This window comes from Parahaliea mediterranea, from assembly GCF_003402235.1.
GTDB classification, from domain to species: domain Bacteria; phylum Pseudomonadota; class Gammaproteobacteria; order Pseudomonadales; family Halieaceae; genus Parahaliea; species Parahaliea mediterranea.
The window spans coordinates 743,885-800,105 of sequence record NZ_QEWO01000002.1; the positions used below are offsets into that span (position 1 = coordinate 743,885).

Genomic DNA, 56,221 nt, shown 5'->3' on the forward strand with positions numbered 1-56,221 from the left:
GACGGCTGAATAGCCGTTGCGCCAAGCAATACATCACACCGCACCCACCTCCATGGCCCGCCCCGCACGCCAGTAGGCGAAGGCCGCCAGCAGGGGTGTGGCGCTGATGGCCAGCAGGGAGTAGCGCACAGCGGCGTCGCCGTATTGCGGCGTCAGGCGGGCGTTGAGATCGCCAATCAGCAAGGGGCCAAGCCCGGTACCGACGAGGCTGGCGATCATGGACCAGGTAGCCGCAGCCACCGAACGGCTATGGCCGGGCACCAGTTGCACGGCCAGTGACATGGCCGCAGGCGACCAGCAGGACGCCACCAGCGACGCGGCAATGGACAGTACAAACGCCTGGGGCATCACACCAAACAGCCGTGGTTCCGTGGGATACAGGTAAAAGCCGCAGGCCAGCGGCACCAGCAGCAGGCAGGACAGGGCGGGCAGCCACACGTACCAGCGCCGGTCGCGCTGGGCCAGGCGGTCCAGCAGGTAGCCAAACAGCACCGCCCCCACCACGGTGGGCAGGGCGCTGGTCACGAAATACCAGCCGCCGGCCTCCGCCGCCCCCATGCCGTACACCCGGCGCAGGAAGGTGGGCTCCCACAGGGCGCGGCCCATGCTGGGAATGTTAATGAGGCAGGCAGCCAGGGTCAGGTACACAAAGGGCCGAATGGCGGCGAGTTGGCGCAGCTGGCGCCACAACCCCTGGCCCTTGTGGTGGGCGCCGCCCTGGCGGTAGTCGCGCACGGTGAGCACAAACAGCATAGCCAGCAGCACGCCGGGCAGACCCACGCTGATCAGCGCCGTGCGCCAGCCCCACTGGGCGCTGGCCCAACCGCCGTACACGGTGCCCACCGCCAGGCCGGCAATGGCGCCCACTGTCAGTAATGACATGGCGCGGGCGCGGCGCTCGGGGGCCACGTACTCGGCAATCATGGCCTGGTTGGGCGGGCTGGCCCCGGCCTCCCCCAGCCCGACGCCCAGGCGAGTGAGCGCCAGCTGGGTGAAGTTCTGCGCCAGGCCGCCGAGGGCCGTCATCAGGCTCCAGCTGAACAGGGCCAGCGACACGACCTTGGGCCGCGACCAGGCATCCGCCAGCCGCGCCAGGGGAATGCCCGCGAGGAAGTAGGTCAGTGCAAAGGCGAGCCCCATGACAAAACCCATCTGGCGGTCGCTGAGGGCGAGGTCGAGGCGGATGTCGTCCACCATCACCGACAGGATGGTGCGATCGCAGGTGTTGAAGATGGTGACCAGGAAAATCAGCAGCAGCACGTAGCGGGTATAGGCCCGCGTGGGGGGCGCTGTCTCTGGCACTGGCGCTGACTCCGGCTCTGGCATCGCCGCCAGCACGGCTGCTGGCCCAGCGCCAGGCCCAGCTTCAGAGCTCACAGACAGCCCGGGCGGCCTGCTCGGTGGCTTGGCGGATCAGCCCCAGGCCGGTGCAGTCGCCGATGGCGATCACCTGTTCGCAGACTCCCGCCAGCTCATCGGCAAGGGTGGTATCGGCAACCGGGTCGCCGGCAATGATGGCGGTGTCTGCTGCAAGGCTACCCGGGCGGCCATCGCGGGAAAACTGCACCGCGGCAGGTTCAATACGCTCTACCCGGATGCCGGTGATCACCACCACCCCCAGGCGGTCGAGGCGCACGGTGTGCTCCTGGCGCCGCTTGGGGCCAACTTCGGGCGCCAGTTCAGCGTGCTCACTGAGCAGGCTCACCCGGCGACCGCGCCTGGCCACAAACTCCGCCAGTTCCAGCGCCGCGAGGTCTGAACCGATCACACAGACCTGCTTGCCAAAGGGCAGGTAGTGCCGGGTCAGGCAACGCAGCAGCGCCGGCGTCAAACGGGCCTGTACCGCTGTCTGTAGTTGGCCCGGTGCGGCGGCCGCTAGACGCAGCGGCCAACTGGCCTGTGGCCCGGTACGCACCTCGCCAGACAGCAACTGGCGCAGTTCGCTACCGGTGAATACCCGCGCGCCGGATGAGCGCGGAATGTCAGGCACACGCACCTGCGCACCGCTGGCAACAATAAGCACATCTGGTTGCAGCGCCGCGACCGATTCCCGGCTGGCCGTGGTTTGCAGGCGTACATCCACCGCAAGCCGCGCCAGTTCGCTGCGCAGGTAGTCCAGCAAGGGTTCGTTATCGCTGTGTACCGTGGCGGCAAAGAACAGGGAGCCGCCCAGTCGCGGCGAGCGCTCCAGCAGGGTCACCCGGAAGCCGCGTTCGGCGCCAAGGCGGGCGGCTTCCATGCCAGCTGTACCGCCACCGACAACCACCAGGTGCCTGGGCGTTGTCGCTGGCACGAGCGACAGCTGTGTTTCGCGTCCACTGAAGGCATTTACCGCGCAGTTCATGTTGGCGTCGAAGGGCGCAATCAACATGGAGTCGATGCAGTTCTGGCAGCTCAGGCAGCGGCGCAGTTCGCCCAGTCGCCCTCTGCGCAGTTTGTTGGGCAGCTGCGGGTCCGCCAGCAGGGGGCGGGCCATCATCACCACGTCCGCGTTGCCCTCCGCCACGACTCGCAGAGCCACCTCCGGCCGGTGGATGCGCCCCACCACCATCACCGGCACCTCCACCACGGCGCGAATGGCCGCCGCCACCGGCGCGTTGTAGGCCTCGGGATAGGCCGCTCCGCACACAATCTGCCCCACCAGTTTGTCGTGAGACACTCCGCCGCTCACCTGTATGCAGTCGGCGCCCGCCGCCACCAGTTGCGGTGCCAGCAGCTGGGTTTCCCACAGGGCGCGGCCGTCGAAGCTGTCCTCAAAGCCGGAGATACGCACGGTGACAGGAAAGTCCTCGCCCGCCGCGCGCTTGATGCATTGCAGGGTCTGCAGCAGCATTTTGGCGCGCCCTTCCAGGGTGTCGCCGCGGTAGTCATCCTCGCGCCGGTTGCGCTGGGGCGAAAGGAAGGAGCCGAGCAGCATGTAGGCGTGGGCGGCGTGCAGTTCCATGCCGTCGTAGCCGGCCTGTCGCGCGCGCAGTGCCGCAGCGGCGTACTGGTCGATAATGGCGTCTATCTCATCCGCCGCCAGCACCCGCGACGGCCAGCCGGTGCCGGCGGCAATGCACACCGACGGCCCCACCGGGTCAGTCATGGACTCGGGCCCGGGGTGAGAAATCTGCGGCTGGATTTTCGCGCCCTCGGCGTGTACCCGCTCCACCAGCCGGCGGTGGCCATCGATAAAACGGTCGTCCCCCAGCGACAGGGACTGGGGCTGGTAGCGCTGGGCGGTGTCCACCGAGCACATTTCCACTGTCAGCAAACCCACCCCACCCCGGGCGCGGGTGGCGTGGTACTCAATGAGCCGGTCGGTAACCTCGAAGTCCGCACTGCCGTAGTTGGTGGTCATCGCCGACATGGCAATGCGGTTGGGCAGGGTCATCGAGCCGATGGTGACCGGCTCGAACAGGCGGGCGTAGCTGGCGCCGGGCATGGCGTTCAAGCGCCGCTGGATGGCCGCAACAGGGCCATGTCAGAAGTTGAACTTCGCCGTTACCCCGACAATGCGCGGCGCCAGCTGGTTCTGCACTTCGATATAGCCGGTTTCCACGGTACCACTGTTGACCGGATCCAGCACCGGCGGAATAGGCTTGACCTGCAACAGGGCAGCGCGGTCGAACAGGTTCTTGCCCCACAGGAAGACATCCCAGCTGCCGTCCAGCGCCCTGAGGCCGGTGTACAGGTCGAGGAAGGCGTATCCCGGCAGATCGTCGTCGATGCTGGCGGCAAAGCGGCTGCTCTCGGCCTTCAGCAAACCGCGCAGGTACCATTCGCTACGGATGCGCGAAACCGGCAGGGAATATTCGCTGGTCAGCACCGCCGACCACTGGGGCATGCGTCCCGCCGGCTCGCCGGTGAGGTCGCAGGTGTTGTAGGCGTATTCCACATCCGGTATCGGCTCGCCGTTGCTGCAAGGCACACCCTTGGCATCGGTGAACTCGGTGTCGTTGTAGCTGGCGGACAGGCTCGCCAGCCAGTTGGTGTCGATCAGATAGGAGAACTCCGCCTCCACCCCCATGGTCTCGGCCTCGCCCACGTTCACCACGGTATCCGTCTGGCCGATGCCGCCGCCGTCAATGGCCGGCTGGCGAAAGGCCACTGCGTTGGTCTGGTACTGGTAATCGCTGTAGGTCTGGTAATAGGCCGCCAGGTTCAACAGGCCCCGGCTCTCCATCAGGCTCCACTTCATGCCCAGTTCCAGGTTGTCGCTGGTCTCGGAGTCGAAGGCGCCAAACTCGGTGGGCTGGGCGCGGGCCGAGATATTGGCGGCGCCGCTGCGCCAGCCACGGTCGTAGGAACCGTACACCATCATGTCCATGCTGAGGTTGTACTGGTATTTGAGGGTGCCGGTCCAGGCGCCCTCGTCGCCCTGCTGGTCTTCGGGTGCCACGCCGTCCCGGGTAATCACCTGTACCGGGCCCACTTCGGTGCCGTCGCCCTGCAGTAAAAAGGCCTGGGTTTCAAAGGGCTGCTCTGAGAAGCGGTCCTCGTAGGTGTAGCGCAGGCCAACGGTCAGTACGCCGGCCTCGCTGAAGTCGAAGCTATTGTGCAAAAAGGCGCCCCAGCCGTCGCTGTTATTGGTGGCGGGGCCGGTGGTGTAGGTTTTGACGTTGATGCCGGGCAGCGGTGCAATCCAGTTCTGGGCGTCCACCCCAGTCAGGCTTTTGCTTTCGGCGTAAAACAGGCCGGCGGTCCAGTCCCACAGGTCGTTGCCGATGGAGGCCAAGCGCAGCTCGGTGTTTTTTACCGGCGATACGTCAGAGGGCACGTACTGGGTGCCGCCGCGCACGGCCACAAAGTCGTAGTCCAGGAACTGCTCTATCTTGTCTTCCTGGTAGCTGCTGACCGAGGTCAGTATCCAGTCGTTGGGCAGGGTGTAGTTCATCTCCAGCACGGCGTACTTGGAGCGGCTTTCCAGCCAGGAATTGTCGCCACCCAGGGCAACCCGATCCTCAACGTCGATGCCGTTGCCATAGAGCACCTGATCCACATCCAGGTCGCTCTCGTTCTGGGTGTAGGACAGGCGCAAATCGAATACGTCGCTGGGCACCCAGCTCACCACCACGCGGCCGCCGCTGTAGTAGTCGTTGTCTTCGTTGCCGGTGGTGAGGTTTTCTACATCGTCGTCGCTGTCCTGGCTGTAAAGGCCCGCAACGCGCACGCTCAGTTCATTCTTGATGATGGGAATGGACACGCCGAACTGGGTGTTGGAGCCGCCGCGCTGGGAGAAGGACTGCTGCACATAGCCGTCCATCACCTCCATGTTGGGGCTGCGGGACTGCATGGTAATGGCGCCGGCTGGCGACGCCTTGCCGTAAAGGGTGCCCTGGGGGCCACGCAGCAGCTCCAGCCGCTCCAGGTCGAACAGGCCGGCAAACAGCCCTCGCTCCTGGCTGACGTAGGCGCCGTCCCAGTAGATGGTGACGCGGGGGCTGACCGCCGCGTCCAGGTCGGTACCCATGCCGCGCACCGCAATTTCGGTGTCATAACCCTGGCCGTTGATGGAAAAACCCGATACCAGCTTTTCCAGGTCGGTCAGCTCAAAGGAGGCAAACTGGTTCAGCTGGTCACCGCTGATGGCGTTCACCGTCATCGGAATATCGGCCAGCGACTCGGATTTTTTCTGGGCGGTGACAATCACCTCTTCAAGCACCATGGCGCCGTCCTGGCCGAGGGCGGGCACGGCGCACAGCGAAAGCAGGGCCGCGGCCAGTGGCTTCTGGCTGGGGCGGCGAGCGCCCCGGGTGGCGAACAACATAAAACAATCCCCGTTTTTTATAGACATCGTTTATGGGAAGCGCCGCTTATCCAACGCTGCGCGCCGGGTTTGCGGCGCGCTGGCAGGCGCCCGGCAGCCAGGTCAGTATATTGTTTTTCGTTGCTAGTGCAATGTTTTTAGTTCAGGCGGCGTAGAATTGCCCGGCCCAGCGCCGGAACTTGGCGATGGGTCCGTCGCCGTCGCACAGGCGCGGCTCGGCGAGATAGCGCTTGTTCTCCCAGATGGGAATATCCTCGCCCAGCTGGCGGTTCACCTCTTCCACAAAGGCCATGGCGATGCGGTCGATCTTCGGGTCGTTGTCGGGGTTGTGGTACCAGACATGGTTGTGCTGCTCGCTGGTTTCGCTGTCGATGGGCACATTGGTGGTCACCATGCAGATATCCACCAGGGTGGAATAGCGCACCACCGACCAGCCAAAGCCCAGGCTGTCGGTGTTCAGCGTGCCCTCCACCGGCCCCCGCGAACTGGGGAACAGTTGCCGGCTGCGCATGATCATGGCCGGCCCCTCCAGGGTGAACTCATCGTAGCTGGCTTCGCCCGGGTGCTGGTGTATGGTCTGGAAGTGGGCGCTGTCGGCGGTGTTTTCGGCCATTTCCTGCAGGCAGGTGCCAATGCGGTGGGGCCGGCTCAGGGGGCCTTTCCAGGCCGCGTCGGCGCACTCGGGTATCTCGGGCAGCTGCCACAGGGGCGGCTCTCCCTGCGGGTGATACCAGGCCATCAGCACGCCGTAGTATTCCTTGATGGGATAAGTGGTCAGGCAGGCCTTGTCGTTCAGGCGCCTGGCGTAGTCGATTTCCCGCACGGCGCCGCTGCCGTCAAAGCGCCAGTGATGAAACGGGCATTCGAGCAGCTCGCCCCTGACCTTGCCGCCCACCGCCAGATTGGCGCCCAGATGGGGGCAGTAGAGGTCCTGCAGGTGGGCCGCGCCGGCCTCGTCCCGCCACAGCACCAGGTCGCGGCCAAAGTAGCGCACCTGGCTCACCTCACCCACCGCCAGCGCGTCGGCGTAGCCCACATGAAACCAGCCAAAGGGTACCGGAAAGGGAAATCGACTCATGACGGCGCTCTCGTTGTTAGCGGCTTTCCCCCGCAAGGGTGGTTGCGGCCCGCGGCGTGGTCAAGCGCAATAACATTTCTATTGCAACTTAATATGGCTAGTACAAAGACTTGAGCCGCCCACGGGCAATCCCGCGCCAACCGCACCGCCAGCCGGGTTATGCTCCACGGTAGATAACAATCACAAGGGAGGGTGCCGGCATGGACCGATTCGAACACCTCAACCGCGACATTATGGCCGCCATTGCCCCGCGCCCGGGGCGCTATCCGCTGCTTGGCCAGATTTCGCTAAAAGGGCAGATCGCCCTGCTCTGCCGCATGGCCTTTCGCGAAGGCTGGAACGAACACCTGGCCGGGCACATTACCGTGCGCCTGCCCGACGGCAACCTGCTATGCAACCCCTGGGAGCTGACCTGGGACGAAGTCACCGAGGCAGACATTGTCACCGTTAACCCGCAGGGCGAAGTGCAGGACAGCGACTGGAACGTTACCCCGGCGATTGGCCTGCACCTGCAACTGCACGCCGCCCGCCCCGACGTTCATGTGGTGATGCACAACCACCCCGAGTGGAGCGGCCTGTGGGCCTGCCTGGGAGAGTCGCCACCGCCGCTGGACCAGGCCGGCGCCTATGTAGACGGCCCGCTGCCGGTGGTCAGCGAGTACGACGGCACCTTTGATGACCGCGATATCACCGCGGCCCTGGTGAGCGCCCTGGGCGATGCCAAGTGGGCCCTGTTGGCCAACCACGGCGCGCTGGTGCTGGGCGCCAACCTGCGCCAGGCCCACCTGCGCATGGCCACCCTGGAATGGCGCAGCAAGCGCGCCTGGCAGGCTCGGCTTGCCGGCGGCGGCCAAGTACTGCCAGAGGCCATGGTGCGGCAGATCGCCCTGCCCGACGCCAACGGCTTTCCCTTTCTCTTTGAAGCCATGGCCCGCCGTGAACTGCGGCTGGACCCGGGCATTCTCAACGCAGCGGAGACAACAGCATGAGCTTGCAGGTAAGGCCCCTGGACAACGTGGGTGTGGAAGTTGGCGGCTTCGATATTAACGCGCCCATTTCCGACACCCTGGCCAAAGAGCTGAAACAGATCTGGCTGGAGCACGGCATTGTGCTGTTTCGCGACCAGGACATCGACCCCGGCAAACAGATTGAATTCAGCCGTATTTTCGGGCCGCTGGAAATGCACCCGCTGAAGGCCACCACCAACGACGAGTACCCGGAGCTGTTCGAGCTGGTCAACGAGCCGGGCAAGGACCAGTACGCCACTGCCATCTACAACGGCGAAACCCTGGTCAACAAGCTCGACTGGCACATGGATTTGCACTACACCGGCAAGCCCAACCACGGCGCGGTACTGCGGGCAGTGGTGTGCGCCAGCGAAAAGGGGCTGACCGGCTTTGGCGACCTGGCCAAGGCCTGGGACGCCCTGGATACAGACAAGCAGGCCCTGCTGGAAAAACTGGAGATCGTCTACTGCTTCGCGATGCAGCGCCGCAACATGCGCTTTGTGGACATGGAGGGCTACCAGCCGGGGCCCCACAGCCCGAAAAACCCGGCCCAGATGCGCTTTCCCAACTTCCCCGACGTGGCCTATCCGGCGGTGGTGACCCACCCGATCACCGGGCGCAAGGTGCTGGAGATCGTCGAGCTGAACCTGGACCGGGTGTACGCCCCGGCCCGCGCCGGCCTGTGCCACGACGAGGCCATGGATCTGCTGCGGGAACTGGTGGCGCACATCCGCCGCCCCGAGTTTCACTACTTTCACGAATGGCGCGAGGGCGACATGGTGCTGTGGGACAACTGGCGCGCCATGCATTGCACCACCGGCACCCGCCCCGGCGTCAATCGCCTCATTCACCGCACAACCATTGCCGGCGACGCCACCCTGGGGCGGGTGCTGGATGAGGCCTGAGGCCGACTGGGGCCAGGCCAGCGCGCTGGCGGACATCCGCGGCCAGGTTGCCATTGCCGGCATTGGCGAGGCCGCCTACAGCGGCGCATCAAACCGCAACAGCAAGGCCATGGCGGCCGAGGCCATTGCGCGCTGCATTGCCGATGCCGGCCTCAGGCCCGAGGACATCGACGGCATCATGTACAGCGGCGCGCTGGGCGATCAGTTCACCGCCGATGATTTTCGCGCCCATTTCGGTACAACGCAGGCCATGTGGGAATCCGGCCAGGGCGGCGGCATGGTGTGGGCGGCCACCGCGCCCGCGCAGGCGGCCGAGGCCCTGCGCAGCGGCCGCGCCCGGTACATTGTCAACAGCTTTGCCGTGGACTGGGCCAGCCGGCGCGGCGCCATGACCGGCGGCCCCGGCGCCTGGCACGCCTCTGAGCTGATCAAGGCACAGCTGGAGCTGCCCTTTGGCTGGTTCCCCCAGCCGCTGTACTTTGCCACCTTCGCCAGCCGCCACATGCACGACTACGGCACCACCGAGGCCCAGTTGGGCGAGCTGGTCACCGCCTTTCGCCGCCACGCCAACGGCCAGCCCGGCGCCGTTATGCAGGACAAGACGCTATCCCTTGAGGACTACCTGGCCCGCCCCCACCTGGCCTCGCCCCTGCGGGTGGAGGACTGCTGCCTGATCTCCGACGGCGGCGCCGCCTACCTGATGACCAGCCCCGAGCGGGCGCAGGACCTGCCACAGCGACCGGTGAGCGTTGAGGGCGTGGGCCACGGCATCATTGCCAACGCGCCGTATATCTCCCAGCAGGGCGACATCACCAGCACGCCCCAGCACTTTGCCGCCCCCGGCGCCTACGCCATGGCCGGCATTGGCCCTGAGGATATCGACGTGCTGGGTGTGTACGACTGCTTCAGCATCACCGCCCTGATGCAGATTGAAGACATGGGTTTTTGCGCCAAGGGCGAAGGCGGCCCCTTTGTGGAAGGCGGTCGGCTGGACTTTAAGCGCAGCCGCCACCAGGGCGGCCTGCCCACCAACACCCACGGCGGGCTGTTGTCCCATGCGTATGTGCTGGGCATTGCCCACGTGGTGGAGTTGGTGAAGCAGCTGCGCGGCCAGGCCGCCAACCAGGTTGAGCAGCCCCGGCGGGCGGCCTACGCCGGCTTCACCGCCGACGAGGCCGGCACCCTGATCCTTGGAGTGTGACCATGCTGGCGCTACAGCCCGACCTTGACCACCCCCTCACCGGCCCCTTCTGGCGCGCCGCCGCCCGGGGCGAGCTGGCACTGCCCGCCTGCCAGCGGTGCCAGTGCCTGGTGTGGTATCCGCGGGCCCTGTGCCCCCACTGCGGCGGCGAACTGCACTGGCGGCCGCTGTCCGGGCGCGGCCACCTGGCGGCCTACACCGTCGTGCAGCGGCCCCTGTTGGCGGCCTTTGCGCCCTTCAGCCCCTACGTCTGCGCGCTAGTGGCGCTGGAAGAAGAGCCCCGCGTGCGGCTGGTTAGCCAGGTGGTGGATGTGGACCCAGGCCAACTGGCCTGTGATATGCCACTGGCGGTGACCTTCCGGGAGCTGGCGCCCGACGGTGGCGCGCCCTACCTGGCGCCGCTGTTCACTCGCCGCCAGGGCAGCCAGCAAGGGGGCGTTTAACCACCCCCGACAGGCGCCTGGCAATCCAGTACCACCTTGCCGGCAATGCGCCCGCTGTCGATCTGGCGGTGTACCTCGGCGGCATCACCCAGAGGGCGCACAGCGGCCACGGCGGGATTCAGGCGCCCCTGCGCCAGCCACTGCAGCAGGGTGGATAGGTCTTCGCGAAACGCCTGTGGCAGCTTCTGGCGGCGGCGCTGGATGTTGTAGAACACACTGCGCCGCCCGTCCGGCAGCAGGGGCCAGAAGGCCAGCAGCTTGGCAAAACCCCACAGCAGGCCCGGGAGCTTTTCTTCGCCGGTGGTGAGCTGCAGGGCGCCAAAGGCCACCAGCGTGCCGCCCCTGGCCAGGTAGCGGTAGGAGCGCGTCCAGGACGCACCGCCCAGGGTATCGAACACCGCCTTCACTCCTGCCCCGTCGGTTTCCCGCCCAATCACCGCGGCCACATCCTCATTGCGGTAATCAATGGGCGTGGCGCCAAAGCGGCGCACCAGTTCGTGCTTGCCGGCAGAGGCCGTGCCAAAAACGCGCAGGCCCAACGCGCGCCCCAGGTCCAGCAGGGCTGTGCCCACCGCGCCGCCGGCGGCGTGCACGAGGATGGCTTCGCCGGGGTTAAGGGAGCACTCCCGCGTCAGCATCTGGTAGGCGGTGGTGTAGGACAGGATCATGCACACTGCCTGGGCCGGGTCGAGCCCCATCGGGCAGCGCACCAGCTGGCTCGCATCAGCGCAAAGGTATTGGGTGTAGCCGCCGATCACCGGCATGTCCGCTACCCAGTCACCCACGGTGAGGTCGCCAGCACCTTCGCCAGCACTCTCTCCAACACCCTCGCCAACGCCCTCGCCAAGCGCATCAACCACGCCGATATAGTCGTAGCCCAGGGTGAAGGGTGGCTTGTCTTTCACATCCACGTACTGGCCCTGGCGGATGATGGCGTCGGTAAAGCCCGTACCGGCGGTCAGCACTTTCACCCGCACCTGCCCGGGGCCGGGCTGCGGCAGGCCCTGCTCCGTCACTACCTGCAGCACCTCCGGCCCGCCAAAGCGCGACACCTCGATGCGCTGCCACTGAACGGATGAAGAAGCTGCGGGTTCTGCCGCGATTGTTGTTGCACTCAAAAGGGGGTCTCCAGTCCAGTCGGGGTGCATGGCTGTCTAGGCCGGGTGAACTAGGCCGGGTCAGCTAAGCCGGGTCAGCTACCCACAGCGTAGCCAGCATACTGCAGGCATTGTGGCGCGGCGGCTATTTTAATCAAGTGTTATTGACCATTAGTCAATCTTTCTTTACTTTAGTCCACAGCTGCACCAACTACCCCACTAATCACTCCACTAACGGAGGTTTTGCTGGATGCCCCTCGATTACAACTGGCAGGCCGCCCTGGCCACTTTCGTCATTCTTGGCGCCTGCATTGCGCTGGCCCAGGCAGTGGTGTTTCGTATTCCGGCCATTGCCCGCACACGGCAGGTCAACCGGGATGAAAACCAGCGCAAATGGCGCGAGTTCGGCAAGAAGTACCATCACCGGGTGAAATCCAGCCAGAAGATTGGCCTTGGGGTAAACCTGACTTCTTACGTGCTGATCCTGCCATTCTTCGTGACCCTCAGTGCCCAGCCCCTGTGGCGCATTGCCCTGGATGTGGTGCTGATACTGATGGTCTACGACCTGTTTTACTATTGCGTGCACCGCTTCCTGTTTCACGGCCAGGGCTATTTTCGCCGGGTGCACGCGGTGCACCACCAGGCCCGCAGCCGGGTGACGTCCATCGATTCCTACCTGCTGCACCCCTGGGAGATCGTGATCGGCACCGCCCTGTACTTTGCCACCATCGTGCTGCTCGGCTTGCTCGGCCTGTCGCCCTTTCACGTGGCCACCATCGTGATATCGAACTTCATCTACACCCAGCTCAACCAGATCAACCACTGCCGTATCGACCTGGAGGGCTTTCCCTTCCGCACACTGAACTGGGTGGCGATGAAGCACGACGCCCACCACCTGGACATGCACCGGGGTAATTACGCCACCATTACCCTGCTTTACGACAAACTGTTGGGCACCCTGGAAACACACCCGCTGGAGCAGCAGGACAACCCGGCCGAGAGCCAGGCCAGCACCTGAGAACTCAGCGCCGCCGGCCACCGGGCGCGGGCGGCGGCATTATCACCAATGCCCGGCGAGGAATGCCCCATGGTTGCACCCGCAGGCACCACCATTCCCACCGCAGACCCGGCCTACTGGCAGGACCCTTACCCCATCCTCGCCCGCTTTCGCGAGCGGGGCCGCACCGCCCGCAACGACGCGGGAGACCTCTGCGTGCTGCGCTGGGACGATGCCGAGTGGGCCATCAAGGGGCAGGACTTCATCAACGAGGGCATCGAGCGCCTGGAAGCGCGGGGCTTTCGCCCGGGGGACCCACTGCACACCTGGCGCAGCCACGCCCTGGGGGTGATGGAGGGGCCAGACCATGTGCGCATCCGCAAGCTGGTCACCGGGGCCCTGTCCAAGCGCAGCATTGAGCCCCTGCGGCCGGTGATTCGCGCGCATGCACACCGTTTGCTGGACCGGCTGCTGGACGCCCACCCTCCGGGCCAGCCCATCGACGCCCTGAAGGGCTACGCCTACCCCCTGCCCCGGCTGGTGATGATGGACTTTCTGCAGGTGAGCGCCGACGAGGTGCGAGGGGCCGAATCTCCCCTGGTGGATGCGCGCATCCCCGACTGCTTTGGCCCGCGGGTGACCCAGGCCATGCGCGATACGGCCAATCGCGCCATTGCCAGTGTCATGGCGCATGTGGCGGGACTGTACGACGCGCGGCGCAAACACCCGCGGGATGACTTTCTCACCCGCCTGCTGCAGGCCGAGGATGCCGGCGGCAAGCTCAGCCACGCGGAGCTGATTACCCTGTTCTCCACCGTGTTTGGCTCTGGCGGCACCACTGGCGGCGCAATTGCCTCGGGCATACTGGAGCTGGCGCGCCACCCCAATGCGGTCGCGATGCTACGGGACGACCCGGCGCGCTGGAAACAGGGCGCCTGCGAAGAAGTACTGCGCCTGCGACCCGGCATTGTTGAGCTGCCACAGAAGGCCGCCCACCCCGTTGACGCCTTTGGTCACCACTTCAACACCGGCGATACGATCGCCATTCCTTTTGGCGCCCCCAACCGGGACCCGGCCCGCTGGGACAACCCGCAAACCTTCGACATCACCCGCGACCCAAAGGTGTTTTCACTCACCTTTGGGCTGGGGGCGCACTTCTGCATTGGCCAGGCCATGGCGCGCTACACCATCGAAGAAGCGCTGGCCGCGTGGGTGGAGCGGCTGCAGGCATTCCAGCTGGCCGGTGAAGCCCGCTGGGCGCCTTTTGTGATGGAGAACCGCCTGCAGGCGCTGGCGATACAGCGCCTGTAGCGGCCGCAAAGGCCGGGGCGCCGTCAGGGGCGCATGAACTGACCGCCGTCCACGTTCAACACGTGGCCGGTAATCCAGCTTGCCTCGTCGGACAAAAGGAACAGGGCGGCATCGGCCATGTCCGAAGGTTGGCCCAGGCGCTTGATGGGCATGCTCTTGACCATTTCCCTGGCGTAGTCGCCGGCGGTTTTCTGCAGGGCGCCAGTTTCAGTGGGGCCAGGCGCAATGGCGTTGATGCGGATATTGCGCCCGCCCAGTTCGTGGGCCAGTGACTGGGTAATGCCGTTCAGGGCGAGTTTGGCTACTCCGTAAAAGCCCATGCCCATCCAAGCGGCGGTGGAAGACTGGTTGACGATGGCCCCGCCGCCGGCGGCGGTCATGGCATCCACCACGGCCCGGGTCATGATCAGCGCCCCGTGGGCGTTGATGCGCATGAACTTCTCCAGGTAGTCCAGATCCACCGTGAGGTAACCCTCGATCTTCATGTCGCCAAAAATGGCGGCGTTGTTGATCAGGTAGTGGATAGCGCCGAAGGCCTCGACGGTGGCGGCGGCACAGTCCCGCGCCGAGGCTTCGCTGCCCACATCGGTTTTCACTAACAGGGCTTTGCCGCCGGCGGCCTCAATGTCACCGGCCACGCGCGCACCGCCGGCCTCGCTGAGTTCGGCAATCACCACGTTCATGCCCTTCGCCGCGCAGGCCTTGGCGTAGGCCTCGCCAATGCCGCCGCCGGCGCCGGTGACAATGACTGTTTTGCCGCTGAAATCCATCGCTAGTTCCTCGTTGTTATGTCGGTGTGGTTACAGTTCAGGTTTGGGAATGGGTTGGTTGGGGCGCACTTCCAGCAGGTCCACCGCCACCCCCGGCGGGTAGCTGAACACGTGCGCCACGGCCTGGGCCACGTGCTCTGGCAGCATCCCGCTGTCCATCTCGGGGCCGGTTTTCAGCCAGGCGGCAAAGCCACGCTGGATTTTTTGCGCGTCCCAGCCATCGGCAAAGTTGGTCCAGGCCGCGCCGGGGCGCACGCAGGTCACGCCAATGCCATCGCGCTGCACTTCCTCGCGCAAATCGCGGGTAAAGCGCTCCACCGCCGCCTTGGTGGAGGCATAAATGGACAGGTGAGACATTTCGTCGTAATGCCAGGCACTGGCGGAGGAGATGTTCACAATGCGTGCGTTGGTGCGCCCCCGGAGCAGGGGGATGGCCGCCTTGCAGCAGAATACGGTGCCGAGGAAGTTGGTGTTCACCTGCTGGATCACTTCGTCTTCATCCAGCTCATCCACGGCGCCGGGGCGGGCCATGCCCGCGTTGTTCACCAGAGCATCAATGGGCGGCGCGCGCCCGGCCAGCTCGGCAAAGGCCGCGCGTATGCTCTCGGGCCTTGCTACGTCGCACACCAGAGCGGCGGCATTATCCGCGCCCAGTTCGGCCACTGCCGCATCCAGCGCCCCCTGGCGCCGCCCCAACAGGGTTACCTGCGCCCCCTGCGCCACCAGCGCCCGGGCAATGGCCAGGCCAAAGCCACTGGCGCCACCGGTCACCACAATATGCTGGCCCGCCAGCACCGCCGTCATACACCCACCGCAATGGTTTTGGTTTCCAGGTATTCCTCAAAGCCCTCGGGGCCCATCTCGCGGCCCACGCCGCTGTGTTTGTAGCCGCCAAAGGGGGCGTCGGCCGAATAGAAGTTGCCGCCGTTCACGCACACAGTGCCACTGCGCAGGCGCCGCGCCACGCGCAGGGCGCGCGCTTCATCGGCGGACCACACTCCGGCGGACAGGCCGTAGTCCGAGTCGTTGGCAATGCGAATGGCGTCTTCCTCGTCGTCGTAGGCAATCACCGCCAGCACCGGGCCAAAGATTTCCTCCCGGGCGATAGTCATATCGTTGGTGACATCCACGAACACGGTGGGCTCCACGTAAAAGCCCTTGCCCAGCTGCGCGGGCACGCCGCCGCCCAGCAGCAGGCGGGCACCCTCGGCCTTGCCCTTCTCAATGTAGGCCAGCACGCGCTCGCGCTGCTTCGCATTCACCAGCGCCCCCATGATCTGGCTGTCGGAGGCGGGGTCGCCGTATTCAATAAAAGTAAAGTAGGTTTTCAGCAGCTCCTCAACCTCAGCCTGGCGGTTGCGGGGAATGAGCAGCCGGGTCTGGATGGCGCAGCCCTGCCCGGCGTGAAAGCACACCCCCAGTGCGCTCAGCAGGCTCTGGCTCAGGTCCGCATCGTCCAGCATGATGTTGGCGGACTTGCCCCCCAGTTCCAGGAAGACCTTTTTCACCGTTTGCGCGGCGGTGACCATGATGTGCTTGCCCACGGCGGTGGAGCCGGTAAAGGACACCATGTCCACCCGCGCATCACTCACCAGTTGCTCGGCGACTTCCCGCGGGTCGGATGCAGTCACCACGTTGAACACCCCGGGGGGGATGTCAGTGCACTCCTTGACCACACGGCCCAGCAGGGTCGCCGCCCAGGGAGTGTCCGGCGCCGGCTTCAGCACCACAGTGCAGCCCGCCGCCAGCGCGGGCACACATTTGGCCAGGTTGATCTGCAGGGGTACGTTCCAGGGCGTTACGCAGGCCACCACACCCACGGCTTCCTTCTCCACCAGGCGCCGGCTCTTCATGCCCATCATCTCGGACACGCCAATATCCCGGCTCCACTGGAAGTCGGGCAGGGATGCGATGGTGTAGTCCATAAAGGAGATTGGCACCTCGCACTGGGGGCCGCCAGTGCCACAGATACCCAGGGGCGAGCCGGTCTCGGCGGCAATCTGCGCCTTGAAGTCATCCAGGTTCGCCAGTAGGCCGGCCTTCAGCTGCTTGATGCATTCCAGTCGGAATGCATGATTGGTCGACCAGTCGGTGGTATCAAAGGCACGGCGGGCGGCGGCAATGGCCCGCTCCATGTCGTCCGCGGTGGCGTCGGCGACCTGCCCCATCACCTCCTCGGTGGCCGGGTTCAGGTTGGGGTACTGGCGGCCGCCGCTGGCTTCGCACAGCTCACCGTCGATAAACAGTCTTGCTTCCGGGTTCATAACAATTCTCAGGCCTTGTTCATAAACAGGTCGTACACCACCTCGCGCAGGCGCGCCGTGGAGGGCAGGCTCACACCCAGTTCCTGTGCCGAGGCGAGGGCGCAGTCCAGGTCCTTCTCGCCAAGGCGGCCAAAGGGCCCGAAGATCGCTGTCATTTCCTCGTCGGTGCAACCGGCCGCCAGTGCGTTGCGGTTGCTGACAAACTTGTGCATGGATTCGTTCACCACACCGTTGGACAGCCCCACCTCACGCAGCACATCCACCGACAGACCACCTGCCTGCGCCAGGCGACAGGCCTCGGACATGGCCATGAACTCGGCATAGGTAATCAGGTTATTGCACAGCTTCAGCAACATGCCGGCGCCGAGTTCACCGGCGTGCACGATGCGCTCGCCGGAGGTTTCGAACACCGGCGTGGCGCGCGCCACGTCCTGGGCGCTGCCACCGACCATGTAGCAGAGCGTGCCCGCCTCTGCTCCGGTAGGGCCGCCGGTGATGCCGGCATCAATCAGGACAAGACCGGCGTTTTTACAATCCGCCGCCCAGCGCTGCAGGGCGGCGCGGCTGACGGTGCTGTGAATGGCGATGAGGGTGTCGGGCGCCGCATTGGCGATCAGCCCGCCATCGCCGTAGAGCAGTTCCTCCACCTGGTGATCGTCGCGCACGCAGATACCAATGTGCTGGCAAAGCGCGGCCAGGGCGGCCGGGCTAGCACAGGCGGTGGCGCCCTTGTCGGTCAGCTCCTGCACGGCGGCCTCCACCACATCGTAAACGCAGGTCTGCCAGGGCCCCTGCAGCAGACGCACGGCGCTGGGCTTGCCAATACTGCCAAGCCCGATGTATCCGACGCTGGAAAGTGCTGTCATCGTTATTCTCTCCTCCAGTCTGTAGCGGCAGGCACAAAACTTAAAGGGCACTGCCACTCGCCTTGCGGCATGGTAAGAGTGCCCTTTGATATTTGTCAATTCTATTTGACCATTAGTCAAGCCATGTTTACTATCTATCGACGCCGGGCTGGCGTGCTGCACACCCTCGCAACACTTCACCAACCCCGGCCAGCCCGCCAACACTGCCACCGCACTGGAGCTCCCATGACTGAACGCCTGTCCATGCCCCTTCCCTACGGTTGGTTTGTGGTGGCCTACGCCGACGAGATCGCCGTGGGCCAGTCCCGCCCCCTGCGCTATTTTGGCCGCGAACTGGTGCTGTTTCGCACCGAGAGCGGCCAGGCCGCCCTGCTCGATGCCTACTGCCCCCACCTGGGCGCCCACCTGGGCTATGGCATCCACGGCAGCAGTGGCGGCGGTCGCATCGAGGGCGAAACCATCGTCTGCCCCTTCCACGCCTGGAAGTTCAACCCCGAAGGCGAGGTGAAGGAAATCCCCTACGCCAGGAACATTCCGCCCCGGGTCAAAGACAAGCCCTGCCTGCAGGCCTACCCCACGGTGGAAACCAACCAGGTCATCTACGCCTGGTTCCACCCCGACAATATCGCCCCCCTGTGGCAGCCCGAGACCTTCCCTGAAGCGCAAAGTGACGACTGGGCGCCCCTCAAGCGCTTTGAGTGGACCATTCACACCACCTGCCAGGAGATGGCGGAAAACGGCTTCGACTCCGCCCACTTCCGCTATGTGCACCAGACGGGCAGCTTTCCCGAGTCAGACATTCACTTTGGCGACCACATCAGCCAGACCGTGCAGCGCGCCGACCTGGAAACGCCACGAGGCACGGTAAAAGGCAGCATTACCTCCCGCGGGGTGGGGCCCGGCCAGGGCTTTACCCGCTTTGAGGGCATTGCCAACACCATGCTGTTTGGCCAGGTGACACCAGTGGATGAAACCGCGGTGCATGTGCGCTTTGCCTTTACCCAGCCCAAGGTCAACGGCGAAGTGGTAGAAGGCGGAGTGAACCAGGCCATCGTGGCCGACATCTGCAAACAGGTCACCGAGGATATCCCCATCTGGGAGCACAAAATCTACCGCGACCAGCCCACCCTGTGTGATGGCGATGGGCCCATCAGCCGCTTCCGCCGCTGGTATTCGCAGTTCTACGCCTGATTCCGCCCGGTTAGCATCCGGTTCGTAAGTGAATTGCGCCCGGTGCGCCGGGCGCATCGCCCACCACGCAAGAGACGCACCCACGGGAGCGCAATTTAACATTTATTTTAAAATGTTTTTCGTTAGAATGAACGCGACCTAGCACGCAACTGCCGCAGCACCACCGGGTACACAACAATAAGGCACCCGCATCAGGAGCCCATGATGACAGGACTTTCAGCCGCCCCCGATGACCACTGGGGCAGCTTCGACAAGCAGACACTGGCCCGCTTCGGCCGCGAGGTGATGCTGCACAACCAGATTCACGACCGCGCCCTGCTGCCGCTGCTGGCCATGCGCTGGGGCGAGGCCCGGGTAACGCAGCAGGCCCTGGACGAATGGATGGGCGCAAGCCCTGTGTACAACGCCCGCAATCGCGCTTTGCACAACATGCAGGGCGACGGAGTGGACACCATCATGAAGGGCTTCCAGCTCGACATTGGCGCGCCGCATATGTGGCTCAAGTTTCACTTTGATGTGCAAGACAGGCATTACGGCCAGTTCTGGCTGACCAGTTGCGGCGCCTACAACCATGTGCGCGCCCTGACCGGCGCCGACCCGGCGGCGGAGACGCAGATCTGCGTGCACATGGAAGACCCGACCTTCGATGCCACGGTGATGGCAGTGAACGCCGGCGCCCGCTGCCGGCCGGTGTTTCGCCCACCCCACGGCGGGGCCATTCCCGCCGAAGGCCCCTGCCGCTGGGAGGTTGTCATCGAGCCCGACGAGCAGATTGCCGCGGCACAGTTTGGCACCTTCACCGAGGCCGTGCGCAGCTCCCGCGCCGGCCAGTTCCAGTTTACCGCGGCCCCCGCCACCAACGACGGCATGGCCGACTACAGCGGCGCCTTCAAGCGTGACTTTACCCTGGAAGATTTAAGCCACAGCGCCCTGCTGACTCAGGTCAAGGAGTTCGCCCTGGATGTGCACCTGCTGCAGCGGGCGTCCTACCTCAGCCTGCTGGCAGATTACGGGGCCGCGGTGGTGAGCGAGCTGATTGCCGAACACTGCGCCGCCATGGCGCCACTGTACCAGGCCCGCCTGCGACGCCTGTTTGGCATAGACGGCGATGACATGGACGCCATTCTGCGCCTGCTGCAGGTAGACCCGCACTTCGTGCCGGAGTACACCGTTACCGGCACCGCGCTGATCGATGCCCGCACCGGTTGCTTCTGGATTGGCGAGTGCGCGGCCATCGGCGATGGTGCCGCCCAGGGTGTGCTCACCGACATACTGGCAGGTGAGCCCAACGGACTAACGCAGATTGTGCAGGCGGCCAATCCCCGGGCCCAGGTCAGCCCCATGACCGGCGATGTGCCCCCCGGGGCCGTACACGCTTTTCGTATCACCATCGACCCCGCCGCCGACCCGGTGCCGGCATCACCCTGGGCGGAGCTGGCGGGCATGAACGGCCTGCTGGAGGCGGACCTGTCCCGCCACATCTACCACTACAAGGACTGAGCCGATGAAACACTGGCAATGCATCGCCATGCTCGACATGAAGGAGCTGCCCCACCTCGCCCGGCACGCCGAAGACCTGGGGTTTGAGGGCATCAGCCTCGGCGAGCACCTGATTACCTTCTCCGAACAGTACGAAAGCTACAATTACAGCAAGAACAACCTGATCCGCTGGTATCCCGAAACCCACTGGCCGGACCCGTGGGTGCAGATTGCCGCGCTGTCGCAAATCACCACCCGCCTGCGTTTTCTGACCAGCGTTTACGTACTGCCCATGCACACGCCCTTTGACGTGGCCAAATCCGTATCCACCGCCGCCAATATCAGCGAGGGTCGGGTCATTCTTGGCGCGGGCATCGGCTGGCAGAAAAGCGAGTTCGAACTGGTGGGGCAGGACTTTCACACCCGCGGCCGACGTTGCGACGAAATGCTCACCGTGATGCAGAAACTGTGGAGCGGTGAGCCGGTCAGCCATCAGGGCGAGTTTTTCCGCTTTCCGAGCCTGCAGATGTCGCCGGGGCTCGACCATCCCCTGCCCATCTACATCGGCGGCTTCGCAGCACCGGCGCTGGCCCGGGCGGCCCGCCACGACGGCTGGATTGGCGGCCAGCACGAGATGAGTGAGGTGGAAGCCCTGGTGCCGACCCTGCTGGATGCGCGGCGCGCCACGGGTGCGGGCAGCGACAATTTTGAGATCTGCCTCGGCCTGTACGAACCCAGCGAAGCCAACATGGCGCGCTGCGAGGAACTGGGCGTCACCCAGTTGTACCGCCACGCCTTCTGCGATGACAACGGCATGGCGAGTCGCATGAGCCTGGATGACAAGCTCCGCGAAATGGAGCGCTTCGCCCGGCAGCACCTGGCCTGACAGGCCCGGCACATTCACTCCCCGACACTGACTGCGAGCAAGCGTATGGCGTCCAAGTGGTTCTCCCCCAACCCCGACAAGGCCTGGATGGAAAAATGGCTGCTGGGGTTCATCCCCGTGTTCTTCGCCTACAACGCCCTGATGCAGGGCATGGGCTGGCTCGATGCCAACACCTTCTGGCACATCACCCAGAACGCCCTGATGTGGCTGCCCTGGTGTGTAGTGCTGCCCTGGTGGCTGCGCCGCAACAGCGGCATTGCCTGGCGCGACAGCTACTGGTTCAAGGCCAACCTGTTCATGTTCTGGTGGGTATTCATCGCCACCTACGTTCACACGGAATACTTCTTCGGCGTGCTGGGACTGCGTTATAACTTCCCGGATGTCACTCTCTATTTCGATTCCGCACTGATCGGCCCCGATGAGGCCGGCGCCCTTGCCGCGCACCAGAAAGTGCCACCTGGCATGTATCTCAACTCGGTAGCGTTCTTTCTCGTGTATCACAATAGCGCGGTGATCTTCATGCGCCGGGTTCGCCACCTCACCGCCGGTTGGGGCGCCCTTGCCCGGCGCCTGGGCTGGTGCGCCATTGTGGCCTTTACCGCCGTGTTCTGGGCCTGGGCCGAAACCTGGCTCTACATCACCGACAACGCCGCCGGCAACGTGTGGTACGAAAACCTCGACCAGATGCTGCTCTACGGCTCGCTCTATTACTCCCTGTATTTTCTGGTGGCCTTCCCCATCTACTACCGCCTGGATGAAACCGAGGAACGCTGGCCACTGTCGCGGGTGTTTCTGGAGGCCAGCGCGGTGGGCATGCTGTCCATGCTGCTGATCGACTTTGCCTCCCACATCATGGCGCCGCTGGCGTGAAGGGTCTGGCATGAAGGTACTGGTGACCGGCGCCACCGGGCTGGTGGGCCTGTTCAGCGCCGTGCAGTGCCTGCGCGACGGCTACAGCGTGCGGGTGCTGGTGCGCGATGCCGACAAGTTCGCCCGCTGCCTTGCCCCCTTCAATGTGTCGGCGGGCCACTTTGACATCGCCCTTGGCGACATTACCGAGGCGCAAACCCTGGCGCCCGCCCTCGCCGGCTGCAACGCGCTGATTCACTGCGCCGGCATTTTCTCTGACCGTTTGCAGGATGCAGAGCGCCTGCAGCGCATCAACGTGCAGGCCTGCCGCGACGTGCTCGAAGCGGCCGCAGCACAGGGCCTGGACCCGATCATCCACGTTTCCAGCTACCTGGCGCTGTTCCCGCCCGCCGGCAAGGTGCAAACCGCCGATGACCGGGTGGCGCAGCCTTCCTCCATGTACGCCCGCACCAAAGCCGCCGCCGAGCACATCGCCCGTAACCTGCAGGACGCGGGGGCGCCGCTGGTCACTGTGTATCCGGGTTCGGTACAGGGGCCCCACGACCCCACCTTCAGCATCGGCAGCCAGTTGCTGGCCGACGCCATTCGCAGTGGCCGCTACCTGGTGACCGAGGGCGGGCGCAGCTTTACCGACGTGCGCGACCTGGCCCACCTGCTCAGCAACCTGCTGCAGCCAGGGCGCGGCGCGCGGCGCATCATGTGCGGCGGTTACTATCTGAGTTACGACGAGCAGCGGGCGCTGCTGGAGCGGGTGTCCGGGCGCACCATCAAGGCCCAGCGTATACCCGGGCCCCTGCTGCGCCTGATGGGGTCAGCGGGTGACCTGGCCAGTCGGGTGACCGGGCGCTCCTTCGCGCTGACCCGGGAGGCGGCGGAGGTGCTAACCCGCTCGGTGCCCTGCGACGACCGCCCCGGCCTTGCCGACCCGGGCTATCCGCTTGTGGGGGTAGAGCAGTCCTTCCAGGACCTGGTGGACTGGATGCGCGAGGCCGGCAAACTGCCCCGCGCCTGAGTGCTGTGCAATAAAACCCTGCGCCGGCTAACCCATCAGGCCGGGGGGCAATTGGTCGGCCAGGGCATCCACATCCCAGTACACTTTGAGGGTCTGCAGCTGGCCTGCATCGTTCACCTCGTAGGTGGCAATCATCTCAATGTAGGTTTTCAGGCCTTCGATGTTGTTGGCAGCGGTCATCGCCACCGCCACCACATCCTCGCCACAGGGGTAGCGCTTGTGGGGAATGATAGTGAGGTTGCCGGGGCCGATCATCATGTCCCAGAACTCGGAGATACGCGCCTTGCCGCGAAAACCGGTGCCCTCGGGATCGTGCGGCGACTTGCCCACCGGGTCGTGCACCACCGCATCCTCGGCAAACAGGGACAGCCACTCGTCCTTGTTGCCGGCCATGGCATTGGCGATTGAGGCCTTGTGGGCGCGAATGGCGCGGGTGTCTTTATCCATCGTTATCACTCCAGCTCAGTTTAGCGCGCGGCGGGCGCCGCACATTCAGGCCCTGTATAGCAGCTGCTGCACACACTGGCACGCCGGCGCGGTGAAATTCGCCCCGGCGTTTACGATGGCATACCCCGCGTTACGGGTAGAGCATATCGGTGACGGTGATCTTGAGGCGCTTGATGTAGGCCCGCGGGTCGAAACTCTCGGGCTCCAGCGCCATTTCAATGAGGATGCCGGTCAGCATGCAGTGCACAGTGTAGATTACTTCCTGAAACACCCTGTCGCTGCCCTTGCTGTCATGAAAGATGCGCCGCGCCAGGTCCAGGTGGGCCTTGCGGCTGCGGCTGATGGACAGGTCGTTACCGGCCTTGCCGTGGCCCCGGGTGGCCAGCAGGATTTCCATAGTGGCCATGTATTCGTCACCCTGGTAATGGTACCAGGCGGCATCCACATACTTGGCCACGCGCCGCTCCGGCGTGCCGGTGGTGAAGCGGTTGGCACTCAGCGTGTCGTGAAACTTCAGGTGCGAGCGCTGCAGCACCTCTTCGAGAATCTCGTCCTTGCCGCCAAAATGGTGCTGCACTGCACCCCAGGTCACACCGGCGCGCTTGGCAATCTGGCTGGAACTGGCAGCGGCGAACCCCTTTTCCTTGATCAGGCTGATCACCGCGTTGATGATCTTGTCCTGGGTCGCCTTACTTTTGGCCGCCTGGCGGCCCATGGCGTCGATATCCGCCTGGTCGAGTTCTATGGCCACGCTCTTCCTCTTCATGAAACATTGCCGTTGAATGGGCGCCATTTTACCAGAGTCACACGCGGCCATCCTAACTATTGATACTGCCCACATTCGCGCCGACAGGCACCCTGACAGGCACCTTGCCCCGCATCACACCAATCCCTATAATCAAACAAATAATTTCATTCGAAATGTTTTGTTGCCAGCTGCGAGGCCATCATGAGCGCACACCCCACCCCCATTCCCGTTGTCAGCGGTGCCAAACCCGCCGCAGAGGGCGGCCATTTCGATGAGTTTTGCGCCCACCCCGCCTACTTTCTTATGCGCGCTTACCAGGAGTGCGGCGAACTGGCGGAATTCGACATGGGCGGCATGGCCACCGTGCTGATGGTGGGCCCCGAAGCCCACGAAGCCGTGTTCCGGGTGGATGACGTCAAGGTTAGCGCGCCCGAGGCCTACCAGTTCATGGTGCCCATCTTCGGCAAGGGCGTGCAGTACGGCGCGCCCATCGATATCGAGCGTCAGCAGTTGCGCATGCATTCGCGCGGGCTGGCCAGCGAGAAGATGAACCACTACGCCCCCATCATCGCCAAAGAGGCCGAGGACTGGATTGCCGACTGGGGCGACAGCGGTGAATTCGACTTTTACGAAGGCTTTGCCGACCTCACCATCAAAACCTCCACCCACTGCCTGCTGGGCAGCGAGTTCCGCTATTCCCTCACCGATGAATTTGCCAGCCTTTACCACACCCTGGGTGCCGCCGCCGACGCCGGCGGCCTGCAGGACCCCAACGCCCGCAAGGCCGCCTACGAGGCCCGCGACACCGCCCGCGCCCGGCTGGAAGAGCTGATCACCGAGCGGGTGGAAAGGCGCCGCGCCTCCGGCGAGGTGCAGATGGACCTGCTGCAGGTCTACATGGACGCGACCTACGCCGACGGCCGCCACCTGAGCACCTCGGAAATTGCCGGCATGATTGTGTGGTTCATGTTCGCCGGCCACCACACCAGCGCCAACACCGCCGCCTGGACGCTGGTGGAACTGGCCCGCAACCCCGAGTTGGCCGCTGCAGTGGTAGTCGAAGTGGACGCCCTCATGGATTCCGGCCAGCAGTTTGACATGCGCACCCTGCGGCGGATGTCGAAACTGGAAGGCTTCATCCGTGAGACCCTGCGCGTACACCCGCCGCTGAACGCCCTCACCCGCCGCGTGGTGGATGACTTTGAATACAAGGGATACATCATCGAAAAGGGCAAGAACGTGATGCTGTGCCCCTACGTGGCCCACCGGCTGGAGAGCAGTTTCGAGAATGCCGAGGCCTTCAACCCCGATCGCCCCAACCCCGAAAACCCCTTCGCCCTGATTCCCTTCGGCGGCGGCCAGCGCAAGTGCGTGGGCAACGCCTTCGCCATTTTGCAGGTGAAAGTGATCTTCTGCGTGCTGCTGCACCACTACGAATTCCAGCTGGCCGGCCCCTCCGGTGAATACGCCGAGATCATGCCCTCGCTGATCCTGCGACCGTCCGACCCGTGCATCCTGCGCTATCGCCGCCGCGCCGACCGCGCCGCAGCCTGAGGAGAACCCCATGGGACGCTACAAGGTAGAAGTCGACCTGCTGCTGTGCCAGGGCCACGGCGTATGCACCGAAGAATGCCCCGAAGTGTTCGAAGTGGTGGATGTGGAAACCGGCTATCCCAAAGTGCGGGTGAAGGAAGAGTTTCCCGACGAAGCCCTGCGCAGTAAAGTGCAGGACGCAGTGGACTATTGCCCGAACCGCACCATCAAATTGATTGAGCTGGATTAGCTCGGCAAATGGCTGGTTGGCTCATTGGGGCCAACCGCGAGTGCAACACAGGCGATGGCGGCGGTTCGGCTAGCTCTATCGCCCACAACGATGGCTGAAACTGGCGCCAGGCCCGCTCCAATCTACGCAGCCAAATTGTACTAAAAGGCAAACTGGCTGGTCGCGTAGGACGCCATCACCTCGCCGCACACCGGGTAGATGACCTCGGTATGGGCCACGTGGGTTGAATAGGCGAGGAAGTCTTCCTCGCTGGCAAATTCAGCCACCACGGCCAGCCCGGCATTGCCTTCCAGCAGGGCCATGTCCAAACCCACACGGAAGGCTTTAACTTGCGGAATGAGCCCCGGCAGCTGCTCGAAGGCGGCCAGCACGGCCTGCTTGCGCTCGTCGCTGGTGCCGTCTTTGAAGTGGATCAGGGTAATGTGCTGGATCATCTCAACCTGCCTTTTGCTGCTTTTTTGCCGCAGTTTCGTCTTCGTGTTGTTTGATGGCCTTCTCGATGCCACCCATGTACTCGGCCATGAAGCGGTCGGCATTGGACGACGCCCATTCCAGTGAGGGGGTGCGGTTGTCGTTGCAGTGCTGAAAGTGCGGCATGACGTAACGGGCGATCAGTTCGTAGGACTTTTTGGTTGCGGCATAGTCCGCCGCGTTGTGGGCCAGCGACAGGAAGGCGCCAAAGCCGCCGGATTGCTGCTGCAGCTTCTGGATGTGGGCCACCAGGTCATCCGGGGTACCCACCAGCCCTACCCCGAAGGCGCCGAGGCCGCCGGTGGTCCACACGTCGATGGCCTCGTCCAGGTCATTCACCTGGGGGAACAGGGAGCCGCCGAATTTGTGGAAGTAGTTGAACATGTCCATCAGGCCGTACTCCAGGTCGCGCACCGCCTGCTCGCGGGTCTCGGCGATGTGGATGGGCGCCACCACCCGCCAGGTGCGGCGGTCTACAGTCTGCTGGTATTCCTCGGCCTTGCTTTCGCAGATAGCCCAGCTGTCGGCCAGCGCCTCGAAGCCCTTGGGGCTGGAGGCGGCCACCGACAGCATGCCGGCGCCATACTGCCCGGCCAGGCGCGCACCAGAGGGCGAGATGGCCGAGGCCACCACCACCTCCAACTCCTCCTGGTAGGGCAGGATGTGCATGCGCGCTTCGTTCAGGGTAAACCAGTCGGTTTTGGCGGTGACGGTTTCGCCGCGCAGCAGTTTAACCAGCACATCCAGCGACTCACCCATGCGCTCGCGCAGGGACTGTGGGTCCACCCCCATCATGTAGGCGTCGGCCACCAGCTGGCCGGGGCCCACACCGAACATGATGCGCCCACGCGTCTGGTGATCGAGCTGGGCAATGCGGTCCGCCAGAATCAGTGGCTGGTGGTACGACAGTGAACTGACCCCGGTGCCCAGGCGAATGTGCCGGGTGCGCTCGGCGGCGGTGGCAATGAACACCTCTGGCGAGGCGATGCACTCGTAGGCGCCGGAGTGATGCTCGCCAATCCAGGCCTCGTCAAAATCCATCGTATCCAGCCATTTGACCAGATCGAGGTCGCGCTCTATGGCAAAGGTGGGGCTGGTGCGATCATTGTGGAAGGGGGCGAAGAATGCCCCAAAGCGCAAGCGCCGCGGTTGATAGGTCACTGGACTCTCCTTGAACTTCCCTTGGTCTTCCCTTGGTTTTCGCTTAAAGGCTCCCTGGACGCCCGTCATGTTCCCTGGGCGCGCCCTGAGCATAAAACATTTCACTATTAATGTTTTTGTGAACTATAGCCCCAATACATTGCTATAGCAAGGGAATTTGGCCAGACTAAGCCCCGTCGCCGGCGCGCCCGGCAATGTGGTTTGCTGCGATATACCCAAAGGTCATCGCCGGCCCCAGGGTGGCTCCGGCACCGGGATAGTAGCGCCCGGTGACAGAGGCGGCGCTGTTGCCTATGGCATACAGGCCATCCAGCACTTCGCCGCCCATAGACAGCACGCGGGCGCTGGCATCGGTCAACAGGCCGCCCTTGGTGCCGATATCGCCGGGGTACACCTCCACGCCGTAGTAGGGCGCTTCCTGCAGGGCCGCCAGGCAGGGGTTGGGGCCCAGTCGCACATCGCCGTACAGTAAATCGTAACTGTTTTCGCCGCGGTGAAAGTCCTGATCGATGCCGCTGCCGGCAAAGCCGTTAAAGCGCTGCACGGTGGCCATCAGGCCCGCATTGTCCACACCCAGCTGTTGGGCCAGCTCATCAATACTGGCTGCCTTGGCCAGCCAGTGCCGGCGCACCCTGGCGCTCTGCAGGCCGTCCAGATGCATGGCGCCGGGCAGCAGCGGGCCAAAGGGGTATTCGCGCCGGTAGCGGCTGTCGAAGATGGCGTAGCAGGGCAGGTTTTCGCCGGCGTACATGGCCTGCACAGCGGTGGTGTAGGCCACGGATTCGTTGACAAAGCGCTGGCCGGCGCGATTGACCAGAATGCAGCCCGGCATGGAGCGCTCGGTGAAGAGCATGCGCGCCCTGTCCTCGCCTTGAATGCGAACGGTGGGGCCCCACCAGGCCTCGTCCATCAGGTGGGTGGCCGCGCCAATGGCGGTGGCGGCCAGCAGCATATCGCCGGTATTGGTGGGCGAGGCGGCGGACCACGCCGCCCGGGTGGGCCCCGGCAGGTAACGCTCGCGCAGGGTCTGGGAATGCTCGAACCCACCGGCACCGATGATAATACCGTGGCGCGCGCCCACCCGGCGCATCCCTTCCGGCCCCTCCACCACCACGCCGCTCACCCGGGCGCCCTCGGTCAGCAGCTCGCGCACCGGCGCATTGAGCCACACCGGCACGCCCCGCTCATCCAGCGAATGGCGCAGGCGGCCGATCAGGGCATTGCCCATCACCAGCCGGCGCGAGCGCCTGCCCTGCAGGCGGCCCGGTATATCCAGCGCGTATTCCAACGCCAGCTTCAGCACTATCTTCCACCAGCCCGGCGCCTTGCTCAGCAGCACCGCACCCTCCTGGTTGGTGTAGCCCATCAGGCCCATGATGCGGGTCTGGGCGTGTGGCAGCCCCATGCTGTGAAAGGCATCACCCAGCGCCCGGGCGTGGTAGGGCAGCGGGTCGATGGAGCGGCCACCCGGGCGCGCGCCGGCCAGTTCCTGGTAGTAGTCGGCATAGTGCACCATGGGCTCAAAGGCCACGTGGGTCTGGTCTTCAAGGTAGCGCAGCATCTGCGGGGCTTCGCGCACATAGGCCTCCACCAGCGCCGGGGCCACGTCGTCGCCGGTAAGCGCGCGCAGGTAGGCCAGCGCATCGTCGTCGCTGTCCTGCACCCCCGCGGCCCGCATCAGGTGGTTGTTGGGTACCCACAGGCCACCGCCGGAGCTGGCGGAGGTGCCGCCGTAGCGCGGCGCCTTCTCCAGCACCACCACGGACTGGCCAAGGTCACGCGCCCGGCAGGCCGCGGTCAGCGCGCCCGCGCCGCTGCCGATCACCACCACGTCGTATCGTGCATCCCACATGCGCGCCGTTCTCCTTATCATTGGCTGGCGAGCATGCTAGCATACAAAACATTTCTTCAAGTATGTTATTGCAATAAGACGCCATCGATGCCAAACACCACCTCAGCGCTCCACCGCCGCCCCACCCTCACCCACCCCCTGCTGTGCTGCCTGGCGCTGGGCCTTGGGGCCTGTGATTCGCCGTCCATCGACCACGGCGGGCCCGTTGCCACCTGGCCGGCTGTTGGCGGCAACGCCGCCGGGCAGCGCTTCAGCCCGCTCCAGCAGATCACACCGGAGAATGTGGACCAGTTGGAGGTGGCCTGGGTGTATCACACAGGCGATGTATCGGCGGGCACCAAAACCCACGGCGCCACGGCCTTTCAGGCCACGCCCTTGGTGGTGGGCGAGAGCATGTACTTCTGCACCCCCTACAACCGCATTGTGTCGCTGGACCCAGAGACCGGCGCCGAACGCTGGACCTTCGATCCGAAAGTTGACCTGACCGGCGTCTACACCCCCGCTTGCCGTGGCGTGGCGTACTGGGAAGGGGCCAAGGCCGCAAGCTGCCAGCAGCGCATCCTCTCCGGCACGCTGGACGCCCGGCTGCTGGCGGTGGACGCCACCACCGGCCAGCCCTGCGAGGACTTTGGCGACGGGGGCAGTGTGGATCTCACCGCCAACCTGGGCGATCTGCGGCTGGCGGAATACTATGTGACCTCTGCGCCGCTGGTGGTGGGCGACCTGGTGATCACCGGCGCCTTTGTGATGGACGGCCAGCGCGTCGACGCCCCGCCCGGCGTGATTCGCGCCTTTGATGTGCGCAGCGGCAAGCTGGTCTGGGCCTTCGATCCCGTTCCACCCGGCATGACACCGGTCAGCGCGGCCCAGGCCCGTGCCGGCGCCAACTTCACCCGCGCCACCCCCAACAGCTGGGGCAACCTCTCGGCAGATACCCAGCGTGGCATCGTGTATGTGCCCACCGGCGGCTCGCAGCCCGACCACTACGGCGGCCGCGAACGCGGCGACATGGACTACTATGGCACCTCGGTGGTGGCGCTTGACGCCCGCACCGGCAAGCCGCTGTGGCACTTTCAGGCGGTGCATCACGATATCTGGGACTGGGACGTGGCAGCGCAGCCGGTGCTGTTTGAGCAGCACGGCACCACCCCCGGCGTAATCGCCGCCACCAAGATGGGCAACATTTTCCTGCTGAACCGGGAGACGGGCGCCCCGCTGTTTCCGGTGGAAGAGCGGCCGGTGCCGCAATCCACCGTGCCGGGGGAGCGCACCGCCCCCACCCAGCCCCACCCCACCCTGCCCCGGCCGGTGCACCCGCCCACCCTCACCGAGGACGACATCTGGGGCATCTACCCCGGCGACCGCGACGCCTGCCTGGCCCAGTTTCGCCAGCTCGACTATCGCGGGCTGTTCACCCCGCCAGGCCTGGAAAAGCCCGCCCTGCTGTGGCCCGGATTGGGCGGCGGCGTGAACTGGGGTTCGGTGTCCGTCAACCCGCGCCAGAACATCTTGGTGGTGAACTCCATGCGCGTGCCCTACACCGCGCGACTGGTGCCCAGGGAGCAGGCCGACAGCCTGGACGGCAATGACCTGGTGGGCGCCAACGCCCAGGAGGGCACGCCCTATGTAGTGGTGCGCGGTGGCTTTCTGTCGCCCAGCAACACCCCCTGCACCGCGCCGCCCTGGGGCGTGCTGACCGCCATCAACCTCGACAGCGGCGAAACCCTGTGGGAGAAGCCCCTGGGCAACCTGGAGGAACTCTCGCCGCTGGGCCTGGGCCGCTTTTTCGACTGGGGCACCCCCAACACCGGCGGCAGCCTGCAGACCGCCAGCGGCCTGATTTTCATTGGCGCCACCCTGGACGGCTACCTGCGCGCCTTCGACCTGGCCAGCGGCGATGTACTGTGGAAGAGCAAGCTCCCCGCGCCGGCCCAGGCGACACCCATGACCTACCGCCTGCGCAAAACCGGCAAGCAGTACCTGGCCGTCGCCGCCGGCGGCCACGGCCCCCTGGCCTACGCCGCCAAGGGGCCGCAGAAACTCGGTGAATTGCTCGGGGATGCGCTGGTGGTATACAGCCTGCCGAACTGAAACGGGCAGGCTGTCAGCGGCCGGCTGTCATCAGCCGACAAGAAGACGACGCAGTCGGCCGGGCCGGCTGCGCGACTCAGGAGCCGATATGGTCCAGCTTGCCGCCATACAGCAGCGGGGTGGAGACCTGCTCAAGCACCAGGGTGACGATGACACGCTCGGCATCCGGCTCGTCCAGGTCGAAATCCCGCCCCATGTTCTTGCGGAAAATCTTCTGGTTCAGGGCGCCCTGCGGGTCATCCTCCAGCAGTGCGCGGCCGCGCAGTTCGATGTAACGGGTGGGGGCCGTTGGGTCCATGATGCAAACGGTGAGTCGCGGATCGGCCTGCATGTTGCGGTACTTCACCCGGCTCTTCAGGGTGCTGAAACGGAAGGTCTCGCCGTCCCAGTCAAAGCCCACCGGGTTGGTGGAAATCAACTGGTCTTTGGCGCGGATGGTGCTGACATAGGCGAACACCGCGTTTTCTAGAATGGGCCGATGGCTTTCCGGCACAGTGGGGGTACTGGACATCAATAATCTCTCCTGTTTTATCATTGTCAAATTCCCAGCTCGCGCTTGCGGCTGGCATTGCTGCCGCTACAGCATAGCGCCACTGGCCCTTTTGCTGCACCTTGTATCCAGCCCATCAGGCAGCCCCGCGTCATACAATGGCATTTAGTCAATTTTGCTTGACCTTTCGTCAATATATATTTACTTTTTTGCTCCATGACTTCCATGAGCTCACTGGTCGACAGCGCCGACCCCACCTGGCACCGCTACCGGGACAACTTCCCGCGCCAGGCCATGGGCATCACCCGCTATCTTGAAGGCCAGATCATGGAACGCCTGGCCGGGGAGTACGGCTTTACCCGCCTGCGCCTGTACTACGAGCCCTATATTTCGCTGGTGCCACCCACCGGCACCCGCCTTACCGACCTCGCCGAGGCCCTTGGCATTTCGCGCCAGGCCGCCAACCAGACCGCCAACCAGATTGAAGCGGCGGGCTACATTGAGCGCGCCCCCGACCCGGACGATGGCCGCGCCAAGCGGATTGTGCTCACAGAGCAGGGGGTTGCCCTGCGCCGCCACGGGGTCACGGTGGCCGAGCGCCTGGAGCGCGAAGTTGGCAAGATCATCGGCGCTCGCTTGCTGAAGCAGAGCGTGATCGCCCTGGTGGACTTTTGCGAGCGCAGGCAGATCCTGCCACCGGATTTTCAGCAGTTGCGCCACAACCGGGCCGCGCTGGTGGGGTTGCTGCCGCGCTTCAGTGACTATCTCACCCAGCGCCTGATGGAGCTGACCCAGCGCCGTGGCCACGGCGGCCTCAAGCTGTCCTTTGGCCAGGTGCTGTCACTGATCGGCCCGGAAGGCGGGCGCATTCTGCAGATTGCCGCCCTGCAGAATGTGAGCAAGCAGGCCATCAGCGCCATTGCCAGTGAGTTGGAAGAGCAGGGTTATATCTACCGCGAGCAGGACCCGGCCGACGCCCGCCAGGTGCTGCTGCGCTTTACCGGCCTTGGGCGCAAGCTGATCGAGGATTCGGTGATCGGCATCGACGAACTGGAGGCGGAGATTCGCGCCACCATCGGCCCCGATGCACTGGACAACCTGCGCACCGCCCTGAAGAAGCTGTATCACGCGCTGCAGCTGGAAGTGTCCGTGTTCAGCCGCAGCGCGCCGGATATCAGCCAGCTGGCCCGCGAACTGCGGGAGAAGCTCGGCCCACAGGCACGACGTGAACTGGCGGAACTGCTGCTCAAATAACCTGCGGAGACCAAGGCCATGACCGACTGGCTGACAACACTCGCAAGCCACTACCACTGGCAGGCAGCTCTGGTGGTGCTGGCCGGCGTGGTGCTGATCACCAAGGCCGGGCAGTGGCTGGCCTTCAAAGTGCCGGCGCTACAGCGCATGCGCGAGCTCAACCGCATTGAGGACAGTAAGAAAAAGGCCCTGCCCAAGTACCCCCCCATGATGAAGGCCAGCCGCAACATCGGCGCCATTACCAACCTGGCCTTTTTCCTGTTGATCCTACCCTTCTGTGTCAGCTTCCAGTTCGAGGGTATTACCTGGATGCTACTGGATGTCGTCATCATCCTCATGGTCTACGACTTCTTCTACTACCTGTGCCACCGCTTCTGGTTTCATGGCAACGGCTGGATGCGACGGGTACACGCTGTGCACCACCAGGCACGCCAGCCCACCCACATCGACGCCTATTACGTGCACCCCTTCGAAACCTTTGTCGGCATTGCCCTGTACCTTGGCTCCCTGGCCCTGCTGGCGGCACTGCTTGGGCCATTCCATGTGGCCACGGTGATTGCGACCTATGTGATCTTCACCCAGCTCAACATCATCAACCACACCTTTGTGGAGCTGCCCTACTTCCCCTTTCGCAGCCTGTCGTGGATAACCGCCAAGCACCACGTGCATCACGAGAACATGCACCGGGGCAACTACGCCACCATCACCCTGCTGTACGACAAACTGTTCGGCACCCTGGACTAAAAAGCACAATTCGCCTGGAGAACGTCCCACCATGAGCAACAAGAGTCGCCGCGAGATTGGCCTGGAAACCATCAACGACGTTTACGCCGGTGATGTCATCACGCCCCCCGAAGGCTTTGCCTTCAGCGACGTTATGCTGGAGCAGTTGTTCGCCGAAATCTGGACGCGCGACACCCTGGCCATGCGCGACAAGCGTATGCTGTTGCTGGGCATCATCGCCGAGAAGGGCGAGCCCACCACCTTCAAAATCCAGCTCAAGGCCTCGCTCAAGCGCGGCGAAATGAACGCCGACGAAGCGCGCGAGTTGCTGCTGTTCATCGCTCAGTACGCCGGCTATCCACGGGCCGCGGCGCTGATTGGCCCGGTGGAAGAAGCCATAGCCGAAGCGAGCCAGAACGCCGGGTAAACGCCATGAACACGCCATTTACAACGGCGCTGGCGCTGGCCGGCGCCCTGTTGCTTGGCGCCTGCGACAACGGCAGCGCCCATGCGCCCACCACCGCAGCAGCGGCAACAGTTACCACAACAGCCGCCACTTTCAGCGGCGACATTGCCACCACCCACGGCGACTCCCAACCCGACTACCTGCCCCGCCCGCGCCCACCGGAGGGTGCGCCCAATGTGGTGATTGTGCTGGCGGACGACCTTGGCTACAGCGACATTGCCCCCTACGGCGGCGATATCCGCACCCCCAACCTGGCGGCGCTGGCCGAAAGCGGCCTGCGCTACAGCGACTTCACCGTGACCGGCGTGTGCTCGCCCACCCGTGCGGCCCTGCTCACCGGGCTCAACCACCACTCGGCCGGTGTCGGCTGGCTGGCAGAGTGGGATGCGGGCTTTCCCGGCTATCGCGGCGAATTGCGCGCAGACGTGGCCACCCTGCCGGAGATTTTGCGCGAACACGGCTACGCCACGCTGATGGCCGGCAAGTGGCACCTGACCCATTCCAACAAGCGCTCGCGCCTGGGGCCCTTCGATAGCTGGCCCACCCAGCGTGGCTTCGACCGCTACTGGGGCTTCCTCGACGGCGAAGCCAGTCAGTGGCAACCCCACGCCCTGATCGACGGCACCACCCAGCTGCCGCCGGTCAGCGACCCCGACTTCTACTTTCCCGACGCCCTCACCGACCAGGCCATCGGCATGATCCGCGACCTGCGGGCGCTGGATGGCGACAAGCCCTTCTTCCTGTATTACACCCCCGGCGCGCCCCACGCCCCCCACCACACCAAAGCCCAGGACAGGGCGCGCTACCGCGGTGCCTTCGATGCCGGCTACGACGCCATTCGCAGCCAGCGCCTGGCCGCGCAAAAGGCCCTTGGCCTGCTGCCCGAACACACCCGCCTGTCGCCACCCAACCCCGGCGTTACCCCCTGGCAGGATCTTGGCGCCGACGAGCGCAGGCTGTATACCGCGCTGCAGGAGAACTACGCAGCCTTTGTAGACAACCTGGACCAGAACATCGGCCGCCTGCGCACCTACCTCGGCGAGATTGGCGAACTGGAAAATACGATTTTTATTTTCCTGTCAGACAATGGCGCCAGCCGCGAGGTGGGTGTTCACGGCTCGGGCAATGTGATGGCCTTCTTCCACAACCGGCCACTCACCGTGCAGGAAAGCCTTGGCTATCTGGATCGCCTCGGCGAAACCGACACCCACCCCCACTATCCCCACGGCTGGCTGCAGGCCAGCAACACCCCCTTCGCCCACGCCAAGCGCACCAACTGGGCGGGCGGCGTGCGGGTGCCCTTTATCATCGCCTGGCCCGCCGGCATCGAGGCGCGCGGCGGCATTCGCCACCAGTTCCACCATGTCAATGACATTGCGCCGACCCTGCTGGAACTGCTGGGCATCACCCCGCCGAACCTTGTGGGTGGACGGCAGGTGAAGCCGATGGAAGGTACCAGCCTGGCCTATAGCCTTGCAGACAGCGCCGCGCCAACGCGCAAAGACGGCCAGTACTACGAAATCGAAGGCCAGCGGGCCTACACCCGGGGCGACTGGAAAATTGTCGGCTTTCGCGAAGAGCGCGAGGCCTACGATGCGCGCCCCTGGCAGCTCTTTAACATCACCGAAGACCCGGCAGAAACCACCGACCTGGCCGCCGAGTTCCCCGGCAAGGTGGCCGAACTGGACAAACTGTGGTGGCAGGCAGCGGAGCGCTACGAGGTATTGCCACTGATCGACATGCCCCTGCTGGAGCGCGCTTTTCGCACCCGCGAAAACAATGACGAGCGAAAAGTCTGGCGCCTGCAGCGCGACATTACACCGATACTGGTGGGCAATGCCCCGACCCTGGCCGGCACCAGCTACCGCATCACCGCCAGGCTGCCCGCAAGGCGAGCCAGCGACGAAGGCGTGCTGCTGGCCATGGGCGATGCCCACTCGGGCTACAGCCTGTACGTGCAGAGCAATCGCCTGGTGTACGAGTTGAACGTTGGCCACACCCGCACCCGGGTGGTGTCTGACCGGCCCCTGCCGGAGGGCGCGGTGGAGCTGGCCTGGCACTTTAACAAGGACAACACCGCCCTGGCCCTGGCATCGGGGCTGCTCAGCAGTGGCAGCATTGACCCCTGGAAAACGCTGGCCGGCCAGGGCCAGTTGCTGATCAATGGCGAGGTGGCCGGCCAGGCCGAGATCACCACCCCACTCACGGCAGTGTGGGAGGGCCTGGAAGTGGGCCAGGACAGCCTGAGCCCGGTATCAACCCACTACCGCGCCCCCTTCCGCTACAGCGGTGAACTGCCGGAAGTGCTGATCGAGATCGAATGACGCGCGCCGGGGGCTTGTTCTTCCAAGGGCATTCACTACAGGCGCTCGCTAAAGGCTTTCACTACGGGCACCCGCTAAGGGCTTTCACTACAGGCACTCGCTAAAGGCTTTCGCCAGGGCTGCGCCAGGCATTGCGCGATGGCGCACGTTGCACATTAGCCGGCCCGCGCCGGCACCAGCCAACGGCGCAGCACCAGCCGCCAGGCAGCGCCGGCCAGCGCCACGCCAGCCAGGTTGGCAGCCATGTCCCACAGGCTGAACTGTCGCTCAGCAACCAACGCGCCCTGCAGGCACTCCAGGGCAATGGCGGCCACCGCCGTCCAGATCCAGTAGCGTTTCTCACAGAGCCCGGGCAGCACCGCAAAGCAACCGCTGAAAGCCACCCCGAACAGGGCCAGCAGGTGGCCTATTTTGTCGGACCCATGGGTCATTGGCACCGGCGGCTGGGGTATGAACATGGCCACCAGCACCACTGCCCAGCACAGCAGGTAGGCCAGCCAGGCCAGGGTCTTCCAGGGGGCGGGCAGGGTCATTGCGGCACCGGCGCCACGGTTGCCACACCCGTCATGCCGGCGCCGTCCAGCAGGGCGCGCGCCGCCAGGTAGCGCCGCGGTGGTTCCAGCGCCCACTCCCGGCGCAGGCTGTCCAGGGGCTGGGGCAGGTAGTCCTCCAGTGGCAGGGCCGGCAGCCAGCGGCAGCGGCGGGCCAACTCGGCGCCCTCGGCCACGCAGGCATCCACGTCTATCTCCGGCGCCTGGCGACGAAACTGCCGCCGCCCCATAAACACAATAAAGTTGATGCCGCGGTTGTGGGTCTGGCCGGTCATGAAGGACAGCAGGCAGAGCTCACCCAGTTCGTCGCGGCCGTAGCCGGTCAGAACATGCTGCAGGTCGTGAATGTCCCTGAGCCGCGCCCCCAGCCACTGCTGGTCGGCGGGCAGGCGGCGCCGGCCCGGGGCTTCGTCGCTGGCCGCCACCAGGCCATCGGCGCTCAGCTGCTGGCTCTCCACAAACTGCAGGTAGTGCCAGCCCAGGCTGCCCGCTGGCAGCGAACGCAGGTAATCCCGGTCAGAAAGGCGGGTGACAATGTCCGGCCGCTGCGCCAGGAGTGTGCGGCCGGTCTCGCTCTGGCCCAGCCTCACCACCGCCCGCTGCAGGCTGTCGCCCTTGAGGGCCTCGATAATCCGGAACACCTCACCGGTGGCATCCGGGTTGGCAATCAAACGCCGCATCGCCGCCAGGGCGGCCAGCGGTTGCACGCGGTTGTTCCACCAGTTTGTCATCATGGCTGCCGTTTCATGACCAGGGTTGCCAACTAGCCTAGCACGGGCACTGGCGCCGAAATAGCGCGGCCGGTGAGCAGGCGGCACGGGCTTAAAGGGAGCACTGATCCACAAGGCAGCTGACGGGCGTAAACCGAAACCAGTATGCTAGCGCTTTTGCCCCGAACCGTTTGTGGAGCCCTACCGATATGATTCGCACCCTCTTTACCCTGCTGCTTTGCACGTGGCTCACCGCCTGTGCCCAATACGAAAACCGCCGCGGCGTCAACGTGAACTGGACGCCCGACAACCTCGGCCCGGTGCAAACCGGCACCACCACCCGCAGCGACATCCTCGCTCGCCTTGGCCCACCGTCCCAGCTGATCGCCCTGGAGGACGAAACCGTTCTCTACTACCTGTTTGAGCAGGCACAGGGCGAGGGCCTGATCCTCATCGCCTACAACCGCTTTGAAGTGAACACCCGCTACGACCGGGCGGTGTTTATCTTCGACCAGAACGACCGCCTGGTGGACTACGCCACCCACGTGCACAGTGATGAATAAGTGGCACCTGGCGGCCTTGCTGTTGTGGCTGGCGGGCGCCAGCGGGTGCAGCCAGTGGCACTACCACCTCGGTGAACCGCTGGCCGAGGCCGTGCCGCCACGCAACCAGCCCATGAGCGAGGTGCTGGCCACCCTCGGTCCGCCCCTGCGCCTGTCGGCCACCCCCAGCGGCTACGTGATGGGCTGGGAATACTGGCGAATCCGCGAAAACAGCCTAGGCTTCAGCCTGGGCGCCCTGGGGGCGGATTTCCTGTCGGTCGACTGGGGCGATGCCCGCGTTGCCGGCCAGTTCATGCTGGTGAGCTTTAACCGGGCACACCGGGTATCCGGCGCAGCCTACATGACCTGGGACGGCGATGGCGGCGGTGGCTCGGCCATACAGCCGCTGTTTGGCTTTGCCGAGGTGGTGGATGTGGACGACCTGCTCCAGCCCCTGCCCCAGGATCGCTGGGGAGCCACCCTGCTGGATCGCCTGCCAGCTGTACTGAACGCCAACGCGCGCCCGGACATGGGCAGCACCGGCATCCAGCAGCGCGGCACCCCGGTGGGCATTGGCCAGCAATCGCTGGAACTGCCCTGAGCGCGACTTTCACCTGAATGCCAGGGGGCGTGGCTTTTCCGCCGCTGCGGGGCAGCGCGGGGTGCGTGAGGGCCGCGTGAAGGGGGGCGTGAAGGGCTGCGTAGCGGAAAGCGCTGCACAGCCAAGGCTGGTGCTCTCAGGCAGCGCTCCCTATACTTGCGCCCATGAAAACAACACTCCCTGTCGCGGCTCTGGCCGCCTTCCTGTGCACCGCCTGCGACGAATCGGGCATAGATACCCCGTCTGGCGCCCTGAGTTGCGGCGGCGATAACCTGCTGCAAAACCCCGCCTTTGATACCAATCCCGCCGGCGCCGCGCCGCCGTGGATGTCGTCCCAGCACGCCGGCGAAAAGTCCTTCGAGCTGCGCTACAAGGACGGGGTGGCCTCCATTGTCAAAATTGCCACCCAGCCCTGGTTCCAGCTGGTGCAGTCGGTGCCGGTGGGCGATTTGCGCGGCAAGCGCCTGCGCTATAGCGCCGAACTCAAGCTGGATTTGACCGAAGAAGGCGTTACCCACGGCTTCAATGTTGGCGGCGGCCTCACCGTCACCCTGCGCGGCGACCCGGACCCGGTCATGGGCGGCGACCGCCTGCTCTACAGCGAGCAGTTTGAGCACGAGCCACACATTGGCACCACCGACTGGGTGAGCGTGTCCACCGACATTGATGTGCCCGCTAACGCCAGCAGCCTGCGGCTGGGTTTTGCCCAGTACGCCAACGGCGGCATGGAGATTCGACAGCCCGCCCTGTACCTGTGCCAGGCTGACTGACCACACTGCTCCCCGGGCCGCCACGCCGGCGGCTTTTTAGGTACCTGTTTTAGGCGCCTGTTTTGGACCTATAGCTTTACGTTTACGTCAACGTAATTTAGAGCTATAGTGACCCTCATATTCGTCAGCAGGCCACACCATGCCGGACAAAACCTACAGCATCTCCGACCTCGCCAGTGAATTCGGTGTCACCACCCGCACCATTCGCTTCTACGAGGAAAAGGGCCTGGTACACCCCCGCCGGGACGGCCAGAAGCGCCTGTACTCGGCCGCGGATCGCGTACGCATCAAACTCATTCTGCGCGGCAAGCGTATCGGCATGAGCCTCAAGGAAAGCGTTGAGGTGATCGACCTCTACGACCCGGAGCACAACAACGAAGAGCAGCTACACTCCCTTATCAGCACCGTGAAGGAAAAACGCGAGCGCCTGCTGCAACAGAAAAAGGACATCGACGACATGCTGGCCGGCCTTGACGAGGTGCAGAGCCTGTGTGAACAGGCCCTGCCGGAGGCACCGCCGGCCCGCACTTCCAAAAACCGGCGGCGCTGACCGCCCGCCCATCCACCACCGCACCAGGACACGCCCATGAACACCGGATACCCCACCCTGAACTTTGGCCTTGGCGAAGAGCTGGACATGCTGCGCGACGCCGTCTACCAGATGTGCCAGAAGGAAATCGCCCCCCGCGCTGCCCAGATCGACCGCGACAATGCATTTCCCAACGACCTGTGGCGCACCTTCGGCGACATGGGCCTGCTGGGCATCACCGTGGAAGAAGAATACGGCGGCTCCAACCTCGGCTACCTGGCTCACGCCATTGTCATGGAAGAGATCAGCCGCGCCTCGGCCTCCGTGGGGCTGTCCTACGGCGCCATGAGCAACCTCTGCCTGAACCAGATCCGCAAAAACGGCAACGAGGAACAAAAGCAGAAATACCTGCCCAAGCTGTGCAGCGGCGAGCACATTGGCGCCCTGGCCATGAGCGAGCCCAACGCCGGCTCCGACGTAGTGAGCATGAAACTGCACGCCCGCAAAGCCGGCGACACCTATTACCTGAACGGCACCAAGATGTGGATCACCAACGGCCCCGATGCCGATGTGTATGTGATCTACGCCAAAACCAATCCGGAGGCCGGCTCCAGGGGCATTACCGCCTTTTTGGTGGAGCGCGACTTCCCCGGATTTTCCCGCTCACCCAAGTTGGACAAACTGGGCATGCGCGGCTCCAACACCTGCGAGTTGGTGTTCGAAGATACCCCGGTTCCCGCCGCTAACATCCTGCGCGGCGAAGGCGAGGGCGTGAAGGTGTTGATGTCAGGCCTGGACTACGAACGCACCGTGCTCTCCGGCGGCCCGGTGGGCATCATGCAGGCCTGCCTGGACGAAGTGGTGCCCTACCTGCACGATCGCAAACAGTTCGGCCAGAGCATTGGTGAATTCCAGCTGATGCAGGGGAAGCTGGCGGACATGTACGCCGACCTGTCCGCCAGCCGCGCCTACCTTTACGCCGTGGCCGGCGCCTGCGACCGTGGCGAAGAGAGCCGCAAGGACTGTGCCGCAGTCATTCTCTACACCGCCGAAAAGGCCACCCAGATGGCGCTGCAGGCCATCCAGGCCCTGGGGGGCTTTGGCTACACCAACGACGCCAACGCCGGCCGCCTGCTGCGCGATGCCAAACTGTATGAAATCGGCGCCGGCACCTCGGAAATTCGCCGCATGCTGATCGGCCGCGAACTGTTCAACGAAACCCGTTAAGCGCGCCCGGGACTACCCGTCGGAAGAATCAGGAACCCAACCATGACCGTGCTGAAAACCCGCATCAATCCCCGCGATGAGAGCTTCCTGGCCAATCGCGAGCACATGCAAGTCCAGGTGGATGATTTAAAAGCGAAGGTGGCCGAAGTCCATCAAGGGGGCGGCGCCAAGGCCCGCGAGCGCCACACCGCCCGCGGCAAACTGCTGCCACGGGAGCGCCTGAACGCCCTGCTCGACCCCGGCGCCCCGTTCCTGGAGCTGAGCCAGTTGGCCGCCTACCAGGTGTACGACAGCCCGGTGCCGGGCGCCGGCATCATCACGGGCATTGGCCGGGTCGCCGGGCAGGAGTGCATGATTTTCATCAACGACGCCACGGTCAAAGGCGGCACCTACTACCCGCTGACGGTAAAAAAGCAGGGCCGCGCCCAGACCATCGCCCAGGAAAACCACCTGCCCTGCCTCTACCTGGTGGACTCCGGCGGCGCCTTCCTGCCGCTGCAGGATGAAGTCTTCCCCGACCGCGAGCACTTTGGCCACGCCTTCTACAACCAGGCGCGCATGTCGGCCATGGGCATCCCCCAGATTGCCGCCGTGCTCGGCTCCTGCACCGCTGGCGGCGCCTACGTGCCGGCCATGGCGGATGAGAGCATCATCGTCAAAAACCAGGGCACCATCTTCCTCGGCGGCCCACCGCTGGTGAAAGCCGCCACCGGCGAAGTGGTATCCGCCGAAGAGCTTGGCGGCGCCGACGTACACTGCCGCACCTCCGGCGTCACCGATCACTACGCCAACAACGACCACCACGCCCTGCAACTGATGCGCAACGCCGTGGGCCGCCTCAACCGGGTCAAGCCGGTGAGCATGGACATCCGCGAGCCAGTGGAGCCGGCCTACCCGGTGGAGGACATCTACGGCGTGATTCCCGCCGATGCCAAGCAGCCCTTTGATGTGCGCGAAGTGATCGCCCGGGTGGTGGACGGCTCCGAGTTCGACGAATTCAAGGCCCTCTACGGCGAAACCCTGGTCTGCGGCTTCGCCCGCATTCACGGCTACCCGGTGGGCATTGTTGCCAACAACGGCATCCTGTTCGGCGAATCCGCAGTCAAGGGCGCGCACTTTGTAGAACTGTGCGCCCAGCGCAAAACACCGCTGGTGTTCCTGCAGAACATCACCGGCTTCATGGTGGGCAAACAGTACGAGGCCGGCGGCATCGCCCGCCACGGGGCCAAGATGGTGCACGCGGTGGCCTGTGCCGACGTACCGAAGTTCACGGTCATCATCGGCGGCTCCTTCGGGGCGGGCAACTACGCTATGTGCGGCCGCGCCTACGACCCGCGCTTCCTGTTCATGTGGCCCAATGCCCGCATCTCGGTGATGGGCGGCGAGCAGGCCGCCGGCGTACTGGCCACGGTCAAGCAGGACCAGCTGGCACGCGACGGCGTGACCATGAGCGAGGAAGACATTGCGGCCCTGAAAAAGCCCGTACTCGAACAGTACGAACGCCAGGGCCATCCGTACTACGCCTCGGCCCGCCTGTGGGACGACGGAGTGATCGACCCGGCGGATACGCGCATGGTGCTGGGGCTGGCTATTTCGGCGTCGCTGAACGCGCCGGTGCCAGAATCCCGCTTCGGCGTGTTCCGCATGTAAGGACAGACAACCATGAACCAGCAAACCGTTGGCACCCACATCGACACCAATGGGGTGGCCACCATCAGCCTGAACCGGCCTGACAAACACAACGCCTTTGATGACACCATCATCGGCGAACTGCACGCCGCCTTTGAGGCAGTGGCCGCCCGCAATGACGTGCGCGTCGTGGTGCTCGCCTCCCAGGGCAAAAACTTCTCCGCCGGCGCCGACCTCGGCTGGATGCAGCGCATGGCCAACTACGACTATGCCCACAACCTGCAGGACGCCCGGGCCCTGGCCGCCATGCTCAAAGCGCTCTACGCGCTGCCGCAACCCACCATCGCCCGGGTACAGGGCGCGGCCTTTGGCGGCGCCGTGGGGCTGGTGAGCTGCTGCGACATGGCCGTGGCCAGCAACGATGCCAGCTTCGCACTGTCGGAAGTTAAAATCGGACTGGTTCCCGCCACCATCAGCCCCTTTGTTATCCGCGCCATTGGCGAGCGCGCCGCACGACGCTACTTCGTCACCGGCGAGCGCTTCAGCGCCCAGGAAGCCCACCGCCTGGGGCTGGTGAGCGAACTCGCCGGCAGCGCTACCCTCGATGAGCGACTGACTGACCTGATCAACCACATTCTCGGCAACAGCCCCCAGGCCGTGCGCGCCGCGCTGGAGCTGGTGCACGCTGTCAGCGGCAGGCCGATATCACCCGAGCTGGTGGAAGACACCTGCACGCGCATCGCAACCATCCGCGTATCGGAAGAAGGCCAGGAAGGTCTCTCTGCCTTCCTCAACAAACGCTCACCGAGCTGGAAACAGGACTGAGCCATGTTCAGCAAACTACTGATTGCCAACCGCGGCGAAATCGCCTGCCGTGTCATCAAAACGGCAAAGCGCCTGGGCATTGCCACCGTGGCCGTGTATTCCGACGCCGACCGCGACGCCCTGCATGTGCAACTGGCCGACGAGGCCGTACACATTGGCCCGCCGCCAGCGCGGGAATCCTACCTGCTTGGCGAGCGCGTTATCCAGGCTGCATTGGATACCGGGGCCGAAGCCATACACCCCGGGTATGGCTTTCTCTCCGAGAACGCCGGCTTCGCCCGGGCCTGTGAAGCGGCGGGCATCGTGTTTGTGGGCCCGCCGGCCAGCGCCATTGATGCCATGGGCTCCAAGTCCGCCGCCAAGCAGATTATGGAGCAGGCCGGTGTGCCGCTGGTGCCGGGCTACCACGGCGACGACCAGAATCCAGCAGTACTGAAAAAAGCCGCCGACGACATGGGCTACCCGGTGCTGTTAAAGGCCACCGCCGGCGGCGGCGGCAAGGGCATGCGCCAGGTATGGAGTGCCGGCGAATTCGATGAAGCGCTGGCCGCCGCCCAGCGCGAATCACTCGCCGCCTTCGGCGACGACCGCATGCTGGTGGAAAAATACCTCACCAAGCCGCGCCACGTAGAGGTGCAGGTGTTCTGCGACAGCCACGGCGAAGGCGTCTACCTGGCCGAGCGCGACTGCTCGGTGCAGCGCCGCCACCAGAAGGTGATCGAAGAGGCCCCCGCCCCCGGCATGACCCCCGGCCTGCGCCAGCAGATGGGGGATACCGCGGTGCAGGCGGCGCGGGCAATCGACTACGCCGGCGCTGGCACGGTGGAATTTCTGCTCGATGAAGACGGCAGCTTCTACTTCATGGAGATGAATACCCGCCTGCAGGTGGAACACCCGGTCACCGAGATGATCACCGGGCAGGACCTGGTGGAGTGGCAGCTGCGCGTTGCCAGCGGCCAGGCCCTGCCGCTCACCCAGCGGGACATTACCCTGAAGGGCCACGCCTTCGAGGCGCGCATTTACGCCGAAGACGCCGCCAACGACTTCCTGCCAGCCACCGGTACCCTCGCCTTCCTGCAGCCGCCGGAAGAATCCGAATTTGTGCGCGTCGATACCGGTGTGCGCCAGGGCGACGAGATCAGCGTCTACTACGATCCCATGATCGCCAAGCTGATTGTGTGGGACGAGTCCCGCGAGCGGGCCCTGCAGCGGCTGGCCTCGGCCCTCGCCGAATACCGCATTGGCGGCACGGTGACCAACGTGGACTTTCTCTACAACCTGGCCACCGCCCAGCCCTTTCGTGCCGCCGAACTGGATACCGGGTTCATTGAGCGCCACCGGGCGCTGATCTTTCACGCGCGGGAGCAAGACATCGCAGGCGAGGTGCCGCTGGCCGCCCTGGCACTGCTGCTTTATCGCCGCCAGCAGGTGCGCCCCCGCGCCTGCCTGGACCCATGGACCCCCTGGGCGTCACATAACGCATGGCGCTTGAACGAAGCCCACGCCCAGCACTTGGACATTCGCTGCCACGATCAGGACTTTGCCATCACCGCCGACTGGCTGGGGGATGCCTGGCGCATTCACAATGGCAACCAAAGTACCGTGGTTAAAGTCCAGCTGGAAGGTGATGTGCTCAGCTTCGAGGTGGACGGACACCGCCAACGCGGCACCCTGGCCGCCACCGGCGACAGCTTTGTGCTGTATTTGGCAGGCGGGGCCATCAGCTTCAACGAAGTACCACCCGACACGGGCGAGACCGACAGCAGTGGTGCCGCCGGCGGCCTGAGCGCGCCGATGAACGGCACCATCGTCAACCTGCTGGTGGAAGCCGGCACCGCGGTGGAGCAAGGCCAGGCCCTGCTGGTGATGGAGGCGATGAAAATGGAGCACACCATTCGCGCCCCTGCCGCCGGCACCGTCGATGGCTTTTACTACCAGCCGGGCGAGTTGGTGGACGGCGGCGCCGAGTTGGTGAACTTCGTACCAAAGGACAGCCCATGACACTGCCCACATCCGTCACACTGGTGGAGGTCGGCCCCCGGGACGGCCTGCAGAACGAAGCAACCACCATTGCCTTGCAGGACAAACTGCAACTGATCCAGGACCTCGCCGCCGCCGGGCACCGGGTGATTGAAGCGGGCAGTTTCGTCAATCCCAAGTGGGTGCCGCAAATGGCAGACAGCGAAGCCGTGTTCGCCGGCCTCACCCGCGCGCCGGGTGTACGTTATACCGCCCTTACCCCCAACCTGCAGGGCTTTGAACGGGCCCTGGCGGCCGGGGCCGACGAAGTGGCCGTTTTCGGCGCCGCCTCAGAGCGCTTCTCACAAAAGAACATCAACTGCAGCGTTGCCGAGAGCCTGCAGCGCTTTGCCCCCGTCATGCAGGCGGCGGCACAGCACAACATCCCGGTACGCGGCTACGTATCCTGCGTGCTGGGCTGCCCCTATGAAGGCGACATCGCCCCCGAAAAAGTGCGCGAAGTCAGCGCGGCATTACTGGACATGGGCTGCTACCAGGTCTCCCTCGGCGACACCATCGGCACCGGTACCGCAGGCAGCACCGCAACACTGCTTGAGCACCTGCTTGCCACCCTGCCTGCCGAGCGACTGGCAGTACACTTCCACGACACCTACGGCCAGGCCCTGGCCAATATCCTGGTCGCCCTGCAGCACGGCATCACCACCATCGACGCCTCCGTCGCCGGCCTCGGTGGCTGCCCCTACGCCAAAGGCGCCAGCGGCAACGTGGCCACCGAAGACGTGGTCTACCTGCTGGATGGCCTGGGCATCGACAGCGGCATCGATCTTACTGCCCTGGTGGCCGCCGGTGCGCGTATTTCCAAGGTTCTGGGGCGGGAGCCCGTCTCGCGCAGTGCGCGGGCGCTGCTGGCAAAGGGGAGTTGATCGACAACGCTCGACACTGGCTGACGGCAATCGCCGGTGGCAGCAGGCTCAAAAGAACGCAGCGTCAAGCGCGCTCTGTATCACGACGAGCGAACAGCGCCTTGGCTTTCAGCGTCATAACAAGCTCGCCGGCCTGATTTTCCAGGTGACAGTCGGTAAACACCACGCCCCGATCCGGCTTGGAGCGAGACGGGCGCACTTCGGTGACCCGTGCCTCACCCCGCAGTTCATCGCCAGGGCGTACCGGCAGCAACCAGCGAATCTCGTCAACCCCCGGCGAACCCAGGCAAGAGGAGCTACGCAGAAAACCGTCGTACTGCATGCGCATGAATACCGCCGTCGTCATCCAGCCACTTGCCACCAGGCCGCCAAAGATGGAGTGCTGCGCCGCCTCGGCATCCACATGAAAGGGCTGCGGGTCATACTGACGCGCAAAAGCCAGGATTTCCTCCTCACTCACCCGATACGGCGGCAGCACTATCGACGTGCCCACCTCGAAGTCTTCGAATGCCCAGCGTATGGCTTCCGACATGGCTCAATGCCTCCTGTTAAGACCGAAAAATAGCTGCGCAGAATTGTACATGGGAGCTGGCGTCGCACTCAGTGGTTACCCAATCCGCTATCCTGTTAGCCAGCTCAGCATACCCGAAGGCGGTGTTTCCCACCGCCCTGCCCTGCCAGACTCCCCCGATACATAAGGTGGTGTTACTGGCCTCCGGTAGGCTGCACGAGAGACTGAAGCCCCACCTGTTTGCGTATGTTTGCGCCTGTTTGCTGCTGTTTGCGCTTAAAGCAACGTTCTTTCCAAGTCGGTGTTATTGAATCAATACCGTGCGACGATATTCTGCCAACAGCGTGCCTGCACATGACTCATTCTAACAAGGTGCCGGCCGGGCACCCGAGGGACACCTACTTTCCATGAACAGCCTGATCAACCTGCTGCGCTCCATTGTTGGCCCCACCGCGGTGATCGCGGCGGGCACCATGGGTGCGGGTGCCGTCGCGTCGTTTCTTCTCGCCGGTGCCTGGTTCCGCTATGACTTGCTGTGGGTCATCCTGCTGATGCTGCCTGTCTTTGTGGTCAGCACAGATACGGCTTCGCGCATTGGTTTCCTGAACACACGCGAGGGCATGTTCTCGCTGATTAGGCGGCAGTTACACCCCGGCGTGGCCTGGTTCTTGCTGTTCATCAATGTGCCGGTGCACTTTCTGATTGTGATGGGCCAGATGTCGGTCATGACATCTGCCCTGTTGTCTGTGTTCGGATTCCACCCGCCCGGTGCCGGCGCCAGCTCGGACTACCTGCAGGGTTACCGGATAGCGGAGGTGATTCTCAGCCTGGTGTGCGGCGGCGCCATCCTCTGGTTGGTACTTGCCCAGGGCTACGAGCGCATGCAGAAAGCCATGAGCCTGCTGATGGTGCTTATGTTTTTCTGTTTCCTGATGGTGGCGCTGCGCGGTATGACAGAACTCCCGCAAATACTGGCGGGCTTCATCCCCAACCTGCCTGAGGATGTTTCCCGCGCTGGCGATGCGCCACCCCGCGTTGCTACCAGCTCTATTATTGCCATGGTCGGTGCCGCTATCGCACCCGCTGCGCTGCTCGGCATGCCGTACCTGCGGGCGGATGACAACGGCGCCCACCGCGACCTGCGCCGCGACCTGCGTGACTCAGTGGTCAACCTGGGGCTGATCTTTGGCGCCTATGCTATTTTTATCGTGATCGCCGGTGGCTTTGCATTGTATCCCCTGCCCAATCACGCTGAGATCGAAGCGGTGCACCAGGCCAGCGGCGTGCTGCAGGACGCCTTCCCTGCGGCCCTCGCCTTTGCCGGGCCAACCATTTTCTCTCTCGGCGTATTCATGGCTGCGGTGACCACACTGGTCGTTGCCGCACAGCTGTCGGTGTACTTCAGTCTCGATATGTTTCGCCGCAACTGGCGCTTTACCGCGGATAACCACCTCTATCACCGGGTGCTGGCGGTTTTCATCATGGCCGCAGCCCTGCTCGCGCCTTTCTGGAGCTTCCCCGCACTGCTCAAGGTCGTGCTGCTGATGGGCGTCAACGTGGTGGTGATACCGCTGGTCTTTGTCATCGTCATCTACATGATCAACCGCCCCAGCGTGGTCGGCAGCCACACCGCAGAGTGGTGGCGCAACGCGCTGCTGGTGGCGGGGCTTGTTACGTCCATTGCCCTGGCGGTGGACAAGGTGCCCCACTATCTCACCATTTTGCTGCCCTGATACTCACTGGAGGATCTCGCCATGAGCGACAAACAACGCCCCCTGTTCAAGCGCGCTGACCACGTGTCGCTGACCGTGACCGACCTTGACGCCACCGTCGCCTTTTACACCGAGGTATTCGGCGCCACGCTGCGCTACCGCATGGGACCCTTCGACGCCGCCGAAATCCCCCTGATGGACGACGGTCGCGACTGGACGGAGGCTCATGTGAACGTGCCGGGGGCACGCCTGCACATTGCGATGTTACAGCTGACCGACAATCTTGGCATGGAACTGTTCCAGTACGATAAGCCAGCCGATGCTGCAACCACGCCACCACGCAACTGCGATGTTGGCGCGCGGCACCTGTGCCTGGAGGTGGCTGACGTACAGGCAGCGGTGAATTACCTGCAGGCGCATAAATGCCAGGTTCTGGCAGGCCCCATTGTGTCTGAGGATGGCCCTGCCCCTGATTCCCTGTCCTGGTACGTACTGGACCCCTTTGGCCACCAATTGGAACTGGTGCAGTACACCTGAGCAGGGAAACCAACGATGCCAATCACACGCCGTAGACACTCAAGCCGCATACGCCTTGCCGCAGCCGCCTTGTGCCTGCTGGTAGCGGCACTAAGCGAGGCAGCGGAGCGTCCACTCACGCTGGACGCCATCTTCTCTAGCGACGATTTCGCCAACCCACTGCCGTCAAGCCTGCGTTGGCGCGATGACAGCACCGCCATCACCTACATTGATGCCAACTCCGGAGCGTTGCAGAGCCGCCCGGCAGACGGCGGCGAACCCACCACGCTGTTGGCCGCCCCCAGCCTGCAAGATGGCAGTAAAGCCCTGACCGCCACCGCGGCCACCTGGAGCCCCGACCTGACCTATGCCCTCATCGAAACCGATGCGCGCACCAGTTGGGATGGCCACACCGAAGGCGTCTACTACGTCTATAACCGGAAAACAGGCGACCTGCGGGCACTGGCGGGTGGCGCCGTAGTGCGTTATGCCGAACTCGCACCAAACGGCCAGCATGTGGTGTATGTTCTCAATAACAACCTGTACTTGGCAGACACCCGTGGCGGCGAACCCGTAGCAATAACCCGCGATGGCGGGGAGCATGTATTCAACGGCGTGTTCGACTACGGCAGTAGCGAATTCGGCCAGCGCAAAGCCTGGCACTGGTCACCGGATAGCGCACAGATCGCCTTTTGGCGTCTTGATGCCACCGACGTACCCACCTACCCGCTGATTGACGAGCTGGGGAAGTACAGCGAAGTACGCCGATTTCACTACCCCAATACCGGCGAAAGGCACGCCATTAACCGCATTGGCATCTATCGCATAGGCGACGGCTCTACCCGTTGGCTGGACACCGCCCACGACCCTGACGACTACCTGCCCCGCGTCGATTGGGACGACACGGGGCGCTATCTCTTCGTTCAGCATCTCACGCGCAATCACAAGCAGCTGCGCCTGTTGCGTTTCGACCTCGAACAGGGCGACCACACGGTTGCACTCACCGACACTGATCCTGCCTGGATCGACATTACCGACGACTTTACCGCCCTGCCCGGAGATAGCGGCGAATTCCTGTGGACCTCCGAGCGCAGCGGCTACCGTCATATCTACCGCTACCAGGATGGCAAGCTGCTGCCGCTCACCAGCGGCGAATGGTCCGTCGATGCCATCATTGGCCTATCCACTACAGAGGCAACCGTCTACTTTTATGCCAAGAAGGACTCGCTTGTCGATCAGCACGTCTATCGCGTTCCCCTTTCGGGCGGCGAGGTGACCCGGGTAACCGAGCCCGCGGGATGGCACCAGTGGCAACTGTCACCCAATGGCCAGTATGCCGTTGCCACTCACTCGACGGCCAACCGCCCTCAGGTCGTGCGGCTACGCAACCTGGCGAGCGGCAACAGCGTGCCACTGGCGAACAAACCGGTCGCCGGCATGCTCGACTACGCCCTGCCGCAAACAGAGTTCATCCAGTTTAAAACCGATGACGGCGTCACTCTCAACGGCTATTTCATCAAGCCGCTGGATTTCGACCCCAACAAACAATACCCGGTTATCGCCTACGCCTACGGCAATGCCGGCTCGCAGATTGTGGTCAATCGCTGGGGCACCCAGCGCGGCGCGAGCCAGGATCTGTGGCACCGCTACATGGCCCAGCAAGGCTATGTGATCTTTGCCATGGACAACCGCACCACCACAGGCCGAGGAAAGGCCGCCAAGAATCTGACCTATGGCCACTATGGCAAATACGCAGTGCTGGACGAACTGCAGGGCGTGGCCTACCTGAAGACCTTGCCCTGGGTAGACCCAACGCGCATTGGGTTCTGGGGCTGGAGCGGTGGTGGCTACCTGGCGGCAGCGCTCATGACCAAAGGCGCCCCCCACTTCAAAGCGGCGGTTAGCGTAGCGCCGGTCATCGACCTGACGCGCTACCAGGCTGTGGGAGTCGAGCGCTGGATGGGAACACCGCAAGACAACCCCGAAGGCTACGCCGCTGTCAATCTGATGAATTACGCCGATCGCCTGCAGGGCAAGCTGCTGTTGATGCACGGCACCGGCGACGAGAACGTCAAGTTTGCCTTCACCCTGCAATTTGTAGACGCCTTGATTGCCGCAGACAAACAGTTCGACATGGTGGTTTACCCCAACCAGCGGCACACCATCGCCGGTGCGCGCAAACATGTATTCAGTACCATGACCCGCTATTTTGAACAAAACCTGTAACCCCGCTGAGGAGCAGACGCCCATGAGCAAACAGACCATCAATCCCCAAACGCTGTATGCCAGCACTCAGTACGGCTTCTCCCATGCCGTAAAGTCCAGCCGCAACACCACTATCCACTGTGCAGGCCAGGTGGCCTGGGACAAGGACTACAATGTGGTCGGTGGCAACGACATCGGCGCCCAGGCGCGGCAAGCCCTGGCCAACCTGAAGGAAGTGCTGGCAGCAGCTGGCGCCGGTATCGAGGATATCGTCCGCCTGCGTACCTATGTGGTGAATCACCAGCCCGAGTATCTTGAGCCCATCGGCATGGCCCTCGGCGAGTTTTACGGTGATGTCACACCGGCGGCCAATACCTGGATCGGCGTGCAAGCACTGGCCATGCCCGATTTTCTGGTGGAAATTGAGGCAACCGCCGAAATAAACGAATCAGCCCTTCTATAGAATACAATGGCCACATTTCACGTGAACCGGCGCCGCCTGTTGCAGATGGGTGCTGCCACGGCCCTGCTATCCATTCCCGGCTTGCGCGCCTCCACACAAGCCCCATTGCAGCGGTCCACTGCCCAGGGCCCGGTAACGGGGGTCGAGCATTCGGATAGCTTCGCCTTCTACGGAATTCCTTTCGCCGCCGCACCCGTGGGGGACCTGCGTTTTCGTGCACCGCGGGAACCGCTACCGCGGCATCGGCCACTGAGGGCTACCAATTTCGCGTCCGCGCCAATGCAAAGGCAACCCAGGCCTGGCCTTTACATGGACGGCCCAATGCCGCTGTCCGAAGACTGCCTGCACCTGAATATCTGGACCCCCAAAGAGTCCGGCCCACATCCCGTCTATGTCTGGATTCACGGCGGCGGCAATGTGGCGGGTGCCAGCCGGATGCCGGTGTTCGATGGCAACCGCCTTGCCCGCCACGGCATCGTTTGTGTCAGTGTCAGTTATCGGGTCGGCGTATTCGGCTTCCTCGATGTCAGTTCCATCCTTGGTAGCGATTACGCAGGCAGCGGCAATAACGGCCTGCTGGACATCGTGCAAGCGCTGCAATGGGTGCGCGCGAACATTGCAGAATTTGGCGGCGATCCGGATGCGCTGACCATCGGCGGCCAAAGCGCGGGCGGAAAGAACGTGTGCTCTTTGCTGACACTTCCCGCTGCCAGGGGCCTGTTCCGGGCCGCGATCTGTGAAAGCGGCGGTGCCGAAACCGCAATGACCGCCGAGCGCGCGCATAGGATGGCCGGTGATTTCGAAACCGCCGCCGATGGCCTGGACCTTCTGACAGCGCCACCCGCAGCGTTACTGGAGGCGCAGATCCGCTTTAGTGCGGGCTGGGACCGGAAATACCCGTTCCGGGCAATCATCGATGGTATCCATCTGAACGATGTGCCGCTTTATGCCATGCGCGACGGGAAAGGCATTGACGTGCCAGTGCTGATGGGTACCACGCGGGACGAAAGCGCCTTCTTTGGCCCGAACACCGATGGCAGCGGTACGGTGGTGCAGGATGACATCGCCAACATGGCGATCAAGCGATTCAACGCGATTTACGCCGAATACGATGCGGCCCTGCCCAACGCGACACCAACCGAGCGCCGCTATGCCGCGCTGACCGCCGAAGAATACTGGATACCGACGATCCGCGCCGCCGATATGCTGGCAGCCGCGGAGCACAAGGTGCATGTCTATCGCCTGGATATGGCGCGGACCCGGCCACCAAATGCAGGATATGCAGTTCACGGGTCAGAACTGCCACTGGTCTGGTCAAAGCTGGATGACCCCCGTTCTGCAGAACTGGGGCCCGAAGGGCCAGCGGCACGACAACTGTCCGATCTGATGCATTCCGACTGGGTCCAGTTCATCAGAACGGGAAGGCTGCGTGAGGATTGGCCCACCTATGACACCGGGCGCGCAACGATGATCTATGATGCGGATACGCGAATAGTGAACGACCCCGATGCAGACCAGCGCCGCCTCTGGCCTGCAATGGCGTTCGATTTCCCGCTGTAAGTATCGCAGTCATAGTCAGCGCCGACGCCTTTCTGTGCTTGGCAAAGAACGGACCGACCACAGGAGAGACCGGCCCGGGACATTGCCGGCCGGGATAGTCGCTCCCCGCTAAGGTTCGCCCAGTATCCCCGCCGGCAGTAAACTGTCAGTGCTTGACCGGAAAAACCCTGCCATCGGCCAGCTTCAACGCGTTGCCGTCAAAACTTGCTGTCAGTGACACGTCGCGCAGATTCTGCACCAGACCTTCGACACCTTCAGACCAGCGAATCACTTCAAGGGACATCCGTTTACCTTCCTGGCGATAGGTTCCGTAACCCGTTACCGCGCTTTTTTCGTCACCATTGACCAGCACAAAGTAGCCACCGGCGAAGGCCAGCATGCCGTTTTCCAGGGGATAGATATCAGCCCCGGTCGCGTCACCCATTTTTTCCAGGTTCTGCACAGTACCGCTGCCAAACACCAGGGTCATCTCCTCGCCGTCGCGGGAAACATCGAGATCGTGCTCGGTGACACCGGCGTCGGAGAGTGGAGTGTCGCCAACCGGAGCGAGACCCAGGGTCTGGCCCACCTTGAGCTGGATACCTTTTTCGGTCGTCTTGTAAGTACCGGTATGCGCCATCGATTGTTGCTGCGCATAGGGCTCGCCATTGAACACAGCCTGCTGCAGGAATTTACCATCGGCCATCAGAAAAACACCGGTCAGGGGCATGTCTTTGCCACTGGAACTCGTCAGTCCGGTGTATTTCCATAGCCCCTCCACCGGGCCCGGCGCACCCTCGGCGTGAGAAGCAGCAGGGAGCAGGAGCAGTCCGAGAGCGGTAGCACCGCCCAACAGGAGTTGTTTGGTCAGGTTTTTAAGGCTTTTCATAAGGTTATCTCTTTCGTTGTCATCAGGAAGTGCCCGGGCGTGCCAACTACCGGGCCAGTTCGTTGCGATAGACTTCGCCGCCCTTCATCACCATGCGAATATCGCGCAGCGCCTTGATATCACGGGTCGGATCGGAGGACAGGGCAACAATGTCCGCATACTTGCCAACTTCCAGCGAACCTATATCGGCATCGGCACCGAGCATGCGTGCCGGCTGAATGGTGGCGGCCTGCAAGGCCTCCATGTGGGACATGCCTGCCTCCACATAGTATTGCGCCTCGCGGGCGGTAGCAGTGGTGCCATCATTGGGCTCCTGGGGTAGCTGATCGGTACCCAGGGCAATGTTCACGCCTTCATTAATGGCCGTCTGCAGCATTTTCCAGTGCTCTTCGCCGGTGGAGTTGCGGCGCTCCAGATACCAGTCGGGCGAGCCGATACGGGTAAAGAAGGGCTCCGAGGCCGGCTGACTCACCACGATGGTCGGCACCAGCCACGTACCCTGCTTTTTCATCTTGCGCAGGATGTCGCGATCCAGGAAATAGCCATGCTCGATACTGTCGACACCGGCATCCACCGCCACATCGGTTGCAATGGAGGACCCGGAATGAGCGGCCACCTTGGCCCCGAAACGGTGCGCGGCATCGACAACGGCGTTGATTTCCTCCGGTGTCATCAAGGGCTCGGCGATGCCACCCCCGTCGGTCGCTATGCCGCCGGAAATCAGGATCTTGACCCAGCTGGCACCGCGGCTGATCTCCCGCCGCGCTTTCTTGATAAGCTCATACGGGCCATCGGCGAAGGTTTCACCGGGTGCAGAGCCATGGCCTCCCGTAATCGCCAGGTACTCCCCGGCGCTGAAAATCCGCGGGCCTACATAATCACCGTGCTCAATCGCCGCTTTCACTGCCATGTCACCGCGGGCGTGCTCGCCGGGCATACGAATGGTTGTTACGCCGGCTTCCAGTGCACCCTGGGCATTGGCCATCATGCGCAGCGCCAGGGCGCCCGATGATTCATTGGCCAGTTCCGCTTCCATTTTCCCCGGCAGAATCAGCCCCAGGTGAACATGCATGTTCATCAAACCCGGAATCAGCCAGGTACCGCTGGCATCCACCCGGTCAGCACCTTCAGGCACATTCACCTCACCGCGCCTGCCGATG

Annotated in this window: 53 protein-coding genes (2 of these 53 cut by a window edge); 33 read left to right on the forward strand and 20 right to left on the reverse strand. The window is 64.1% G+C overall.

Features of this window, described 5'->3' with window-relative positions; genetic code table 11:
- Positions 1-9, forward strand: partial view of an FMN-binding negative transcriptional regulator gene (locus DDZ17_RS08755; protein ID WP_116365857.1) — the 3' portion only. The gene continues 624 nt to the left of window position 1, outside the view; 9 of the gene's 633 nt are visible here — the last part of the coding sequence; its start codon lies off the left edge, out of view; its stop codon occupies positions 7-9.
- Between the two features lie 24 nt (positions 10-33).
- On the opposite strand, the gene DDZ17_RS08760 is transcribed toward DDZ17_RS08755, so the two are convergent.
- From DDZ17_RS08760 to DDZ17_RS08775, 4 genes are all read right to left on the reverse strand, one after another.
- A complete protein-coding gene (locus tag DDZ17_RS08760) occupies positions 34-1,302 on the reverse strand; it encodes a spinster family MFS transporter (RefSeq protein WP_157976549.1) in 1,269 nt (422 codons plus the stop codon).
- Between the two features lie 64 nt (positions 1,303-1,366).
- The gene (locus DDZ17_RS08765) at positions 1,367-3,427 is read right to left on the reverse strand and encodes an FAD-dependent oxidoreductase (protein WP_116365861.1); all 2,061 of its coding nucleotides are present in this window, start codon (positions 3,425-3,427) and stop codon (positions 1,367-1,369) included.
- Between the two features lie 39 nt (positions 3,428-3,466).
- Positions 3,467-5,752 carry a TonB-dependent receptor gene (locus tag DDZ17_RS08770; RefSeq protein WP_170150186.1) on the reverse strand — a complete coding sequence of 762 codons (2,286 nt, stop codon included), beginning with the start codon at positions 5,750-5,752 and terminating at the stop codon, positions 3,467-3,469.
- A gap of 142 nt (positions 5,753-5,894) precedes the next feature.
- A complete protein-coding gene (locus DDZ17_RS08775) occupies positions 5,895-6,830 on the reverse strand; it encodes a Rieske 2Fe-2S domain-containing protein (protein ID WP_116365865.1) in 936 nt (311 codons plus the stop codon).
- Positions 6,831-7,030: 200 nt separating this feature from the next.
- On the opposite strand from DDZ17_RS08775, the gene DDZ17_RS08780 reads away from it, so the two are divergent.
- The 4 genes from DDZ17_RS08780 to DDZ17_RS08795 are packed head-to-tail and all read left to right on the forward strand — an operon-like array spanning position 7,031 to position 10,386.
- Positions 7,031-7,819: a class II aldolase/adducin family protein gene (locus DDZ17_RS08780; RefSeq protein ID WP_116365867.1), complete on the forward strand. Its 789-nt coding sequence runs from the start codon at positions 7,031-7,033 to the stop codon at positions 7,817-7,819.
- Positions 7,816-8,742: a TauD/TfdA dioxygenase family protein gene (locus DDZ17_RS08785; RefSeq protein WP_116365869.1), complete on the forward strand. Its 927-nt coding sequence runs from the start codon at positions 7,816-7,818 to the stop codon at positions 8,740-8,742. Before DDZ17_RS08780 ends, DDZ17_RS08785 begins: the two co-directional genes overlap by 4 nt.
- Positions 8,732-9,943, forward strand: a complete 1,212-nt coding sequence (locus tag DDZ17_RS08790; RefSeq protein WP_116365871.1) for a thiolase C-terminal domain-containing protein — start codon at positions 8,732-8,734, stop codon at positions 9,941-9,943. Before DDZ17_RS08785 ends, DDZ17_RS08790 begins: the two co-directional genes overlap by 11 nt.
- Before the next feature lie 2 nt (positions 9,944-9,945).
- Positions 9,946-10,386, forward strand: coding sequence for a Zn-ribbon domain-containing OB-fold protein (locus tag DDZ17_RS08795; protein WP_116365873.1), 441 nt, complete (start codon positions 9,946-9,948; stop codon positions 10,384-10,386).
- On the opposite strand, the gene DDZ17_RS08800 is transcribed toward DDZ17_RS08795, so the two are convergent.
- Positions 10,383-11,504, reverse strand: a complete 1,122-nt coding sequence (locus DDZ17_RS08800; RefSeq protein WP_241505833.1) for a medium chain dehydrogenase/reductase family protein — start codon at positions 11,502-11,504, stop codon at positions 10,383-10,385. The genes DDZ17_RS08795 and DDZ17_RS08800 overlap by 4 nt on opposite strands.
- Positions 11,505-11,733: 229 nt before the next feature.
- On the opposite strand from DDZ17_RS08800, the gene DDZ17_RS08805 reads away from it, so the two are divergent.
- Positions 11,734-12,501, forward strand: a complete 768-nt coding sequence (locus tag DDZ17_RS08805; protein WP_116365881.1) for a sterol desaturase family protein — start codon at positions 11,734-11,736, stop codon at positions 12,499-12,501.
- Between the two features lie 69 nt (positions 12,502-12,570).
- On the forward strand, positions 12,571-13,791 hold the full coding sequence (locus DDZ17_RS08810) for a cytochrome P450 (protein WP_157976550.1): 1,221 nt from the start codon (positions 12,571-12,573) through the stop codon (positions 13,789-13,791).
- 23 nt (positions 13,792-13,814) lie between these two features.
- On the opposite strand, the gene DDZ17_RS08815 is transcribed toward DDZ17_RS08810, so the two are convergent.
- The 4 genes from DDZ17_RS08815 to DDZ17_RS08830 are packed head-to-tail and all read right to left on the reverse strand — an operon-like array spanning position 13,815 to position 17,691.
- Entirely contained in the window at positions 13,815-14,561 is a 747-nt protein-coding gene (locus DDZ17_RS08815; protein WP_116365885.1) for an SDR family oxidoreductase, read from the reverse strand.
- Between the two features lie 30 nt (positions 14,562-14,591).
- On the reverse strand, positions 14,592-15,365 hold the full coding sequence (locus DDZ17_RS08820) for an SDR family oxidoreductase (RefSeq protein WP_116365887.1): 774 nt from the start codon (positions 15,363-15,365) through the stop codon (positions 14,592-14,594).
- A complete protein-coding gene (locus DDZ17_RS08825) occupies positions 15,362-16,825 on the reverse strand; it encodes an aldehyde dehydrogenase family protein (protein WP_116365889.1) in 1,464 nt (487 codons plus the stop codon). Before DDZ17_RS08825 ends, DDZ17_RS08820 begins: the two co-directional genes overlap by 4 nt.
- An 8-nt stretch (positions 16,826-16,833) precedes the next feature.
- The gene (locus DDZ17_RS08830; RefSeq protein ID WP_116365890.1) at positions 16,834-17,691 is read right to left on the reverse strand and encodes an NAD(P)-dependent oxidoreductase; all 858 of its coding nucleotides are present in this window, start codon (positions 17,689-17,691) and stop codon (positions 16,834-16,836) included.
- A 225-nt stretch (positions 17,692-17,916) separates the two neighbouring features.
- Between DDZ17_RS08830 and DDZ17_RS08835 the strand changes: the two genes are divergently transcribed.
- The 5 genes from DDZ17_RS08835 to DDZ17_RS08855 all read left to right on the forward strand — a co-directional run bounded on the left by DDZ17_RS08835 (position 17,917) and on the right by DDZ17_RS08855 (position 23,129).
- Complete coding sequence (locus DDZ17_RS08835) at positions 17,917-18,882, forward strand: aromatic ring-hydroxylating oxygenase subunit alpha (protein ID WP_116365892.1); 966 nt, start codon at positions 17,917-17,919, stop codon at positions 18,880-18,882.
- A gap of 204 nt (positions 18,883-19,086) precedes the next feature.
- The gene (locus DDZ17_RS08840; RefSeq protein ID WP_116365894.1) at positions 19,087-20,382 is read left to right on the forward strand and encodes a hypothetical protein; all 1,296 of its coding nucleotides are present in this window, start codon (positions 19,087-19,089) and stop codon (positions 20,380-20,382) included.
- A gap of 4 nt (positions 20,383-20,386) precedes the next feature.
- Positions 20,387-21,247 carry a TIGR03619 family F420-dependent LLM class oxidoreductase gene (locus tag DDZ17_RS08845; RefSeq protein ID WP_116365896.1) on the forward strand — a complete coding sequence of 287 codons (861 nt, stop codon included), beginning with the start codon at positions 20,387-20,389 and terminating at the stop codon, positions 21,245-21,247.
- 45 nt (positions 21,248-21,292) lie between these two features.
- Complete coding sequence (locus DDZ17_RS08850; RefSeq protein WP_116365898.1) at positions 21,293-22,117, forward strand: hypothetical protein; 825 nt, start codon at positions 21,293-21,295, stop codon at positions 22,115-22,117.
- Positions 22,118-22,127: 10 nt separating this feature from the next.
- Positions 22,128-23,129 carry an SDR family NAD(P)-dependent oxidoreductase gene (locus DDZ17_RS08855; RefSeq protein ID WP_116365900.1) on the forward strand — a complete coding sequence of 334 codons (1,002 nt, stop codon included), beginning with the start codon at positions 22,128-22,130 and terminating at the stop codon, positions 23,127-23,129.
- A 27-nt stretch (positions 23,130-23,156) separates the two neighbouring features.
- On the opposite strand, the gene DDZ17_RS08860 is transcribed toward DDZ17_RS08855, so the two are convergent.
- Both DDZ17_RS08860 and DDZ17_RS08865 read right to left on the reverse strand, forming a co-directional pair.
- A complete protein-coding gene (locus tag DDZ17_RS08860; protein WP_116365902.1) occupies positions 23,157-23,576 on the reverse strand; it encodes a nuclear transport factor 2 family protein in 420 nt (139 codons plus the stop codon).
- Positions 23,577-23,706: 130 nt separating this feature from the next.
- On the reverse strand, positions 23,707-24,342 hold the full coding sequence (locus tag DDZ17_RS08865; protein WP_157976551.1) for a TetR/AcrR family transcriptional regulator: 636 nt from the start codon (positions 24,340-24,342) through the stop codon (positions 23,707-23,709).
- A gap of 183 nt (positions 24,343-24,525) precedes the next feature.
- On the opposite strand from DDZ17_RS08865, the gene DDZ17_RS08870 reads away from it, so the two are divergent.
- Together DDZ17_RS08870 and DDZ17_RS08875 are read left to right on the forward strand one after the other, a co-directional pair.
- Positions 24,526-25,878, forward strand: a complete 1,353-nt coding sequence (locus DDZ17_RS08870; RefSeq protein WP_116365906.1) for a cytochrome P450 — start codon at positions 24,526-24,528, stop codon at positions 25,876-25,878.
- A gap of 10 nt (positions 25,879-25,888) precedes the next feature.
- Complete coding sequence (locus DDZ17_RS08875; RefSeq protein WP_116365908.1) at positions 25,889-26,107, forward strand: ferredoxin; 219 nt, start codon at positions 25,889-25,891, stop codon at positions 26,105-26,107.
- 140 nt (positions 26,108-26,247) lie between these two features.
- Here DDZ17_RS08875 and DDZ17_RS08880 read toward each other — a convergent pair whose 3' ends face one another.
- From DDZ17_RS08880 to DDZ17_RS08890, 3 genes are all read right to left on the reverse strand, one after another.
- Positions 26,248-26,541, reverse strand: a complete 294-nt coding sequence (locus DDZ17_RS08880) for a Dabb family protein (protein ID WP_157976552.1) — start codon at positions 26,539-26,541, stop codon at positions 26,248-26,250.
- A 1-nt stretch (position 26,542) separates the two neighbouring features.
- Positions 26,543-27,739 (reverse strand): LLM class flavin-dependent oxidoreductase, encoded by a 1,197-nt coding sequence (locus DDZ17_RS08885; RefSeq protein ID WP_206613487.1) that lies wholly within the window; start codon positions 27,737-27,739, stop codon positions 26,543-26,545.
- A gap of 166 nt (positions 27,740-27,905) precedes the next feature.
- Positions 27,906-29,591, reverse strand: coding sequence for an FAD-dependent oxidoreductase (locus DDZ17_RS08890; RefSeq protein WP_116365912.1), 1,686 nt, complete (start codon positions 29,589-29,591; stop codon positions 27,906-27,908).
- 87 nt (positions 29,592-29,678) lie between these two features.
- Here DDZ17_RS08890 and DDZ17_RS08895 point away from each other — a divergent pair, with 87 nt between their 5' ends.
- Positions 29,679-31,682, forward strand: coding sequence for a pyrroloquinoline quinone-dependent dehydrogenase (locus tag DDZ17_RS08895; protein WP_170150187.1), 2,004 nt, complete (start codon positions 29,679-29,681; stop codon positions 31,680-31,682).
- Between the two features lie 76 nt (positions 31,683-31,758).
- Here DDZ17_RS08895 and DDZ17_RS08900 read toward each other — a convergent pair whose 3' ends face one another.
- On the reverse strand, positions 31,759-32,193 hold the full coding sequence (locus tag DDZ17_RS08900; protein WP_157976553.1) for a pyridoxamine 5'-phosphate oxidase family protein: 435 nt from the start codon (positions 32,191-32,193) through the stop codon (positions 31,759-31,761).
- A 204-nt stretch (positions 32,194-32,397) separates the two neighbouring features.
- Between DDZ17_RS08900 and DDZ17_RS08905 the strand changes: the two genes are divergently transcribed.
- Genes DDZ17_RS08905 through DDZ17_RS08920 form a run of 4 tightly spaced genes read left to right on the forward strand, consistent with a single transcriptional unit; the run spans position 32,398 to position 36,939 of the window.
- Positions 32,398-33,426, forward strand: a complete 1,029-nt coding sequence (locus DDZ17_RS08905) for a MarR family winged helix-turn-helix transcriptional regulator (protein WP_170150188.1) — start codon at positions 32,398-32,400, stop codon at positions 33,424-33,426.
- Positions 33,427-33,444: 18 nt separating this feature from the next.
- Positions 33,445-34,170 (forward strand): sterol desaturase family protein, encoded by a 726-nt coding sequence (locus DDZ17_RS08910; protein WP_116365920.1) that lies wholly within the window; start codon positions 33,445-33,447, stop codon positions 34,168-34,170.
- Positions 34,171-34,201: 31 nt separating this feature from the next.
- Positions 34,202-34,576, forward strand: coding sequence for a carboxymuconolactone decarboxylase family protein (locus tag DDZ17_RS08915; protein WP_116365922.1), 375 nt, complete (start codon positions 34,202-34,204; stop codon positions 34,574-34,576).
- 5 nt (positions 34,577-34,581) lie between these two features.
- Positions 34,582-36,939: an arylsulfatase gene (locus DDZ17_RS08920; RefSeq protein WP_116365923.1), complete on the forward strand. Its 2,358-nt coding sequence runs from the start codon at positions 34,582-34,584 to the stop codon at positions 36,937-36,939.
- A 155-nt stretch (positions 36,940-37,094) separates the two neighbouring features.
- Here DDZ17_RS08920 and DDZ17_RS08925 read toward each other — a convergent pair whose 3' ends face one another.
- Positions 37,095-37,472 carry a VanZ family protein gene (locus tag DDZ17_RS08925; protein WP_116365925.1) on the reverse strand — a complete coding sequence of 126 codons (378 nt, stop codon included), beginning with the start codon at positions 37,470-37,472 and terminating at the stop codon, positions 37,095-37,097.
- Entirely contained in the window at positions 37,469-38,224 is a 756-nt protein-coding gene (locus tag DDZ17_RS08930) for a Coq4 family protein (protein WP_116365927.1), read from the reverse strand. The genes DDZ17_RS08925 and DDZ17_RS08930 overlap by 4 nt, the downstream gene beginning before the upstream one ends.
- A gap of 185 nt (positions 38,225-38,409) precedes the next feature.
- On the opposite strand from DDZ17_RS08930, the gene DDZ17_RS08935 reads away from it, so the two are divergent.
- The 9 genes from DDZ17_RS08935 to DDZ17_RS08975 all read left to right on the forward strand — a co-directional run bounded on the left by DDZ17_RS08935 (position 38,410) and on the right by DDZ17_RS08975 (position 47,226).
- Positions 38,410-38,763, forward strand: coding sequence for a hypothetical protein (locus tag DDZ17_RS08935; RefSeq protein ID WP_116365929.1), 354 nt, complete (start codon positions 38,410-38,412; stop codon positions 38,761-38,763).
- Positions 38,756-39,343, forward strand: coding sequence for a hypothetical protein (locus tag DDZ17_RS08940; protein ID WP_116365932.1), 588 nt, complete (start codon positions 38,756-38,758; stop codon positions 39,341-39,343). The genes DDZ17_RS08935 and DDZ17_RS08940 overlap by 8 nt, the downstream gene beginning before the upstream one ends.
- A 164-nt stretch (positions 39,344-39,507) precedes the next feature.
- Positions 39,508-40,113, forward strand: coding sequence for a hypothetical protein (locus DDZ17_RS08945; protein ID WP_116365934.1), 606 nt, complete (start codon positions 39,508-39,510; stop codon positions 40,111-40,113).
- Positions 40,114-40,252: 139 nt separating this feature from the next.
- Positions 40,253-40,663: a MerR family transcriptional regulator gene (locus DDZ17_RS08950; protein WP_116365936.1), complete on the forward strand. Its 411-nt coding sequence runs from the start codon at positions 40,253-40,255 to the stop codon at positions 40,661-40,663.
- A gap of 36 nt (positions 40,664-40,699) precedes the next feature.
- Positions 40,700-41,869, forward strand: a complete 1,170-nt coding sequence (locus DDZ17_RS08955; protein WP_116365938.1) for an isovaleryl-CoA dehydrogenase — start codon at positions 40,700-40,702, stop codon at positions 41,867-41,869.
- A gap of 42 nt (positions 41,870-41,911) precedes the next feature.
- Positions 41,912-43,519: a carboxyl transferase domain-containing protein gene (locus DDZ17_RS08960; protein ID WP_116365940.1), complete on the forward strand. Its 1,608-nt coding sequence runs from the start codon at positions 41,912-41,914 to the stop codon at positions 43,517-43,519.
- Positions 43,520-43,531: 12 nt separating this feature from the next.
- The gene (locus tag DDZ17_RS08965; RefSeq protein ID WP_116365942.1) at positions 43,532-44,323 is read left to right on the forward strand and encodes an enoyl-CoA hydratase/isomerase family protein; all 792 of its coding nucleotides are present in this window, start codon (positions 43,532-43,534) and stop codon (positions 44,321-44,323) included.
- A gap of 3 nt (positions 44,324-44,326) precedes the next feature.
- Positions 44,327-46,324 (forward strand): acetyl/propionyl/methylcrotonyl-CoA carboxylase subunit alpha, encoded by a 1,998-nt coding sequence (locus tag DDZ17_RS08970; protein WP_116365944.1) that lies wholly within the window; start codon positions 44,327-44,329, stop codon positions 46,322-46,324.
- On the forward strand, positions 46,321-47,226 hold the full coding sequence (locus tag DDZ17_RS08975; protein WP_116365946.1) for a hydroxymethylglutaryl-CoA lyase: 906 nt from the start codon (positions 46,321-46,323) through the stop codon (positions 47,224-47,226). Before DDZ17_RS08970 ends, DDZ17_RS08975 begins: the two co-directional genes overlap by 4 nt.
- 64 nt (positions 47,227-47,290) lie before the next feature.
- Here DDZ17_RS08975 and DDZ17_RS08980 read toward each other — a convergent pair whose 3' ends face one another.
- Positions 47,291-47,758, reverse strand: a complete 468-nt coding sequence (locus tag DDZ17_RS08980) for a MaoC family dehydratase (protein WP_116365948.1) — start codon at positions 47,756-47,758, stop codon at positions 47,291-47,293.
- Positions 47,759-48,144: 386 nt separating this feature from the next.
- Here DDZ17_RS08980 and DDZ17_RS08985 point away from each other — a divergent pair, with 386 nt between their 5' ends.
- The 5 genes from DDZ17_RS08985 to DDZ17_RS09005 are packed head-to-tail and all read left to right on the forward strand — an operon-like array spanning position 48,145 to position 54,193.
- The gene (locus tag DDZ17_RS08985) at positions 48,145-49,470 is read left to right on the forward strand and encodes an NRAMP family divalent metal transporter (RefSeq protein WP_116365950.1); all 1,326 of its coding nucleotides are present in this window, start codon (positions 48,145-48,147) and stop codon (positions 49,468-49,470) included.
- Between the two features lie 21 nt (positions 49,471-49,491).
- Complete coding sequence (locus tag DDZ17_RS08990; RefSeq protein ID WP_170150189.1) at positions 49,492-49,986, forward strand: VOC family protein; 495 nt, start codon at positions 49,492-49,494, stop codon at positions 49,984-49,986.
- 15 nt (positions 49,987-50,001) lie between these two features.
- Positions 50,002-52,191: a S9 family peptidase gene (locus DDZ17_RS08995; protein ID WP_116365952.1), complete on the forward strand. Its 2,190-nt coding sequence runs from the start codon at positions 50,002-50,004 to the stop codon at positions 52,189-52,191.
- A 22-nt stretch (positions 52,192-52,213) separates the two neighbouring features.
- Positions 52,214-52,633 (forward strand): RidA family protein, encoded by a 420-nt coding sequence (locus tag DDZ17_RS09000; RefSeq protein WP_116365954.1) that lies wholly within the window; start codon positions 52,214-52,216, stop codon positions 52,631-52,633.
- 45 nt (positions 52,634-52,678) lie between these two features.
- Complete coding sequence (locus DDZ17_RS09005; protein WP_241505850.1) at positions 52,679-54,193, forward strand: carboxylesterase/lipase family protein; 1,515 nt, start codon at positions 52,679-52,681, stop codon at positions 54,191-54,193.
- A gap of 145 nt (positions 54,194-54,338) precedes the next feature.
- Here DDZ17_RS09005 and DDZ17_RS09010 read toward each other — a convergent pair whose 3' ends face one another.
- Both DDZ17_RS09010 and DDZ17_RS09015 read right to left on the reverse strand, forming a co-directional pair.
- Positions 54,339-55,061, reverse strand: coding sequence for a hypothetical protein (locus DDZ17_RS09010; RefSeq protein WP_157976554.1), 723 nt, complete (start codon positions 55,059-55,061; stop codon positions 54,339-54,341).
- 46 nt (positions 55,062-55,107) lie between these two features.
- Positions 55,108-56,221 carry the 3' portion of an amidohydrolase family protein gene (locus DDZ17_RS09015; protein ID WP_116365960.1) on the reverse strand. Its footprint extends 167 nt past the window's final position, so 1,114 of the gene's 1,281 nt are visible here — the last part of the coding sequence; its start codon lies beyond the right edge, outside the window — the gene reads right to left on this strand; it ends in the stop codon at positions 55,108-55,110.

Bases quoted from the DNA above. Each gene is read 5' to 3' on its own strand.
- DDZ17_RS08945 (WP_116365934.1), top strand. From the start codon at position 39,508: ATGAAAACAACACTCCCTGTCGCGGCTCTGGCCGCCTTCCTGTGCACC.
- DDZ17_RS08825 (WP_116365889.1), bottom strand. From the start codon at position 16,825: ATGAACCCGGAAGCAAGACTGTTTATCGACGGTGAGCTGTGCGAAGCC.
- DDZ17_RS08770 (WP_170150186.1), bottom strand. From the start codon at position 5,752: ATGTTGTTCGCCACCCGGGGCGCTCGCCGCCCCAGCCAGAAGCCACTG.
- DDZ17_RS08875 (WP_116365908.1), top strand. From the start codon at position 25,889: ATGGGACGCTACAAGGTAGAAGTCGACCTGCTGCTGTGCCAGGGCCAC.
- DDZ17_RS08990 (WP_170150189.1), top strand. From the start codon at position 49,492: ATGAGCGACAAACAACGCCCCCTGTTCAAGCGCGCTGACCACGTGTCG.
- DDZ17_RS08870 (WP_116365906.1), top strand. From the start codon at position 24,526: ATGAGCGCACACCCCACCCCCATTCCCGTTGTCAGCGGTGCCAAACCC.
- DDZ17_RS08960 (WP_116365940.1), top strand. From the start codon at position 41,912: ATGACCGTGCTGAAAACCCGCATCAATCCCCGCGATGAGAGCTTCCTG.
- DDZ17_RS08765 (WP_116365861.1), bottom strand. From the start codon at position 3,427: ATGCCCGGCGCCAGCTACGCCCGCCTGTTCGAGCCGGTCACCATCGGC.
- DDZ17_RS09005 (WP_241505850.1), top strand. From the start codon at position 52,679: ATGGGTGCTGCCACGGCCCTGCTATCCATTCCCGGCTTGCGCGCCTCC.
- DDZ17_RS08785 (WP_116365869.1), top strand. From the start codon at position 7,816: ATGAGCTTGCAGGTAAGGCCCCTGGACAACGTGGGTGTGGAAGTTGGC.
- DDZ17_RS08795 (WP_116365873.1), top strand. From the start codon at position 9,946: ATGCTGGCGCTACAGCCCGACCTTGACCACCCCCTCACCGGCCCCTTC.
- DDZ17_RS08840 (WP_116365894.1), top strand. From the start codon at position 19,087: ATGACAGGACTTTCAGCCGCCCCCGATGACCACTGGGGCAGCTTCGAC.
- DDZ17_RS08860 (WP_116365902.1), bottom strand. From the start codon at position 23,576: ATGGATAAAGACACCCGCGCCATTCGCGCCCACAAGGCCTCAATCGCC.
- DDZ17_RS08820 (WP_116365887.1), bottom strand. From the start codon at position 15,365: ATGACGGCGGTGCTGGCGGGCCAGCATATTGTGGTGACCGGTGGCGCC.
- DDZ17_RS08855 (WP_116365900.1), top strand. From the start codon at position 22,128: ATGAAGGTACTGGTGACCGGCGCCACCGGGCTGGTGGGCCTGTTCAGC.
- DDZ17_RS08775 (WP_116365865.1), bottom strand. From the start codon at position 6,830: ATGAGTCGATTTCCCTTTCCGGTACCCTTTGGCTGGTTTCATGTGGGC.
- DDZ17_RS08780 (WP_116365867.1), top strand. From the start codon at position 7,031: ATGGACCGATTCGAACACCTCAACCGCGACATTATGGCCGCCATTGCC.
- DDZ17_RS08975 (WP_116365946.1), top strand. From the start codon at position 46,321: ATGACACTGCCCACATCCGTCACACTGGTGGAGGTCGGCCCCCGGGAC.
- DDZ17_RS08815 (WP_116365885.1), bottom strand. From the start codon at position 14,561: ATGGATTTCAGCGGCAAAACAGTCATTGTCACCGGCGCCGGCGGCGGC.
- DDZ17_RS08940 (WP_116365932.1), top strand. From the start codon at position 38,756: ATGAATAAGTGGCACCTGGCGGCCTTGCTGTTGTGGCTGGCGGGCGCC.
- DDZ17_RS08810 (WP_157976550.1), top strand. From the start codon at position 12,571: ATGGTTGCACCCGCAGGCACCACCATTCCCACCGCAGACCCGGCCTAC.
- DDZ17_RS08970 (WP_116365944.1), top strand. From the start codon at position 44,327: ATGTTCAGCAAACTACTGATTGCCAACCGCGGCGAAATCGCCTGCCGT.
- DDZ17_RS08865 (WP_157976551.1), bottom strand. From the start codon at position 24,342: ATGAAGAGGAAGAGCGTGGCCATAGAACTCGACCAGGCGGATATCGAC.
- DDZ17_RS08955 (WP_116365938.1), top strand. From the start codon at position 40,700: ATGAACACCGGATACCCCACCCTGAACTTTGGCCTTGGCGAAGAGCTG.
- DDZ17_RS08805 (WP_116365881.1), top strand. From the start codon at position 11,734: ATGCCCCTCGATTACAACTGGCAGGCCGCCCTGGCCACTTTCGTCATT.
- DDZ17_RS08830 (WP_116365890.1), bottom strand. From the start codon at position 17,691: ATGACAGCACTTTCCAGCGTCGGATACATCGGGCTTGGCAGTATTGGC.
- DDZ17_RS08890 (WP_116365912.1), bottom strand. From the start codon at position 29,591: ATGTGGGATGCACGATACGACGTGGTGGTGATCGGCAGCGGCGCGGGC.
- DDZ17_RS09010 (WP_157976554.1), bottom strand. From the start codon at position 55,061: ATGAAAAGCCTTAAAAACCTGACCAAACAACTCCTGTTGGGCGGTGCT.
- DDZ17_RS09000 (WP_116365954.1), top strand. From the start codon at position 52,214: ATGAGCAAACAGACCATCAATCCCCAAACGCTGTATGCCAGCACTCAG.
- DDZ17_RS08985 (WP_116365950.1), top strand. From the start codon at position 48,145: ATGAACAGCCTGATCAACCTGCTGCGCTCCATTGTTGGCCCCACCGCG.
- DDZ17_RS08905 (WP_170150188.1), top strand. From the start codon at position 32,398: ATGAGCTCACTGGTCGACAGCGCCGACCCCACCTGGCACCGCTACCGG.
- DDZ17_RS08835 (WP_116365892.1), top strand. From the start codon at position 17,917: ATGACTGAACGCCTGTCCATGCCCCTTCCCTACGGTTGGTTTGTGGTG.
- DDZ17_RS08925 (WP_116365925.1), bottom strand. From the start codon at position 37,472: ATGACCCTGCCCGCCCCCTGGAAGACCCTGGCCTGGCTGGCCTACCTG.
- DDZ17_RS08910 (WP_116365920.1), top strand. From the start codon at position 33,445: ATGACCGACTGGCTGACAACACTCGCAAGCCACTACCACTGGCAGGCA.
- DDZ17_RS08935 (WP_116365929.1), top strand. From the start codon at position 38,410: ATGATTCGCACCCTCTTTACCCTGCTGCTTTGCACGTGGCTCACCGCC.
- DDZ17_RS08845 (WP_116365896.1), top strand. From the start codon at position 20,387: ATGAAACACTGGCAATGCATCGCCATGCTCGACATGAAGGAGCTGCCC.
- DDZ17_RS08965 (WP_116365942.1), top strand. From the start codon at position 43,532: ATGAACCAGCAAACCGTTGGCACCCACATCGACACCAATGGGGTGGCC.
- DDZ17_RS08850 (WP_116365898.1), top strand. From the start codon at position 21,293: ATGGCGTCCAAGTGGTTCTCCCCCAACCCCGACAAGGCCTGGATGGAA.
- DDZ17_RS08895 (WP_170150187.1), top strand. From the start codon at position 29,679: ATGCCAAACACCACCTCAGCGCTCCACCGCCGCCCCACCCTCACCCAC.
- DDZ17_RS08880 (WP_157976552.1), bottom strand. From the start codon at position 26,541: ATGATCCAGCACATTACCCTGATCCACTTCAAAGACGGCACCAGCGAC.
- DDZ17_RS08920 (WP_116365923.1), top strand. From the start codon at position 34,582: ATGAACACGCCATTTACAACGGCGCTGGCGCTGGCCGGCGCCCTGTTG.
- DDZ17_RS08900 (WP_157976553.1), bottom strand. From the start codon at position 32,193: ATGTCCAGTACCCCCACTGTGCCGGAAAGCCATCGGCCCATTCTAGAA.
- DDZ17_RS08995 (WP_116365952.1), top strand. From the start codon at position 50,002: ATGCCAATCACACGCCGTAGACACTCAAGCCGCATACGCCTTGCCGCA.
- DDZ17_RS08790 (WP_116365871.1), top strand. From the start codon at position 8,732: ATGAGGCCTGAGGCCGACTGGGGCCAGGCCAGCGCGCTGGCGGACATC.
- DDZ17_RS08915 (WP_116365922.1), top strand. From the start codon at position 34,202: ATGAGCAACAAGAGTCGCCGCGAGATTGGCCTGGAAACCATCAACGAC.
- DDZ17_RS08980 (WP_116365948.1), bottom strand. From the start codon at position 47,758: ATGTCGGAAGCCATACGCTGGGCATTCGAAGACTTCGAGGTGGGCACG.
- DDZ17_RS08950 (WP_116365936.1), top strand. From the start codon at position 40,253: ATGCCGGACAAAACCTACAGCATCTCCGACCTCGCCAGTGAATTCGGT.
- DDZ17_RS08930 (WP_116365927.1), bottom strand. From the start codon at position 38,224: ATGATGACAAACTGGTGGAACAACCGCGTGCAACCGCTGGCCGCCCTG.